Annotated in this window: 62 protein-coding genes (2 of these 62 cut by a window edge); 9 read left to right on the forward strand and 53 right to left on the reverse strand. The window is 46.3% G+C overall.

The window, feature by feature from the left end:
• From KNQ04_RS00265 to KNQ04_RS00365, 21 genes are all read right to left on the reverse strand, one after another.
• On the reverse strand, nucleotides 1-44 hold the 5' portion of the coding sequence (locus KNQ04_RS00265; protein WP_214846547.1) for a DivIVA domain-containing protein. 478 nt of this gene lie to the left of the window's left edge; only the first 44 of its 522 coding nucleotides appear in the window; the start codon lies at nucleotides 42-44; its stop codon lies off the left edge, out of view.
• A gap of 23 nt (nucleotides 45-67) precedes the next feature.
• Nucleotides 68-841, reverse strand: a complete 774-nt coding sequence (locus tag KNQ04_RS00270; protein ID WP_214846548.1) for a YlmH family RNA-binding protein — start codon at nucleotides 839-841, stop codon at nucleotides 68-70.
• Nucleotides 841-1113, reverse strand: coding sequence for a YggT family protein (locus KNQ04_RS00275; protein ID WP_214846549.1), 273 nt, complete (start codon nucleotides 1111-1113; stop codon nucleotides 841-843). Before KNQ04_RS00275 ends, KNQ04_RS00270 begins: the two co-directional genes overlap by 1 nt.
• Before the next feature lie 2 nt (nucleotides 1114-1115).
• Nucleotides 1116-1610, reverse strand: coding sequence for a cell division protein SepF (locus tag KNQ04_RS00280; protein ID WP_214846550.1), 495 nt, complete (start codon nucleotides 1608-1610; stop codon nucleotides 1116-1118).
• Nucleotides 1611-1639: 29 nt separating this feature from the next.
• Nucleotides 1640-2311, reverse strand: a complete 672-nt coding sequence (locus tag KNQ04_RS00285; RefSeq protein ID WP_214846551.1) for a YggS family pyridoxal phosphate-dependent enzyme — start codon at nucleotides 2309-2311, stop codon at nucleotides 1640-1642.
• On the reverse strand, nucleotides 2301-3074 hold the full coding sequence (gene pgeF / locus KNQ04_RS00290) for a peptidoglycan editing factor PgeF (protein WP_214846552.1): 774 nt from the start codon (nucleotides 3072-3074) through the stop codon (nucleotides 2301-2303). The genes KNQ04_RS00285 and pgeF overlap by 11 nt, the downstream gene beginning before the upstream one ends.
• An 82-nt stretch (nucleotides 3075-3156) precedes the next feature.
• Nucleotides 3157-4314 carry a cell division protein FtsZ gene (gene ftsZ, locus KNQ04_RS00295; protein ID WP_214846553.1) on the reverse strand — a complete coding sequence of 386 codons (1158 nt, stop codon included), beginning with the start codon at nucleotides 4312-4314 and terminating at the stop codon, nucleotides 3157-3159.
• 44 nt (nucleotides 4315-4358) lie between these two features.
• Nucleotides 4359-5663 (reverse strand): cell division protein FtsA, encoded by a 1305-nt coding sequence (gene ftsA / locus KNQ04_RS00300; protein WP_214846554.1) that lies wholly within the window; start codon nucleotides 5661-5663, stop codon nucleotides 4359-4361.
• 228 nt (nucleotides 5664-5891) lie between these two features.
• Nucleotides 5892-6665, reverse strand: a complete 774-nt coding sequence (locus tag KNQ04_RS00305) for a cell division protein FtsQ/DivIB (RefSeq protein ID WP_214846555.1) — start codon at nucleotides 6663-6665, stop codon at nucleotides 5892-5894.
• Nucleotides 6666-6725: 60 nt separating this feature from the next.
• A complete protein-coding gene (murG, locus tag KNQ04_RS00310; RefSeq protein WP_214846556.1) occupies nucleotides 6726-7820 on the reverse strand; it encodes an undecaprenyldiphospho-muramoylpentapeptide beta-N-acetylglucosaminyltransferase in 1095 nt (364 codons plus the stop codon).
• Nucleotides 7817-9163: a UDP-N-acetylmuramoyl-L-alanine--D-glutamate ligase gene (gene murD, locus KNQ04_RS00315; protein ID WP_214846558.1), complete on the reverse strand. Its 1347-nt coding sequence runs from the start codon at nucleotides 9161-9163 to the stop codon at nucleotides 7817-7819. Before murD ends, murG begins: the two co-directional genes overlap by 4 nt.
• 31 nt (nucleotides 9164-9194) lie before the next feature.
• Complete coding sequence (gene mraY, locus KNQ04_RS00320; RefSeq protein WP_214846560.1) at nucleotides 9195-10157, reverse strand: phospho-N-acetylmuramoyl-pentapeptide-transferase; 963 nt, start codon at nucleotides 10155-10157, stop codon at nucleotides 9195-9197.
• 22 nt (nucleotides 10158-10179) lie between these two features.
• Nucleotides 10180-11499: a UDP-N-acetylmuramoyl-tripeptide--D-alanyl-D-alanine ligase gene (locus KNQ04_RS00325; RefSeq protein ID WP_251136805.1), complete on the reverse strand. Its 1320-nt coding sequence runs from the start codon at nucleotides 11497-11499 to the stop codon at nucleotides 10180-10182.
• A gap of 105 nt (nucleotides 11500-11604) precedes the next feature.
• On the reverse strand, nucleotides 11605-13743 hold the full coding sequence (locus tag KNQ04_RS00330; RefSeq protein ID WP_214846562.1) for a penicillin-binding protein: 2139 nt from the start codon (nucleotides 13741-13743) through the stop codon (nucleotides 11605-11607).
• The gene (gene ftsL, locus KNQ04_RS00335) at nucleotides 13740-14126 is read right to left on the reverse strand and encodes a cell division protein FtsL (protein ID WP_214846563.1); all 387 of its coding nucleotides are present in this window, start codon (nucleotides 14124-14126) and stop codon (nucleotides 13740-13742) included. Before ftsL ends, KNQ04_RS00330 begins: the two co-directional genes overlap by 4 nt.
• 13 nt (nucleotides 14127-14139) lie before the next feature.
• Nucleotides 14140-15078, reverse strand: a complete 939-nt coding sequence (rsmH, locus tag KNQ04_RS00340) for a 16S rRNA (cytosine(1402)-N(4))-methyltransferase RsmH (protein WP_214846564.1) — start codon at nucleotides 15076-15078, stop codon at nucleotides 14140-14142.
• Between the two features lie 161 nt (nucleotides 15079-15239).
• A complete protein-coding gene (bshC, locus tag KNQ04_RS00345; protein WP_214846565.1) occupies nucleotides 15240-16799 on the reverse strand; it encodes a bacillithiol biosynthesis cysteine-adding enzyme BshC in 1560 nt (519 codons plus the stop codon).
• A gap of 25 nt (nucleotides 16800-16824) precedes the next feature.
• Entirely contained in the window at nucleotides 16825-17181 is a 357-nt protein-coding gene (locus KNQ04_RS00350; RefSeq protein WP_214846567.1) for a DUF3397 family protein, read from the reverse strand.
• Nucleotides 17178-17999, reverse strand: coding sequence for a ketopantoate reductase family protein (locus tag KNQ04_RS00355; protein ID WP_214846569.1), 822 nt, complete (start codon nucleotides 17997-17999; stop codon nucleotides 17178-17180). The genes KNQ04_RS00350 and KNQ04_RS00355 overlap by 4 nt, the downstream gene beginning before the upstream one ends.
• 87 nt (nucleotides 18000-18086) lie before the next feature.
• The gene (rpmF, locus tag KNQ04_RS00360) at nucleotides 18087-18260 is read right to left on the reverse strand and encodes a 50S ribosomal protein L32 (protein ID WP_012370841.1); all 174 of its coding nucleotides are present in this window, start codon (nucleotides 18258-18260) and stop codon (nucleotides 18087-18089) included.
• 45 nt (nucleotides 18261-18305) lie between these two features.
• On the reverse strand, nucleotides 18306-18830 hold the full coding sequence (locus KNQ04_RS00365; RefSeq protein ID WP_214846571.1) for a YceD family protein: 525 nt from the start codon (nucleotides 18828-18830) through the stop codon (nucleotides 18306-18308).
• Between the two features lie 155 nt (nucleotides 18831-18985).
• Between KNQ04_RS00365 and KNQ04_RS00370 the strand changes: the two genes are divergently transcribed.
• Nucleotides 18986-20137: a tRNA(Met) cytidine acetate ligase gene (locus KNQ04_RS00370; protein WP_214846572.1), complete on the forward strand. Its 1152-nt coding sequence runs from the start codon at nucleotides 18986-18988 to the stop codon at nucleotides 20135-20137.
• On the opposite strand, the gene KNQ04_RS00375 is transcribed toward KNQ04_RS00370, so the two are convergent.
• The 5 genes from KNQ04_RS00375 to KNQ04_RS00395 are packed head-to-tail and all read right to left on the reverse strand — an operon-like array spanning nucleotide 20110 to nucleotide 22944.
• Nucleotides 20110-21108: a SepM family pheromone-processing serine protease gene (locus KNQ04_RS00375; RefSeq protein WP_214846573.1), complete on the reverse strand. Its 999-nt coding sequence runs from the start codon at nucleotides 21106-21108 to the stop codon at nucleotides 20110-20112. The genes KNQ04_RS00370 and KNQ04_RS00375 overlap by 28 nt on opposite strands.
• Nucleotides 21105-21599 (reverse strand): pantetheine-phosphate adenylyltransferase, encoded by a 495-nt coding sequence (coaD, locus tag KNQ04_RS00380; protein ID WP_088837443.1) that lies wholly within the window; start codon nucleotides 21597-21599, stop codon nucleotides 21105-21107. Before coaD ends, KNQ04_RS00375 begins: the two co-directional genes overlap by 4 nt.
• The gene (rsmD, locus tag KNQ04_RS00385) at nucleotides 21596-22165 is read right to left on the reverse strand and encodes a 16S rRNA (guanine(966)-N(2))-methyltransferase RsmD (RefSeq protein WP_214846574.1); all 570 of its coding nucleotides are present in this window, start codon (nucleotides 22163-22165) and stop codon (nucleotides 21596-21598) included. The genes coaD and rsmD overlap by 4 nt, the downstream gene beginning before the upstream one ends.
• A gap of 56 nt (nucleotides 22166-22221) precedes the next feature.
• Nucleotides 22222-22479: a YlbG family protein gene (locus KNQ04_RS00390; RefSeq protein WP_214846575.1), complete on the reverse strand. Its 258-nt coding sequence runs from the start codon at nucleotides 22477-22479 to the stop codon at nucleotides 22222-22224.
• A 24-nt stretch (nucleotides 22480-22503) separates the two neighbouring features.
• Nucleotides 22504-22944: a YlbF/YmcA family competence regulator gene (locus KNQ04_RS00395; protein ID WP_214846576.1), complete on the reverse strand. Its 441-nt coding sequence runs from the start codon at nucleotides 22942-22944 to the stop codon at nucleotides 22504-22506.
• Nucleotides 22945-23045: 101 nt separating this feature from the next.
• On the opposite strand from KNQ04_RS00395, the gene KNQ04_RS00400 reads away from it, so the two are divergent.
• Complete coding sequence (locus KNQ04_RS00400) at nucleotides 23046-23813, forward strand: ATP-grasp domain-containing protein (protein ID WP_251136806.1); 768 nt, start codon at nucleotides 23046-23048, stop codon at nucleotides 23811-23813.
• A 110-nt stretch (nucleotides 23814-23923) separates the two neighbouring features.
• On the forward strand, nucleotides 23924-24274 hold the full coding sequence (locus KNQ04_RS00405) for a YugN family protein (RefSeq protein ID WP_214846578.1): 351 nt from the start codon (nucleotides 23924-23926) through the stop codon (nucleotides 24272-24274).
• A gap of 128 nt (nucleotides 24275-24402) precedes the next feature.
• Here KNQ04_RS00405 and KNQ04_RS00410 read toward each other — a convergent pair whose 3' ends face one another.
• The 9 genes from KNQ04_RS00410 to cyoE form a co-directional block, all read right to left on the reverse strand.
• A complete protein-coding gene (locus tag KNQ04_RS00410; protein ID WP_214846579.1) occupies nucleotides 24403-24660 on the reverse strand; it encodes a hypothetical protein in 258 nt (85 codons plus the stop codon).
• A 5-nt stretch (nucleotides 24661-24665) separates the two neighbouring features.
• Complete coding sequence (locus tag KNQ04_RS00415) at nucleotides 24666-25274, reverse strand: SCO family protein (protein ID WP_353049695.1); 609 nt, start codon at nucleotides 25272-25274, stop codon at nucleotides 24666-24668.
• A 10-nt stretch (nucleotides 25275-25284) separates the two neighbouring features.
• Nucleotides 25285-25746, reverse strand: coding sequence for a DUF420 domain-containing protein (locus KNQ04_RS00420; RefSeq protein ID WP_214846583.1), 462 nt, complete (start codon nucleotides 25744-25746; stop codon nucleotides 25285-25287).
• 21 nt (nucleotides 25747-25767) lie between these two features.
• Complete coding sequence (gene ctaG / locus KNQ04_RS00425; protein WP_214846585.1) at nucleotides 25768-26673, reverse strand: cytochrome c oxidase assembly factor CtaG; 906 nt, start codon at nucleotides 26671-26673, stop codon at nucleotides 25768-25770.
• A 131-nt stretch (nucleotides 26674-26804) separates the two neighbouring features.
• Complete coding sequence (locus KNQ04_RS00430) at nucleotides 26805-27134, reverse strand: cytochrome C oxidase subunit IV family protein (protein ID WP_029330933.1); 330 nt, start codon at nucleotides 27132-27134, stop codon at nucleotides 26805-26807.
• Between the two features lies 1 nt (nucleotide 27135).
• Nucleotides 27136-27765 carry a cytochrome (ubi)quinol oxidase subunit III gene (locus tag KNQ04_RS00435; RefSeq protein ID WP_029330934.1) on the reverse strand — a complete coding sequence of 210 codons (630 nt, stop codon included), beginning with the start codon at nucleotides 27763-27765 and terminating at the stop codon, nucleotides 27136-27138.
• A 1-nt stretch (nucleotide 27766) separates the two neighbouring features.
• A complete protein-coding gene (gene ctaD, locus KNQ04_RS00440) occupies nucleotides 27767-29635 on the reverse strand; it encodes a cytochrome c oxidase subunit I (protein WP_029330935.1) in 1869 nt (622 codons plus the stop codon).
• Between the two features lie 33 nt (nucleotides 29636-29668).
• Nucleotides 29669-30700: a cytochrome c oxidase subunit II gene (coxB, locus tag KNQ04_RS00445; protein WP_214847364.1), complete on the reverse strand. Its 1032-nt coding sequence runs from the start codon at nucleotides 30698-30700 to the stop codon at nucleotides 29669-29671.
• A gap of 64 nt (nucleotides 30701-30764) precedes the next feature.
• Nucleotides 30765-31697 (reverse strand): heme o synthase, encoded by a 933-nt coding sequence (cyoE, locus tag KNQ04_RS00450; RefSeq protein ID WP_088837454.1) that lies wholly within the window; start codon nucleotides 31695-31697, stop codon nucleotides 30765-30767.
• A 325-nt stretch (nucleotides 31698-32022) separates the two neighbouring features.
• On the opposite strand from cyoE, the gene KNQ04_RS00455 reads away from it, so the two are divergent.
• Nucleotides 32023-32904, forward strand: a complete 882-nt coding sequence (locus KNQ04_RS00455) for a COX15/CtaA family protein (RefSeq protein WP_214846588.1) — start codon at nucleotides 32023-32025, stop codon at nucleotides 32902-32904.
• A 140-nt stretch (nucleotides 32905-33044) separates the two neighbouring features.
• On the opposite strand, the gene KNQ04_RS00460 is transcribed toward KNQ04_RS00455, so the two are convergent.
• The 4 genes from KNQ04_RS00460 to KNQ04_RS00475 form a co-directional block, all read right to left on the reverse strand.
• A complete protein-coding gene (locus KNQ04_RS00460; RefSeq protein ID WP_214846590.1) occupies nucleotides 33045-34403 on the reverse strand; it encodes a cryptochrome/photolyase family protein in 1359 nt (452 codons plus the stop codon).
• Nucleotides 34404-34511: 108 nt separating this feature from the next.
• Nucleotides 34512-37946 carry a pyruvate carboxylase gene (locus KNQ04_RS00465; protein WP_214846592.1) on the reverse strand — a complete coding sequence of 1145 codons (3435 nt, stop codon included), beginning with the start codon at nucleotides 37944-37946 and terminating at the stop codon, nucleotides 34512-34514.
• Complete coding sequence (locus KNQ04_RS00470; RefSeq protein ID WP_214846594.1) at nucleotides 37939-39210, reverse strand: FtsW/RodA/SpoVE family cell cycle protein; 1272 nt, start codon at nucleotides 39208-39210, stop codon at nucleotides 37939-37941. The genes KNQ04_RS00465 and KNQ04_RS00470 overlap by 8 nt, the downstream gene beginning before the upstream one ends.
• A gap of 69 nt (nucleotides 39211-39279) precedes the next feature.
• On the reverse strand, nucleotides 39280-39558 hold the full coding sequence (locus KNQ04_RS00475) for an Fpa/YlaN family protein (RefSeq protein WP_214846595.1): 279 nt from the start codon (nucleotides 39556-39558) through the stop codon (nucleotides 39280-39282).
• Between the two features lie 122 nt (nucleotides 39559-39680).
• Here KNQ04_RS00475 and KNQ04_RS00480 point away from each other — a divergent pair, with 122 nt between their 5' ends.
• Entirely contained in the window at nucleotides 39681-40142 is a 462-nt protein-coding gene (locus KNQ04_RS00480; protein WP_214846596.1) for a hypothetical protein, read from the forward strand.
• A gap of 54 nt (nucleotides 40143-40196) precedes the next feature.
• On the opposite strand, the gene KNQ04_RS00485 is transcribed toward KNQ04_RS00480, so the two are convergent.
• Both KNQ04_RS00485 and KNQ04_RS00490 read right to left on the reverse strand, forming a co-directional pair.
• Nucleotides 40197-41513 carry a PhoH family protein gene (locus KNQ04_RS00485; protein WP_214846597.1) on the reverse strand — a complete coding sequence of 439 codons (1317 nt, stop codon included), beginning with the start codon at nucleotides 41511-41513 and terminating at the stop codon, nucleotides 40197-40199.
• A 39-nt stretch (nucleotides 41514-41552) separates the two neighbouring features.
• Nucleotides 41553-42005, reverse strand: coding sequence for a PNPOx family protein (locus tag KNQ04_RS00490; protein WP_214846598.1), 453 nt, complete (start codon nucleotides 42003-42005; stop codon nucleotides 41553-41555).
• Nucleotides 42006-42125: 120 nt separating this feature from the next.
• Here KNQ04_RS00490 and KNQ04_RS00495 point away from each other — a divergent pair, with 120 nt between their 5' ends.
• Entirely contained in the window at nucleotides 42126-42329 is a 204-nt protein-coding gene (locus KNQ04_RS00495; protein WP_214846599.1) for a YlaI family protein, read from the forward strand.
• Nucleotides 42330-42404: 75 nt separating this feature from the next.
• Here KNQ04_RS00495 and KNQ04_RS00500 read toward each other — a convergent pair whose 3' ends face one another.
• The 3 genes from KNQ04_RS00500 to typA all read right to left on the reverse strand — a co-directional run bounded on the left by KNQ04_RS00500 (nucleotide 42405) and on the right by typA (nucleotide 45880).
• Nucleotides 42405-43451: a PQQ-dependent sugar dehydrogenase gene (locus KNQ04_RS00500; protein ID WP_214846601.1), complete on the reverse strand. Its 1047-nt coding sequence runs from the start codon at nucleotides 43449-43451 to the stop codon at nucleotides 42405-42407.
• A gap of 199 nt (nucleotides 43452-43650) precedes the next feature.
• A complete protein-coding gene (locus KNQ04_RS00505) occupies nucleotides 43651-44004 on the reverse strand; it encodes a YlaH-like family protein (RefSeq protein WP_214846602.1) in 354 nt (117 codons plus the stop codon).
• 28 nt (nucleotides 44005-44032) lie between these two features.
• Nucleotides 44033-45880, reverse strand: a complete 1848-nt coding sequence (gene typA, locus KNQ04_RS00510) for a translational GTPase TypA (protein ID WP_214846604.1) — start codon at nucleotides 45878-45880, stop codon at nucleotides 44033-44035.
• 185 nt (nucleotides 45881-46065) lie between these two features.
• On the opposite strand from typA, the gene KNQ04_RS00515 reads away from it, so the two are divergent.
• The gene (locus KNQ04_RS00515; protein WP_159172359.1) at nucleotides 46066-46236 is read left to right on the forward strand and encodes a DUF5325 family protein; all 171 of its coding nucleotides are present in this window, start codon (nucleotides 46066-46068) and stop codon (nucleotides 46234-46236) included.
• Nucleotides 46237-46603: 367 nt separating this feature from the next.
• Here KNQ04_RS00515 and KNQ04_RS00520 read toward each other — a convergent pair whose 3' ends face one another.
• From KNQ04_RS00520 to KNQ04_RS00530, 3 genes are all read right to left on the reverse strand, one after another.
• Nucleotides 46604-47392, reverse strand: coding sequence for an inositol monophosphatase family protein (locus KNQ04_RS00520; RefSeq protein WP_483299237.1), 789 nt, complete (start codon nucleotides 47390-47392; stop codon nucleotides 46604-46606).
• A 113-nt stretch (nucleotides 47393-47505) separates the two neighbouring features.
• Entirely contained in the window at nucleotides 47506-47694 is a 189-nt protein-coding gene (locus KNQ04_RS00525) for a hypothetical protein (RefSeq protein WP_026832517.1), read from the reverse strand.
• A 285-nt stretch (nucleotides 47695-47979) separates the two neighbouring features.
• Entirely contained in the window at nucleotides 47980-48252 is a 273-nt protein-coding gene (locus KNQ04_RS00530; protein WP_214846605.1) for a UPF0223 family protein, read from the reverse strand.
• 133 nt (nucleotides 48253-48385) lie between these two features.
• On the opposite strand from KNQ04_RS00530, the gene KNQ04_RS00535 reads away from it, so the two are divergent.
• Complete coding sequence (locus KNQ04_RS00535; protein WP_088837465.1) at nucleotides 48386-49873, forward strand: aminotransferase class I/II-fold pyridoxal phosphate-dependent enzyme; 1488 nt, start codon at nucleotides 48386-48388, stop codon at nucleotides 49871-49873.
• A gap of 185 nt (nucleotides 49874-50058) precedes the next feature.
• On the opposite strand, the gene lpdA is transcribed toward KNQ04_RS00535, so the two are convergent.
• The 4 genes from lpdA to pdhA all read right to left on the reverse strand — a co-directional run bounded on the left by lpdA (nucleotide 50059) and on the right by pdhA (nucleotide 54932).
• Entirely contained in the window at nucleotides 50059-51471 is a 1413-nt protein-coding gene (gene lpdA / locus KNQ04_RS00540; RefSeq protein ID WP_029330955.1) for a dihydrolipoyl dehydrogenase, read from the reverse strand.
• Nucleotides 51472-51474: 3 nt separating this feature from the next.
• A complete protein-coding gene (locus tag KNQ04_RS00545) occupies nucleotides 51475-52770 on the reverse strand; it encodes a dihydrolipoamide acetyltransferase family protein (protein ID WP_214846606.1) in 1296 nt (431 codons plus the stop codon).
• A gap of 98 nt (nucleotides 52771-52868) precedes the next feature.
• Complete coding sequence (locus KNQ04_RS00550; protein ID WP_214846607.1) at nucleotides 52869-53846, reverse strand: alpha-ketoacid dehydrogenase subunit beta; 978 nt, start codon at nucleotides 53844-53846, stop codon at nucleotides 52869-52871.
• Between the two features lie 3 nt (nucleotides 53847-53849).
• Nucleotides 53850-54932: a pyruvate dehydrogenase (acetyl-transferring) E1 component subunit alpha gene (gene pdhA / locus KNQ04_RS00555; protein ID WP_026827895.1), complete on the reverse strand. Its 1083-nt coding sequence runs from the start codon at nucleotides 54930-54932 to the stop codon at nucleotides 53850-53852.
• A gap of 378 nt (nucleotides 54933-55310) precedes the next feature.
• Here pdhA and def point away from each other — a divergent pair, with 378 nt between their 5' ends.
• Nucleotides 55311-55850, forward strand: coding sequence for a peptide deformylase (gene def, locus KNQ04_RS00560; RefSeq protein ID WP_214846608.1), 540 nt, complete (start codon nucleotides 55311-55313; stop codon nucleotides 55848-55850).
• A gap of 54 nt (nucleotides 55851-55904) precedes the next feature.
• Here the strand turns inward: def and rnjA are convergent, their stop codons facing one another.
• Nucleotides 55905-57572, reverse strand: coding sequence for a ribonuclease J1 (gene rnjA, locus KNQ04_RS00565; protein ID WP_214846609.1), 1668 nt, complete (start codon nucleotides 57570-57572; stop codon nucleotides 55905-55907).
• Nucleotides 57569-57671, reverse strand: partial view of a DNA-dependent RNA polymerase subunit epsilon gene (locus KNQ04_RS00570; RefSeq protein WP_214846610.1) — the 3' portion only. Its footprint extends 116 nt past the window's final position; only the last 103 of its 219 coding nucleotides appear in the window; the start codon falls outside the window, past its right edge — the gene reads right to left on this strand; its stop codon occupies nucleotides 57569-57571. Before KNQ04_RS00570 ends, rnjA begins: the two co-directional genes overlap by 4 nt.

A 57671-nucleotide genomic window follows, 5' to 3' on the forward strand; every position in this document is an offset into this window, starting at 1 on the left:
CGTGTAAATTCCTTATTATGAATATCAAGTGGCGTCAATGGCATGATGAAATCCTCCTCAGCATTTTTTAACCTTTTAATAATCCGTACTGTAATTTAATCCGGTCGCGTTTCGTCGACCCTAAAATAGCCGTCAATTTGACGCGTCCCGTCCCCCGAAGCGAAAGCAAATCGCCTTCTTCAAGCATGAAGCTCGGATCCTCGACGATTTTGTAATTCACTTTACTTTCACCTTGCTTGATCAAACTCTGTGCTTTTTGTCGTGAAAAACCAAGTACTTCACTGACGACGGTATCAAAGCGCAGTGAACTGACAAAACCAAGTTCTTCTTGCCACTCTTGCTCTTTGATTTTCAATTGGTCTTCCAGTTCGACGCGAGATAAACGAATTTTCGTTTTCCCCGCACGCTCGACGTTCACTTCAATATAGGAAGCGACGTCTTCTGCGACCGCGAATTGGACGATTTGATCTTGAATGACGACATCACCGAACTTGCCGCGTTTTAAGCCAACGTTCAAGAGAGTTCCCGTTACTTGACGATGCGATAATTCAACGAATTTTGTAGGATAATGGATACGATAGATGGCAATATCAAAGTCGTTCGCATCAAGTTCATAGTAATCAGGAGCAATCAATGCCCGTTGTCGCTCTGCCCCTTCGAAACCGCCCTCAAAAAAGAGGGCACATTTCGTTCCGACGAGTTCACGTGTGATTTGCTGTTCGCGTGGGTCAAGAAAATCTGTCAGTTTAAACGTATAGGTCGCTTCGACATGATCGATCCAGTTTAAGACAAGATCGACGAACTCCCGCTCATGTCCGCGATAGTGATCATAGACGCTCATTAGAAGAAGATTGCTTGGATGCCTGATTGTGCGAGATTCAACACTAAAAAGGCAACGATTGGTGAAATATCAAGCATTCCTCCGATGGGCGGGATGATCCGTCGGAAAGGCGCTAAAAACGGTTCGACTAACATCGCGAGTACTTGTCCAAATCTTGACTCCCGTGCATTCGGGAACCAAGAGAGTAAAATATACACGATCATGACGTAGCTATAATATTGTAATAATGTTCCTAACGTACGCCCAATGGCATACATGACTTGTGAATCCATTCTTACCACCCCTTATGATTGATATCATCCTCGCCTAACAAGTTCGAAATGCTACCTGCAAGTTCGACATTGTTCGGGACACAGAGAAGTGTATTTTGGCTGATTGTCGTGATCGTACCATCGAGTGCAAAGACGACGCCGGAAAGGAAGTTAATCATCTGACGCGATTGATCTTTAGACATCCGTTGCATGTTGACGATGACCGCACGATTTTGACGCAAGTGCTCACCAATTTCCTGCGCCTCGTTAAAGACACGTGGTTCACTTAAAATGACTTGTGATTTTGTTTTTTTCGTATGAATCGGGACGATATTCGTTTGGCGCACAGGGTCCTCCTTTTGAGTAACAGTTGGGGTAGACTCCTCATAATACTCTTCGTACTCTTGATCTGCAGTTCCTCTACCTTTATTTATTGTAGCATCATTTTCATATTCAAGTTCGTCTAAATCGTCTGTATTCCCAAGGAACAGATGTTGGATTTTTGATTTGAATCCCATTTCGATTCTCCTTTCAACTTCTCTTATGTTTATGATTGAACGAGGACGGTTCCGATTCGGACATAGGTCGCGCCTTCTTCAATGGCGATTTCATAGTCAGACGACATGCCCATCGATAGTTCCGTACAAGGCGCATACGATAATTTTCGGGCTGCCACGTCATCCCGCAGTTCACGGAGCGACCGGAAAACGGAACGAATCTCGTCTTGATTCTCCGTCAGTGGCGCCATCGTCATCAGACCGACCACACGAATGCGTGGATACTGACCGATCTCGTGTAAGAACGAATGAATGTCTTCCGGCGCAATCCCTTGTTTCGACGTCTCCCCCGATACATTGACTTGAACAAAACAGTCGACCGGACGTTTCGCACGCTTATTGATTTCTTCAGCTAAATGTAAACGATCGAGTGAATGCAAGACATCGATTTGCTCGATGATTTGACGGACTTTTCTTGTCTGAAGTGTACCGATGAAGTGCCATGTACAGGCTTCACGACCTAACGCGGCTTGTTTCTCCGTCAATCCTTCCGGACGATTTTCACCTAATGCCGTCACCCCGGCATCTAGCAGCTCAGCCGCAACTTGACTTGAAACTGATTTCGTCACGCCAATCAGCTGTACCTGCTTTTTTTGAAAATTCTTTTCACTCGCTTGTTGCATTTTTTGTTGAATGCGTTGAACATTTTCATTAATCGACATGTAAGGGCTCCTTTACGATCAAGCTGGCGAAGCGACCTTGGTGGTCGCCGTGCCGGTAAGAGAAGTAGTCATCTGCCTGACAATGGGTACAAATCCCAGCATCAATGATGTCACCTACACCACTCCGTTCTGCTAGTGAGGCGTTCGTTTGCTGAAGCGACAACATCGCCTTTCCGTTGTCTTTCATCGTATACGGTGCCTCATCGAGACCTAATGCGTCGATGGCATCGATGACCGGTTGGTCGACTTCGTAACAACACTCCCGAATCGATGGACCAATCGCCATTTGAATCGATGACCGTTTTGCCCCGGCTTCTTCCATCTTCGCAATCGTCGCTTCAACGATATTCGCAACCGTCCCCCGCCACCCGGCATGCGTATTCGCAATGATTCCCGTCGTCGGATCACAAAAGACGAGCGGTACACAATCAGCGAATAACATCGCAAGTAAGACATTGGTATCCGTCGTCACCAGTCCATCTGTACCCTTGATCGTCGTTCCATAATCCAAGGCACCACGCCCAGAGTCAAGTGTCGTCACTTGCTCGACATGATTCCCATGAACCTGTTCCGCCCAAATCGTGTTCTCGAGCGATACATCCAGTTGACGGGCGATGACTTGACGGTTCTCGATGACGCCTTCTTGGTCATCGTTCACATGGAGTCCCAAATTCCCATTTCCATGCGGTGCTGAAAACTTTGTCGTGAACGTTGCTCGGACCGTTCCGGTCGGTGTATCCCACTTTATCCATTGACCAAACATGATCTCACATCCTTTTCAAAAAAAGAGGTGCCGCTTACGCGACACCTCTTGGTTTAGCAGTCGTGTCTCAGAGAACATCAACTTAACGATTGTTCCGGCGAAGGAATGATGGAATGTCCATCGGTTCTTCAGCCTCTGACCCTTTTGCTGGTTCTGGATTCGAGCTAACAGGTGTCTCTTCGACTTGTGGTTTCGACTCCTCAGCAGCAGGAGGTGGAGTCGCCTGCTTTTTCTTGAGTAAGTTTTTCATCATTTCTTGAGCAGACGGGATTTCGAAATCAAGTGGCTCGTTTTCGAATTCCGTTGCGATAACGGTGACGATGATTTCATCCTCTAAGTTGTCATTGATGACCGAACCGAAAATCAAGTTCACTTCTTCATCTGCTGCACTTTGAACAATTTGTGCGGCTTCCGTTACTTCATACAAGCTAAGGTTCGCACTACCCGTGATGTTCATCAAGACACCTTTTGCACCTTCGATTGATGTTTCAAGTAATGGACTCGAAATCGCTTTTTTCGCTGCTTCCGTTGCACGATGTTCGCCTGTCGCGACACCAACACCCATCAAGGCAGAACCTTTTTCGGTCATGATTGTCTTGACGTCAGCGAAGTCCAAGTTAATTAGACCGGGAACCGCAATCAAGTCGGTGATCCCTTGTACACCTTGACGAAGTACATTATCCGCTTCTTTAAAGGCTTCGAGCATCGGCGTATTACGATCGACGATTTCAAGTAATTTATCATTTGGAATGACGATTAATGTATCGACTTTTTCTTTAAAGTTTTGAACGCCAGATACAGCGTGTTGCATCCGTTTACGTCCTTCAAACATGAACGGTTTCGTAACGACACCGACAGTCAACGCGCCGATTTCTTTCGAGATTTCAGCGATGACTGGCGCTGCACCAGTTCCTGTTCCGCCACCCATACCGGCAGTAACGAAGACCATGTCGGCACCTGACAGAATTTCTGTCAACTGTTCACGGCTTTCTTCCGCCGCCTTTTTACCGATTTCAGGGTTCGCACCTGCACCAAGACCACGTGTCAGCTTCGCACCTAATTGAAGTTTCACGTCTGCTTGCGACATGTTTAATGCTTGTGCATCTGTATTTACAGCGATGAATTCTACGCCTTGAACACCGTGTTCAATCATTCGGTTGACGGCATTCGAACCGCCGCCACCTACACCGATGACCTTGATTTTAGCTACTTGGTCCATCATTTCATCAAAATGCAACATAAAAGGGGCCCCCTAATTTTTTTATACGGATTGTATTTTAGTCATTAACCAAAAAACTTTTCAAAGAAACTACTGAATGATTTACGCTCTTTTGGAGGTTGTACCCGTTGCGTCGGTTCTTCACGCGTAGGTGACGGTGCTGGGTTCGTAAGCAGTTGTTCCTGTTCACGACTTTGCGCCACGACTTCCTTCTCATCCGCCCGGTCAAAACCTGACTTCGAGACCGTGCTTCTAGAGAGTACATAACGCAACATGCCTGCCGCCACTGCATACTTCGGATTCCGAATGCCAAGGCTCGCTGGTTGGTAGACATTGACGCTTTGCTTAAAGATGCGTTTGCCGAGTTGATCGATTCCCGGAAGTGACGAGCTTCCACCACAGAGAATGATGCCACTGTTCATTTGTGGATGACCAGCTTGTGTCATTCGTTTTTGAATCATCTCGAAGATTTCTTCAAGGCGTGCCTCTAAAACGAATCCGATTTCCGTTTGTGGTTCAAAACGGTGTTCTCCATTAATCGTCACATACGACACTTTTTCCTCCGGATCACCGAGTGACTCGAGTGCTACGCCATACTCTTCTTTCGCGAGTTTCGCGTCCTGATACTTACAGTTCATTTTATACGTCAAATCACGTGTCAGGTGATCGCCACCATATGGTAACGTCGTCGAGTACACTAAATCATTTTTCTCATAAATCGAAAGGGTCGTCGTTTCATGACCGATGTCGACAATCCCGACACCGAGTTCAAGTTCATCGATGGACGCCGCGATTCTTGATACCGCTAAGCTTTCCAGCACGTATCCTGCAAGTTCTAAACCCGCCCGTTCAATTGAACGTTTAATGCTATGTAGGATCGTCTTCGCTCCAATGATTAACTTTCCTGTCACTTCTAGACGATAGCCAATCATACCACGTGGATCCGTGATTTCAGTTTGTTGGTCGACCGTGAACGTTTTTGGTAACACGTCAACGATACTAAGTTCATTCGGGATACGCATGACCATCGCAGAGTGTAAGACGTCTTTGACGTCGTCATCCGTGATTTCATTGTCTTCCCCTTTAATTGATGTCATTCCTTGGCAATCCTTGACTTGGATATGCTCTCCAGAAATTGCTACATATACTTCACCAATCGGTTCACCGAGTGTTCGTTCCACTTCAGCGACCGCTTGTTTAATGGCATTGACGGTTTGGTCGATATCGACGATGACGCCACGTTTAACACCTGCAGATGGTGCCGAACCTTCTGCTAACACGTTGAGTGTTCCACCGAGGAGTTCGCCGACGATGAGTTTCACTTCCGATGTTCCAATGTCTAGTGCGGCAATCGTACCTTTCGTTTCCATGGGAGTGACACCTCCACTTTCATAATACTCATACTAGTTGTCCTGAATTATATTCAGGAAACAAGATAAACTTCTTCTCGTTTAAGTCTACACTATATAAAACCTCACGAAAAGAAGTTATTGCCTAACTTACCCATCTAATAGATTACGATTTGATGACGATACGCCTACTTATTTACTAATGAAAACAAACGTTTGTCATTCATGCGAATCTAGACGATGTATTTTCTATTTTTTACCTTTATATGGTTTGAAATAGATTCCACCATCAATTGTGATCGTTCCGGTTTTTCCTTTCGGTAGGGCCGAGATCACTTTGACATATTCATTCAACGAGTTAGAAAAAGCTGAAGTACTCAATAAGACCGTATTGCCGTCTGTCATGAATAGCTTCAATCCCCCTTTGTCCGTCTTGTCATTCGCGACGATTTCCGAAATTCGACTACGGACTTTCGGCTCGATTTTAACGAGTTCCTTCGTCACACGTTTAAGGGATCGATCTGTAAAACCAGTCAAAATCGGTGCATCGAACAATTCTTCCTTTGATTTCCCGGGAAGAATCGTCCCGTCCGCTAAGACGATCCGGTCACCTGGCTTATCTTTTGCGTAGGCGATTTCCTTTTCTTCCACGACATCAATTTGATAGTGGTGGAGAAAACTCTTTTTCATCGTCGCCTCTCGTACACCGGGGACAGCCTCGATCCGTTCTAGTACAGCTTCTTCCGACACATTGAAAGCATGTGTCTCCTTCACCTTCATCTGCGATGCTTTGATGACGGCCTCTTTTTTGACATTCACGATACCACCTACTTCGAGTGTCGCGACGCGCGAATAACTCGACTGAAGATAAAATACGACCGCAATCAATAGACCGATTAAGATGAGGACATAGATTAAACGTCGGTTTGCTTTCTTCCGGCGTTGTTCGCGGATGTACGGAATCTTATCTTCGAGACTACTGACGGTGGCATCCGTACTTTTTACCGGTTGTTGCTCCTTCACGTTCCTTCCTCCTCTACTTAGATTAATTTCAGTTCCTTATCGGTCTATTCCTGCAACTGTTTAATTTTTTGCTTGGATCAACCGATTCAACTCATCGACTAAGTCACTCGCTGCGTTTGGCATGCCGAGGGCAAATGCTGCCTTAGACATCTCATCTTGTTTATCGATTGCCGCTTCGCACGCTTGATATAGCGTCTCGCCCGTCAACTCTGATTCTCTGACGAGTAGGCTCGCTCCTGTTTCGACGAGGGACGCAGCATTGACTTCCTGATGGTTTTCCGTGACATAGGGACTCGGAATGAGGATGCTCGGTAAACCAAGCGTCGTCAATTCGGCTAACGTGCTTGCACCCGATCTTGAGATCACGAGTTGGCTCGCCTTTAAGATATTCGGTAAATCATAGACGAACGGACGTAATTGAATCCGTTCCGGAACAGGTCCGAGTTGTTGCGTAATGTCATCAAAATGAACTTGTCCCGTCACGAACAACATCGACCAATCCTTTTGAATGAACTTCGGCATCATTTCGATGATTGCTTGATTGATTGCTGGTGCACCACGACTTCCGCCGTACACGACGACGAGCGGGCATCCCTCTTCAAAACCATACCGTTGCCGTTCAGCGATTGGATCCACTTGTAAATCAGCCACTTCAGAAGCCCGCGGGTTTCCGATCAGCACGGTTTTCGCTTCGTTTTTACCGAAGTGGTGACCAGATCCTTTAAACGATAACGCGACCCGGTCGACGTACCGGGCAAGGAATTTATTCGTAATGCCCGGTAAACTGTTTTGCTCATGGACAAGTGTTTTATATCCCATCTTCGCTGCTGTATACAAAACCGGTCCACACACGAAACCACCTGTCCCGACGACGATGTCAGGGTTAAACTTCCGCAACATTTTCCGGACGCGAGTCACACTCTTTAAGAAACGGATGCCCGTCTTCACGTTCTCAAATGACAAGGAACGTCGGATTCCTGAAATTTCAATCGATTCGAACGGAATGCCTGCCCGGCGGACGATATCCGCTTCAAGACCATTTTCCGTTCCGATATAAAGAACTTCACAAGGCATCCGTCGCTCGATTTCGCGAATCATCCCGAGCGCCGGGTAGATATGTCCCCCTGTTCCACCACCTGAAACGACGATTCTCATTTAGCTTCTCCTCCAATTGACCCGACGGAACGAACGAAGTGTTCGCCACGCTCTTCATAGGTCTTATACTGATCCCAACTCGCTGAAGCGGGTGATAATAAAAGAATATCTCCTGGTTGCGAAACATCAAACGCAACGGTAACGGCTTCCGTCATTTCAAGGACGACTGTTGCGTCGATTCCTGCCTGACGCGCAAGTTCAGCAAAACGGGGACCCGTTTCACCTAACCCGACGACATGTTTGACGTGCGTCACCGCATCCAGTAACGGAGTCAAGTCTGCGCCACGCTCTAGTCCACCGCAAATCCAGACAATCGGTGCTTTAAAACCAGATAATGCTGCTTCCGTCGCTACATTATTTGTTGCTTTTGAATCATTGTAGACTTTCCGTCCTTTCACCGTTCCGATGTACTCTGTCCGGTGGGCGACGCCACCAAACGTCCGTAAGACGTCTTGTACGGCGTCAAGCGGGATATCAAACGGTTCGACGAGCGCTAGGGCCGCCAACACATTTTCTAAGTTATGTCCGCCCCCTAAGGCGAGTTCGTCAACTGGTAGGATACGCGTCTCCCCAATCACGATTTGTTCCGTTACGACTTGTGCGTACGCTGAACGTTTGCGTGAAAAGAGCAGACGGTTCGCTTTCGTCGCTTGGCTTAAGTCCATAATCACATCGTCTTCCGCGTTGACGACGAGACGATCGTTCTCATCCATGTTCCGGAAAATCCGTGCTTTCGCTTCCGCATAAGATGCAAGATCCCCGTGGTAGTCTAAGTGGGCTGGAGACAAGTTCAAGAAAGCGGCACTTGCCGGTTTAAACGCGTGCATCCCCATCAACTGGAAGCTCGACAGTTCAATGACGATGATGGCATCATCCGTCGCGTTTTTTGCGACCTCAATCGCCGGGAAACCGATGTTTCCTGCAAGATGAACCGGACGTGCTTGACGTTTTAACAATTCATGGACGAGAGTCGTCGTCGTCGTTTTCCCATTTGATCCGGTGATTGCGACCCATGTCGCGTCCGTCGCTTGATAGGCGAGTTCGACTTCTGTCCAGATTGGAATCCCCATTTCGAGCGCTTTTTGCAAGAGCGGAATCTGATATGGAATCCCTGGGTTTTTAACGATGAGTTCGACGCCTGTCAGTAAGGAAAGCGGATGCTCACCAAAAATCGTTTTGACGCCGAGTCCGACTAATGTCGCTTGATCGGCTTCAGATGGTGTTCCTCCATCGTTTACCGTGACAGTTGCTCCCGCTTCGACTAAATAGTTTGCGGCAGCGATTCCGCTTTTAGCCGTCCCGAGCACTAATACCTGTTTGTTTTTCCAATCCGACTTCTTCATCTTCAATTCGCTCACTTTCTATACTAAGAAATTATACAAACAAGTAGGCAACGAACGCCATAATGCAGCTGATTGAAGCAAACGTCCCGACAATCCGCCATTCACTCCAGCCGATCATTTCAAAATGGTGATGGATCGGACTCATTTTGAAAATCCGTTTTCCGGTCGTCTTAAACGACAGGACTTGCAGGATGACCGATAATGTTTCGACAACGAACACGATTCCGATCAGTACGAGCAACAACTCGAGCTTCAATAGGATGGATAAACCAGCAAGCGCCGCACCAAGTGCGAGCGAACCTGTATCACCCATGAAAATTTTAGCCGGATGGGCATTAAACAATAAGAAGCCGATTAAGGCACCGACCGCAGACATCGCGAATAACGCAACCCCGACTTCATCGGCAACGTACCACGCATATAAGCTGAAGAAGAGGAATGTCGGTATCGCCGTAAAAGATACGAGACCGTCAAGACCATCCGTCAAGTTGACGGCATTTGAGAAGCCGACGAGCCAAAACAGGGCAACGAGCGGATAGATGAGTCCAAAATCAACTGTCAACGACGTAAACGGAATCGAAAGGTATGTGGCTTCACTCGTAAATCCACCACTCAACCAAATGAATAAGAGGCCGACGACGATTTGTCCGATTAGTTTTTGTTTCGAATTCAGACCTAAGTTCCGTTTTTTGACGACTTTGATGTAGTCATCGATAAAGCCGATTGCTCCGTAAGCAAGCGTTAAGAACAGGAGTGATAAGTGATTCGATTCCAAGTCACCTGTAATCATTGCCGCAATCAGGCTCCCGATCATGGCGAGTAAAATGACGATTCCACCCATCGTTGGTGTGCCGGACTTGACTTGGTGCCACTCCGGTCCTTCTTCTCTGATTTCTTGGCCGAATTTCAAGCGATGTAAAAAAGGAATCGCTTGCGGCATGACGAGAATAACGACTAATAAAGCGATAATCAAACTGATGAATAATGTAATCATTGCAAACACCTACTTTTAAGAATTAAGTTTCATTTAAATCGGTTAATATCCGTTCCAGTGCGACTCCTCGCGAAGCTTTGAGTAAGACAATCGTCTGCTCCCCTAACAAAGGACGAAGTAAAGAAGCCGCTTCTGCTACCGTGTCCGCAAATTGGACCACGACGGATGGATCACTGATTCCATCCGCGATATAGCGTCCTTTCTCTCCTACTAGAATAGCATGTGAGATGGGAAGTGTAATCCGCTTGCCGACCGATGCGTGCAATTCACGTTCTTGATCGCCGAGCTCATACATATCTCCTAAAACAACGACACGCGTCGGATAGCCATCTAATTCTGCCACTGTTTCAATTGCTGCATTCATCGATGTCGGACTGGCATTGTAAGCATCATTGATGAATGCCGTTTTCTGATGGACAAGACGTTCCATCCGCATCGGTGTCAACTTGACTTCATCGAGTCCCGCTTGAATCACGTTATCTGAAACACCAAGTGCACGTGCCGTCGCAATTGCATAGGCTGCATTTCGGACCTGGTGTTTTCCGAGAACCGGAATGCGGAACGTCGTCCCCGCAAATCGGAATGTCGTCCCGACGAACGTCGCTTCTGCTTGTTCGATGATAAACGTATTTCCGTGATGGTAACCAATCCGTTCGCCTTCGACACCTGTCAGTAATGCTTCGTCCCCATCAAGGAAAAGATGACCATTTGGCTTCAGACCGGCCGTAATCTCAAGCTTCGCTTTTGCGATACCCGCTCGTCCCCCAACATGTTCCGCATGGGATTCACCGATATTCGTCACGAGCGCGATATCAGGCTCTGCTAAGTTTGACAAAAACTCGATATCGCCGAACCCACTCATACCCATTTCAAGCACGGCGACTTCTGTTTCAAGTGGCATCATCAGAATCGTTAGCGGCATGCCAATGTCCGAGTTGAAGTTGCCAGATGTCTTGTGTGTCCGGTACGTCGTTTTTAACACACTCTCGACCATATCCTTTGTTGAGGTCTTTCCGTTTGACCCTGTGATTGCGACAACTTTTGGTCCGACCAGCTGTAAATAACGTGCCGCAATTTTTTGCAGGGCGGCTAACGGGTCTTCGACTTCAAGAACAACGATGTCGACCTTCGGAAGTGGCATCCCTTTTTTCCATAACGTCGCGATTGCACCTTGCTTGACTGCCCCGTCGATGAACGAATGTCCGTCGACGCGTGCTCCTTCGATCGGAATGTACAACCCTTCCGTCAGTTCACTTCTTGAGTCTGTCGCAAAGTGACGGAGCGGTCTCGCATCCGCCACATCCAAATCGATCCAGTCCGCAATTTGTTTAATTGTTACCATCTTCATTCCTCCACTCGTTTACAGAAAAAGAGGACGAACTCAAAAGTCAACGAATGACTCCTGTTCGTCCTCGTTCTCCTGCAGAAATCAGGGACCGCTTCTACCTTAATCTTTTGGTTCAGCGAGTTCAACCGTCAACTTTCCATTTTCTTTCACTAGTGTACCAGTTCGGGCTGATTGTTTGGTTACAAAACCTTTACCAATCACATCTAACTTCAAATCATACAGACTGACCAGTTTTTTAACATCGCGTTGCGACCAGCCTGTTAAGTTCGGCATCTTAAATGTCTTATCCGTTTTCAGTAGCACCCGTTCTCCACTGACGAACTCTTGTCCGCGCGCTGGAATTTGGGAGACGACTTGTGCGCCGTCACCTAAAATAATCGCTACGGCGCTTTGGTCTTTGGCTAGTTTTTTTGCTTGACCAGCTGTTTTTGCGATGTAACTTGGCATGACTTTCGCTTTGACATCAAGCGAATCTTTTTGTGTTGCTGGTTGGATGCTGCGGTATTGCAATGCCGTGTTCATGACACTTTTGAAAACGGGACTCATGATCCGTGGTCCAGAGACCGACGATTCATCTTTTGACGGACGATCGACTGCGATATACATAATCAATTCCGGATCATCTTTCGGCGCCATGCCGATGAAAGAATGAATGAACTGACCTTGAATATACTTTCCGTTCTCTGAAATTTGTGCCGTTCCGGTTTTTCCGATGACACGATAATCATCTAATTTATACATTTGACCCGTTCCGATTTTACTATTGACGACACCGTCCAACGCTTCTCGCGTCGCTTTCGCGGCTTCGGCAGAAATCGGTTTGCCGACGACTTCCGTTTTCGCTTTATATGGTGCTTTGTCGACATGGTCCGCTTTTTGGATGATGTGTGGTTTGACCATCTCACCATTCCCAGCGATTGCGGTCGCCCCTTGTAAAAGTTGCATCGGTGTCACGGCCGTCGATTGACCCCATGACGTGATGAGGGCATTAAGCGGTTTGGACAAATCAGATTGACTATTTACTTCTCCCGAGATGTCTATACCCGTCTTTTGATCGAAATGAAACTTTTTAAAGTATTCTTTGTAGCGTTCGATCCCCAATTTTTCAGCTGTCAAAATCGAGAACATGACGTTTGACGAATGATAGACACCTTCAATCATCGGAATCGTTCCCCAGCCTACATCGTTGTAATCCTTAATGACGGTACCTTTGTAGTTATAACTACCGGACTTGTACGGCTCCTTCGGACGAAAGACGCCTGCGTCGATTGCAGCTGCTAACGTAAAGATTTTCATCGTCGAACCCGGTTCAAAACGCGAGGATACGGCAAAGTTCGTGAAATCGGTCATATCCCGTAAGTTTGGATTAAAGGAAGGACGATCTGTCATCGCTAAGATTTCACCTGTTTTCGCATCCATGACGACGCCGGTCGCATTTTTCGGTTTGTATTCGTTGTACATTTTTTGCATTTCTTTTTCGAGTGCTTGCTGGATGCGATGATCAATCGTCAAGTACAAATTCGAACCATCCTTTGGTTCGTTTGAAATCCGCGACACACCTTGAATCAATTCCCCGCCACTGCGATCTTTTTCGAAGACGCGTGAACCCATTGACTCCCTCAATGCATCGTCATATTGTTTTTCAATTCCCATCTGGCCTTTTAACACGACACGACCGTTATCTTCGGTGATTTTCCGGACGAACCCGAGCGTATCTGACAAGAAGATGTTGTTCGGATAATAGCGTTTCGGTTCTTCAATCAAGCGAATGCCCGGAAGCTTGAGCTGATCAATCTTTTCTTTTTGCTCAAGCGTCAAGTCACTCCCTTTTTTTCCGAACTCGATTTGGGCACGGTCTTTGTTTTCAATTAAGTATGTTTCCAAGTCCTTGACGGTCATACCAAGAATCGGCGCTAATCCTGTTGCCGTCTTTTTATAGTCGACGACCGTCGCTTTCGGATCCTTGACGCCACCTAAGCGATAAACGGCGACCAAGTGATAGGATGGAACGTTGATCGCAATCGGTGAACCTAACCGATCATAAATTTCTCCACGCTCTGCCGACAAGGTCGACTCAGCCTCCCACCGTTTTTTTTCCGCATAGGCAATCATATCTTCTCCATGGAACTGTTTCGTCGTCGATAAATACAGAAAACGGGCGACAAACACAAAAAAGAGAGCAGCAAATATCATCATGATGATGGCTACTCTCACGCGGGATTTTTTAAGTGGATTCATTTAGGAATCACCTTGATGTTCCCTTTTCGCATATCAAGACCTTGTTCTTTCGCAATCTTGTAGATCCGTTCTGGAGAGCTTAAGTTCGTAACCTCAAGTTGAAGGCGTTCGTTTTCCTTTTTCATTTCTTGAGTCACTTGATTTTCCTTCGCAAGGTCTCTACTGACATTGTAGGCATCGTTATGTGCGCCAATCGTCGCACTGCCAAATAAGACAAGACCTCCAATCATCGCACTGTATAAAAACTTCTCAAAAGGATACAGGCGATACTTCGGACGAACCGCAACACGGCGGTTGATGTCTTCCGTTTTAGTTGGTGCTTGGGCAGGGCGCTGACGAACAGGTTCTAACGGTTGGACGGGTTTACGAAGTGGTTCTGCCATGTGAATGCTCCTCTCAACTTTCTTTCATTTTTTCGACAATTCGTAACTTAGCGGAACGTGAACGACGATTGTCGTCAAGTTCATCATCTCCCGCCGTAATCGGCTTACGTGTGACGAGACGAAGTTCCGGTTCGAACTCTTTCGGAATCATCGGTAACCCTTGTGGTAATTCAGGTAACGACGATTTTTCCTTGAACGCTAGTTTACACATACGGTCCTCTAACGAATGGAACGTGATGACACAAAGACGACCACCGACAGCGAGTAAATCAATCGCTTGATAGACGGCACGATCGAAGACATTCAATTCATCATTGACAGCAATCCGAATCGCTTGGAACGTCCGCTTCGCCGGATGACCACCTTTACGGCGGGCTGGCGCCGGAATCGCGTCCTTAATCAATTCGACAAGTTCAAACGTCGTCGTGATTGGTCCCTCTTCACGTGCTTTTTCAATTTTTCTTGCAATCTGCTTCGAGAATTTTTCTTCTCCATATGTAAAGAAAATCCGAACAAGATCATTGTAGGGCCAGTCGTTGACGACTTCATATGCTGACAACGATGACGTTTGATCCATTCGCATATCGAGGCGGGCATCAAAATTGTAGCTAAATCCGCGTTCCCCTTCATCGAGTTGCGGTGAAGAGACACCGAGGTCAAACAAAATACCGTCTACTTTCATCACACCGAGATCGTGTAACTTTTCTTGTAAATGAACAAAATTGCTTTTAATTAACGTGAAGCGACCTGCATAGGCTGCAAGACGTTCCTCCGCGTGTGCAAGTGCAACATCATCTTGGTCGAACGCATAGAGATGTCCTGTCGTCAATTGCTTGACGATTTCTTCGCTGTGCCCTGCTCCGCCTAACGTACAATCTACATAAATCCCGTCAGGTTTAATATTTAATCCTTTAATGGATTCCCATTTTAATACCGTTTCGTGTTCAAACATGTCCTGCCTCACCTTTCAGTGTCCAAGATGGACGTTACTCTTTTTCAATGTATCACATTCTTTCTTGAAAACGTTACGAAAATGAGACAGTTTCCTTGATTTATTTAACTTTTGTGTATCTTTCGCTAAAAAAACAAAAAAACCTGCTATTTTCAGCAGGTTTAGAGCAAGATTTTCAATTGTTCGGCATCGGTCCGTTCATATTCCGAACGAAGCGTTTGAATCAAGTCGAGACCATAGCGATTGAGCCATGGTAACACCGAATGCATCCGCTCTTGTGGTGAACCCCCCGGTAACAATTGATAGTTGAGTGACCGTTTCGTCCGCACGAGGCGTTCATATTTTCGCCGTTCTTGTGTCACGACGGTTTCGATTGCGAGTTGAATCTGTTTATTTAACTTTTTTGTCGCTGACAAGTTTTTCGAATTGGCCCGTTCCACTTGTTCAATCTCTTGAATCAACGCACTTCCTAGGATATGCGAAGCATGTAACTGACTTGTGATCGCCGTCGCGTCAAACGGTTCAATCGAAATTCCATCCCGTAAGGCGTGTTCGAGCGACACGTCGTAGCGGCGAAGCAACTTCTCATCCCGCGCTTGCAACATGACTGCCCCCATCCGTGGAATCAACAGCGGCATCGTCCAATTGAAGTGGTGGAACAATGGACGAAGTCTTGTCCAGTAAGCAATTTCTCCAGGACCTCCGATATAGGCAAGCGTCGGGAATAAGTAATCCTGCATCAAGGGACGCGTGACGACACTATTTGAGAACCGTTCCGGGCTAGCATACAGTAATGCGAGCAACTCAAGCTCCGTGTATGTTTTGCCTTGTTTCGTCACGAAGTCCTCGCCCGGATACAACAGATCACGTCCGATATCTTCGACGAACAGATGGGCTGCCTCTTCATTTAAGAACGTGTCCGGTAAATCCGTCGTTTGTCGAATCCCCTCCGTCAACGCGTGACGAATTTCTTCGTTATCTTGAATCAATTGTTCGAAAAACGGAATTTCAAGTTCTCGGACGGCTTTCGTATCAGCGTCAAAGAAGACGACATCATGTTGAACGAGTTCGCCGTACAAGGCTGCGAAAAACCCTCCGTACGTCGTCTGCTCCTCAAGCAGCCGTTCCGTCAATGCTACCAGTTCCTTCGTATGCGCTGTCTCTCGCTCGGCACGTAACGCGTCATGGAGGACTTGTTTGACGGCGTCCCGGTCTAGTGTCATCCGACTGACGGACCGTTGAATCGTATCCTTCGGTGCGACCGATAACTTACGTGGCTGATACTCTGCCGTCGGTACAAACAGATGATTGATTTCATCAAAGTCGTGATCTTCGGTCGCGAGCCAAAAAATCGGAACAACAGGTACATCGAGTTGCGCCTCTGCTTGCTTTGCGACCTTGAGACAGGTCAATAGTTTATAGATGGCGTACAACGGTCCACCGAAAATTCCCGTTTGCTGTCCCGTGACGACGACCTGCGCCTCACCCGTCCGCAAGCGCTCAAGCCGCATTTTGACGGTCTCTGTCATCCGAGGATTTTGACGAATGAGTTCGTCGACGAGCAAATCAAGGTGGGGGTACTGGCGATCGCGCAAAAGCTGACTCCGCGTTTGCATCCCCTCTGCCCCGATATGGTCAACATATTTAGAGAAGTCCGCGCTTGTTGCCGCATGCATCAATGAGCGTTCTTCGTATAAGGCGTGAAATGATTGTACCTTCAAACAAAATCCCTTCTTTCTTACATAATCAACTGATGAAGAGTTGATGAATTCCGATTCCAAACAAAATGAAGTGTACCGGCAAGGCGATGAAAACGATGATCCGCCAACTGTGCCGAATCATTTGCACATAATCGACATCGACCTTCCGAATTCGTTGCCACAATGCATTCATCGCAAAAATGAACAACAACGTGATCAGTAACCACCCTAAGTAGTTATGCCCCGTCAACGCAATCAAGGAGACGTGGATGGCGTAAAGTACGATGAATGTACCGAGATCGAGTGCCCATCGTACAGCTTTGCCATGCCGACGAAACATTAATAAAAACAAGAGATAGAGGACGATGAGACTGAACAGCGGGAATACGATAAACACCGTCACAGCAAATCCTCCCCCTGCTCTTGACGTTTAATCTGCTCAAAATAATAGCGTAAGACTGGTGTTGGTCGTGTTGCCTGTCGCAGGACGTAGCCGACGATCGGTTCGATTTCCGTCAAGCGGCTTTGTTCGATGTCGCGTAGCATCGATGACCGATTGAGGCGGGTCGTCTTTAGAATCTGTTCGATTTCTTCATACTTGATTTCATGATTCGGAAAAACACTTTGCAGTTCAGCAAAAACCGACCGCGCTTTCGAGGCAAACGGTTCGTCTAACAAACGGCCGTTTTCGATACGGTGATACGCTGTCAATGGGTTGATGACGGCATTCATGAATAATTTCGTCAACATGACGTCCTCGATGTCCGTGACGTGCTCAAACCGTAACGCGTCACGTTCAAGCATCGGAAGCACTTGATTCCCGTACCGAATCCGTCCCTTTCCGGTATGCTTCACTTCATAAGGTCCGACTTTCATCGCACCATGCTCGACGACGCCGAACATTGCGTTACGTAAGCTCCGTGCCGCATCGAGATGCCCCATGCCATTTTGTAAAAAAACGACGGGTGCTGTCTCGTGCTTTAAATAAGGAATCACACTTTTTATATCATACGACTTTGTCGTGACGAATACCAAGTCCTGCGACTCGAAACCAGTGATCGGCTGAACCTTTATAGCGGCACTTGGTTTATCATCACGAACGATTCGTTTAAATCCATCGTTGACTCGCCGTGTATATAACGTAATTTCGTGGCGTTCTGCTAAATAGGAGGCAATCAAAAGTCCGACGGCGCCTGCTCCGATGATTCCAATTTTGCTCATCGTTGAATCACTCCTTTATATATCAAAAAAACGACCTGTAAAACCGATTTCTCGATTTTAAGGTCGCTTTTATACCGATCAATCAGCTTACTTGCTGACGATTTCTTTACCTTTGTACGAGCCACATGCTTTACAAACGCGGTGTGAAAGTTTCATTTCACCACAGTTTGGGCACTCGACCATACCTGGTACACGGAGTTTGAAATGAGTACGGCGAAGACGTTTGCGTGTTTTCGACGTTCTGCGGAATGGTACTGCCATCGTTGTCCACCTCCTTGAAAAAATACACTCGCCTTTATGAAAAGATTAGGAATCCTGATCTTTTTTAAAGAACTGAGCGAGACCCGCAAGTCGCGGATCAATTTTTGGTTCAGCTTCTTCTGGAGATTCTTCTGAAAGAACCGTCCAACCTTCCCCTTGAACCAACTGATTTTCTTCATCATCCCCATGCACTTGCACTGGCACATGAAGTAAAATCAATTCTTGCACGAGTGGTTGAAGATCAACCGTATTCCCGTTCGGTAAATTGATATCGTCCGAATCAATCGGAGCAGCATCAACTTCGAGCAGGAACGACTCGATGGATTCAATCTCGAACGGGTACGCGACATCATTTAGCGTCCGGGCATCCGGAAGCGTCATTTCGCCAGTAATCCGGAGATTGAATATTAATTGATTCGATGTAAACGATGCATTTGCACGAATGTGCACAGGTTGCACCGCCCGGATATCCGGATGGAGGGCGATGAGCTCAGGAAGCTCAATCGTCTCGTTAACCTGAAGTTGACCCAGATTGCGCAATTTATTCAATTGCATCAGGGACCATTTCATCCGAATCACCTCAATTGCAACAATATGAATTATAGAGAGGACATCTTGTTTTGTCAATGTTTTTTCTTTACACTGAAATCGCTAGAGAACGAACACTTTCGGACGTCTTCATCCATATTACCGCACTTAATTCCGTTTGCAAAGGAGAAAGTTTCATGAAGATGACAGCAATTATTTCAGAGTACAATCCATTTCATAACGGACACCTCTATCAAGCAAAAATCGCCCGTGAGGAAACCGATGCCGATTTGGTCGTCGCCATCATGAGCGGGACGTTCATGCAGCGCGGGGAACCAGCGTTTAGCGACAAGTGGACGCGCGCACAAGCCGCCGTCGCGAGTGGGGAAATCGACCTCGTCTTAGAGCTCCCCTTTTATTTTGCCGTTCAACGAGCCGATCGGTTTGCTCAAGGCGGCGTAACGATTGCTGAGTCGATCGGGGCAACGTCCCTCTCGTTCGGGAGCGAATGCGGAGAAATTGAGCCCTTCCTTACGGCTGCCGCTGAAAATCAGGAGCAGACACCTGCCTATCAACGTCTCGTTAAAGAGGGACTCGCACGTGGTCTTTCCTCGGCGATGGCAGCCAGTCAAGCGTTCCGTGCGATGACGACGACGCTCGATTTGACGACACCGAACAATACACTCGGCTATTATTACGCCCGTGCCGCGTCACGTATCTCCTTACATACGACAAAACGGGTCGGGAGTGGATATCATGATCTGTCAACCGGCGATATCATGAGCGCGACGGCGATTCGTACCCATCACAAACAAACAGGACAATTGATGGGGATTCCGAAAGAGACCGCTAGCGTGCTCCACGATGCGACCTTCGCTTCATTTGAACCGTACTATCCTTTTATCCGCCATCGCCTTCTGACGACGCATATCGACGTCTTGACTCAATTTAACGGGATTGACGCGTCACTCGCCCCTCGACTCGCAGAAGGTGCGCGACGGGCTTCGACGTTTGACGCCTTCATGACATTCGTCAAGACGCGTCGCTATACCCGGACGAGCTTACAACGGACATTGATTTATTTATTGACGTCGACGATGAAGGAAGAAATCGAGCAAATCGACTTTCATCAAATTGATTACGTTCGCCCGCTTGCCTTTAACACACTAGGTCGGCAAGCGCTACGACAGATCAAGCAACGTATTCCGATCATGAGTACGTTCGAAGCACATCCTTGGCTCATAAAAGAGAGCCAGGTCACGGCAGCTTACGCCGTTCCCTTGGCTCTCTATGACCAACTTGAAGAACATCGTCGGTTTGCTCATTTTTCTGGTAGTTCTTCTAAATAATCCAGTGCATCTTCAACCGTTTTGATCGGGACGAGCTTCATCTTCGTCCCGAGTTTTTTAATGGACGGTTTTGCTTCTTTATAGTTCGAACCCGCTGGAACAAACATGATTTCTGCTTCCGCTTCATCTGCTGCGACCACTTTTTGCCACGCACCGCCAATCGGGCCGACTTGTCCCCCCTCTTCAATCGTACCGGTACCGGCGATTTTATGACCTTTCGCTAAGTCACCCTTCGTCAACTGATCATAGATTTCAAGTGTGAACATCATTCCAGCTGAAGGACCACCGACGTTTTCTAAATGGAATTCGACTTCTGGATCCGTTTTGACGTCAGACATCGGAAGCGGTTCATAGATGCCGAGACCGACCTGGTCTGAGTCTTTCGCAAGCTTGCCGATTTTAATTGTCGTCGTCTTCGTTTTCTTCGCGCGTTCAAATGTGACCTTCACGTCCGTCCCTGATTTCTTTGAACCAATCGTTTTCATGAAGCCGCCGAGTGATTCGAGTGTGACCTCGTCAACCGCGACGATCTGGTCTCCAGCACGTAACTTCCCGTCTGCTGGTCCGTCAGTAATGATGCCCGAGACATAAATCCCTTCGAAGTCGACCGTCACCTTTTTATCCGCGAGTTCATATCCTTCAATCATCGCATTATGTTGTGCTTCTTCCATGTATAGTTGTTGTCGTTTCTCATACTGCGCGTCTGATTCCCCGTCATACAAATAGTCACTGACATCAGACGTTTCAGAAAAAGGTAAAAATAAACTTTCGACTAGAAAATATGGTGTCGCCCGTCGTTGCGCGACGGTCAACATCATCAAGTCACCGGGCTCTTTTGTCGCACCGGACACATCAACGATTTGTTCCGTCGATGTTGCATCCCCAGGATAGGAAATGAAATACGGCAACGGAACAAAAAAGACAATCAATGCTGCGACGATCGCAGCGAGGGCTGGTTTCCAGGATTTCATTTCAATTCCCCTTTTGCATATTTCTGACGCAGTGCTTCTTCGACAGGCGGCGGGACGAGTCCTGCGACGGACGCCCCGTATTTCGCCGCTTCCTTGACGATGGAGGAACTGAGAAACGAATATTGATTACTCGTCATCATGAACAATGTCTCAATTTGATCATTCATCTTTTTATTGATCGAGGCCACTTGCATTTCATATTCGAAATCCGATACGGCACGGAGACCGCGGACGATCGCTGTCGCTCCAACCTCTGCCGCATAATCGACAAGCAACCCGTTAAACGAGTCGACTTTAATGTGGGGCAAGTGTTCTGTCACTTCAGAAATTAATTCCATACGTTCTTTCACTGAAAATAAGGGCTGTTTTGACGAGTTATTTAATACGGCGACGATGATTTCGTCAAAAATCGGTGCCGCACGTTCGATGATGTCAAGATGACCGTTCGTGATGGGGTCAAAGCTCCCCGGGCAGATGGCGATACGTTTCATGCTTGTTCCTCCGCTTCAATGAATTCATACAAGGTGATCGAAATGACGGTCGAGTAGCGCATCCGTTTCACCACTTCAAGTCGACCAATTCGGTCAGGTAATTCAATTTCTGATCCATGCTCGCAGACGACGACGCCGTTATCGGTCAACATGTCGTGTTGTTCGATGAATGTGACCTGTTCGACGAGTCGCTCCTTGGCATATGGCGGATCAAGGAAAATGAGTTTAAAGGGCTCTTCCGACGCGAGTTCCGTTAAAGCGACCGATACGTCCTTTTTCAAGACGCGGCTTCTCTCCGTCAAATGTGTCGTCACTAAGTTATCTTGAATCGTTTGAATCGCTTTAAAGTGTTGATCAACGAAAACAGCTTCCTCACAACCACGGGACAATGCTTCGATTCCCAAACCTCCGCTCCCCGCAAAAAGATCAAGCGCACGTCCTCCGTTAAAATAAGGGCCGATGACGTTGAATAAGGATTCCTTGACCTTATCTGTCGTCGGTCGTGTATTATCCCCTGGTACTGCTTTAATTTTCGTTCCTTTTCGTTCCCCAGAAATGACTCGCATCCTCTTTTCCTTCCCTTCAAAAAAGAGCGACGAGGATGTCCTCATCGCTCCAACGTTTATACTTCTTCTTGCATTTTACCTTTTTTGTTTGCGTATGTCTCGGTAATGAATGGTCGTTCTGAACGAAGAACAGATTCGACGAAAGGCAATGCAGCAATCGTTTCGACTGAACGTTCATACTGTTCCAAATCAACATATAAAAACACATATTTTTCTCGTTTCGATGTAAAATAAACATTTCCAAATCGGCGTAATTGACGCGACGCTTTCATCGCGTTGACGTAGACGATCAGTCCAATTCGTTCCTTGATCACGCACCGTTCCTCCCTTGTTCGGCATTAGCCGCTACAGCTACAACTACCTCCGGTCGAACATCCACCTGCACATCCTTGATCGAAAAATGGATTTCCCGTCGGAACCTTGATTTGAGGTGAGACTTCTCCAGCAAGTTTTAAACTAATCTGACCGAGTAGCGTCTCTAATTGTTTTTCCGCTTTTTTGAACGTCGCGACCTCTTCTTGCAGATCGAGCGCCCGCTTGACTTCATGTACTTTTTTCGTGATGGTTTGATAGTCCGGGTGGTATCTGCCAAAACGCTGGACTAGCTCATATTCTTCCTTGATGCGATTAAAATCGCGGATGACATCTTGTGCTTGGGCTGAATGTGCGCGAGCACGCTTCGCACGTATATATGCTTGACCTGTTTCGCTTTGCGAGAGAGCGGATGTAAGTTCTTCCGCAGCGTTAATGAGGTCTATCGTTTTATCAGAATAAATCACAACGAATCTCCTCCTTGACTTCACCATCATATCATAACATTTAACTCGCTCCTAGCACGCTGAATTGTGTATACTTTGTTCAGAAGGAAGGAGTGAATTGTATGCAATTTCTATCATTTAATATGTTTCGGACGATCGGGATTAAAACCGATCATGCGAAGTCAGACTATCACTTTGATTCGCTCGATAAAATCGCCAAAGCGGACGTCGTTTTGTTCCCCGAGTATTGGCAAATCCACTCCATCATCTACGGGATGAAAAAACCGATTTTTCCGTCCGCCGCGACATTCCATCTCGGTCACGACAAAATCGAGATGACACGGATCTTTAAGACCGTGATTCCGGACAACATCCCCCGGACTGGTATTTACGGAAAAAATGAATTCACCGTGACACGGGTCTTGGAAGAATTTTCGTTTCCCTTCGTCGCAAAGACCGTCCGCAGTTCAATGGGACAAGGGGTCCACTTAATAAAAGATGAAGTAGACTGGAAAAAATACACGGACCAGCACGAGACGTTTTACGTCCAGGAATACATCCCGAACGAAAAAGACCTCCGTGTCGTCGTCATCGGTGATCAAGTCCTTGCTGCCTACTGGCGTGTCGGCGGCGCTCAGTTTTTAAATAATGTCGCCCAGGGCGGGGTCCTTGATTTCGAGAACATCCCGCAAGAGGCCCTTGATTTCGTACTCGCACTCGCTAAACGGCTCGATATCGATCATGCCGGTTTTGACTTGATTTTCCGCGACGGAAAAATCTACATTCTTGAATTTAATGTCTTTTTCGGCGGTGAAGGTTTGAACCATCTCGGAATCCATGCACCGGATACGATTCTTGAATACGTCGAACGAAAATATAAGAGTTCATGAATTCTTCAAATTGACTTCACAACTTTTACTTTATCGGATCATTCATTATGGTATGATAGTTTGGAAAGACTAGTATCTACTAGCAAACTGGGGTATAGGGGGATTCAAACATGAAGTTTGAACAATTCGGCATCGAAGGCAAAGAAATCAAGTTTGGTTTACTTGAAACGATCATGGACCACCATCGTTTCGTCCGTGAAGGACAGTGGGATTATGAGCGTGCGATGTATGACATGAAGTACGAAAAACAATCAACAGGTGAGGTCTTCTATCTCCGGATTCCAGTTTATGCGATTCAAGGTGAAATCGAAGATCGTCACGCGATCGTCCGTATGATGACACCACTTCTCGGAAAACACTATTATCCGCACGGTGTTGAATACGACGAAGAGTTCCCGCCTGAAATCGTCAAAGACTGTGAGCGCCGCCTAACAGGCTTGCTCGAAACACTCGAAAAATAAGTTTTACTCAACCGTTCCTGCGACAAGGAACGGTTTTTTATATTTGAGGGTGTTATGGGAACAAGAATAGAAAACGCCGCTGACTCCGTATCATGAACGGAATCAGCGGCGTTTTCGTTTTTAGCGATTCATTTTGTGACCAGTTGGAGGTAATCGACTACCCCGTCTCCGAGTTGTAAGCTGACTTGTTCCCGTAATCCGCGGTACAACCCAGGCAATTGCTGTGCTGTCGCCGTGACCTTCAGGCTAAAGCCCACCCCTTCCGTCGGGAGCCGCTTAATCCGTGTACAAACTGCTCCAAATTCAATGATGGCACATAACAATAATTCTTCGATGGCTTGCATCGAAACGGTCACTTCGCCTTTGTTTTCGTACTCCTCAACCAAGATGATCACTCCTTCGCAAGTTGTTTGACCGATGTCATGACTTCCTCTAGATCAACCGGTTCGTCAGGTGTCTTCGCCATTGAAGAGATGGCACGAACCTTGTTGTCTCGGTCAAGAATGAACATTTGTGTCCCGTGCGTGACGAGACCGCTCTCCGCTTTCGAGTAATAAAAGTTCAGTTGGCGTGTCAGACGGTCGATGACGACCTCGTCCCCCGTCAAGACTTTCCAGCCTTCAGGATTCGCTTCAAAGTTAGCGGCATACTTTTTCAAGACTTTTGGTGTATCGACTTTAGGGTCGACCGTCACAGCAACGAGTTCAACGTCCGTTCCGTACAACTCTTCGGCACGTAATTTTTTCTCGAGCTTCCGGTAATCATTTAACGTCAACGGACAAATATCAGGACAATTCGAATAAAAGAACGTCAAGACTTTTACTTTACCATCTTCTGAATCAAATGTTTTTCCATTGACGGCATTCGTCAATTCAAATGGTGTTGGTTCAGCGATCACAGGTAGCTTTTCTTTCATGAAGAAATAATAATAACCACCTGCAGCGGCGACCAAAATCAAAACGACGGCAGCAACCGTCAAGTAACTATTTTTTTTCAACACGATTTCCCCCTTAGTGATTCCAAATCGCACGGAATACATTCGTCGTTTCGCCTGGTTCATACACGACATAAAGGAGACAATAGACAAGCACTCCTGTGATTGCCGTCAAAAACCAGATGACGGATGCTTTTGGACCGATTTTGCGGTGGCGTGCGAAATTTTGTTTATACGCATAAAACAAGGCAATCAAGCCGAGAATCCCACCGGACGTCGCTAGCAAAATATGAAAAATTAAAAATCCTGTGTAGTACGGTTTGACCGAATCTGGCCCTCCGAACGCCGTATTACCAAGTAGAATCGTCCGGAGCGCGTACATGATGAAGAACAACAGAGCCAGTGCAGCAGCAATGTTCATCACCACTTTATGCGCCCCCATGTTCCGGCGGGTCTGCGCAATCAAGAACCAGCCAATCGCTACAAAAATCGCACTGATGACAATCAAAGAAACACAAATCAACGGCAAATAGCTCATTTTCAGACTTCCTCCATTTACTTAATCCGCTTTTGGCGAGAAGGACATACCTTCGTCGACAGCAGTACTTTTTGATCGTCTCACCCACGTAAAGAAGGTCAAACCGAAGAAGATTCCGTAGACGAGTTCTTGTCCGAGTTTCATCAAGACGCCGCCGAACCGTTGATCTTCGAGTAAATCTTTTGTTGTTCCAAATAACCGTTCCATGTTCAAACCACTCACATCATTATTCGGTAGACAGTAAGCCAAGACTTTTGCGAACGTCGCCGGATCTTGATAGGCATCGTATTGGAAGCTCTGACTGAAGATCATGAACGCACAAGCAGGTGTCAAGAGGACGCCGTTCGCAACGATATAGACCATCTTCTTCAAATCGGATAGACTGTCTTCTTCGTTGACGGGTGCGATGATTGGATACCACATCGTCATGCTGAGGAAAATTAATGTCCCGTGGAACAAACGGTGAACCGTATAGTTCGTCAAGACGTAATCAAAGATGAACGGCATGTGGTAAAACGTAAACAACGAATTGAATACGATCAGTGCGATCAATGGCAACGTAAAGAAACGTAGCATCTTTCCTAAGTACGGGACACCGAACAACCGTTTAAATGCCCAACCCGGAATCGCTAGCATCAAAAGTGGCGGTGCCACCATATAGACGAAGACCATCTGTAGCATATGCGCAGAGAACGTAATATGCGCTAACACATCAAGCGGACTACCAAAGCCAATATAGTAGACGAATAAAGCTGCTAGCATCATGAACTTCTGTGCTAACGTTGTTTCTGCCTCGTCTGGTCGTCTAATTTTTTCAGTAATGAATGCATACAATACGTAAAGACCGATCAAGAGTAACGCGTAATACGGGCTCCACAAGACGGTCCAATCGAATTGCGATAAAGCACCCCTTAAATTGCCTAACATATTTCTCACCCCGTTCCTGTTTCCTACAAACTAAGATTACCGTTCCCCTATTTCATTGTAAAGGTTTCTCATAAAACGATTCCAAAATAAAAGACCATCCTGCTAAACGTTAGCAGAATGGTCACAATTTTTTACCAGATGAGAAGGCGAAGTGTCGCGACGATTGTCAATGCGACAAAGATACCGAGCGCCATCATGACTTTAATCCATGTGTTCCCTTTGTTGTTCATATGCATGAACATATACAACTGGAGGTAGACCTGGACGATTGCCATGATCACGAGGAATCCACCTGCAGCCCAGTGAGGCATAAGTTCTGCCATCACTGCGCCGAAAGCGATCAACGTCAAGAAAATCATCAGTGCGAAGCTGATTAATTGCAGCTGCATTTCGCGGCTACGATCAGCTTTCATTTCTAATTCTAACTGGTTACGTGTCACTTGTGGTTCGTGTTTTTCCATCTTATTTCACCATCCCCATGAGGTAGACGACTGAGAAGATAAAGACCCAGACGACATCAATGAAGTGCCAGTAAAGACTTGAAACATAATACTTCGGTGCGTTGACGACCGTGATACCGCGTTTCCAGTTCCGGATCAGCAATGTCGAAATCCAGAGAAGACCGAACAAGACGTGCGCCCCGTGGAACCCGACGAGTGTGTAGAACGCTGAACCGAATGCGCTTGACGTAAACGTATGACCGATATGGTAATAGTGATTAAACTCATAAATCTCACCAGCGAGGAATGCTAGACCGAGAACAAGCGTAATAATAAGCCACATCTTCATTTTCGCGACATCATTACGTTTCATCGCCATCATCGCGAGAACACTTGTCAATGAACTCGTAAGAAGTAGCATCGTCATAATGAAGACAAGTTCCATCTCAAAGATGTCGTAACTCCGTAATCCTTCTTTTGCGCCTGAGTTGTGCAATCCGATGTATGTTCCGAAGAGAGAGGCGAACAATGTCGTCTCGCCTCCAAGGAAGAACCAGAAAGCTACATATTTATTCTTACCCTCAAGTGTTGCTTTTTCAACATGATCTGGAATACCAGTCACTGGGTTGTTTGGTACTGAATGATGACCCATCTTACTTCGCCTCCTTTTCAGCTTCAAGGCGTAGATCTTCTTCGATGACTGATTTCGGGATGTAGTATCCTTCATCGTCAATCCAAGAACGTAGGAACATCGCGAAGAGTGTCATCGCAAGACCAATCAAGGCGATGACAAGACCGACTGTTCCGTAGTCAAGACGAAGAATGAATCCAAGACCTGCAAGGAACAAGCCAACTGACATGACGAATGGCAAAATCGAGTTGTTCGGCATGTGGATATCGCCGACTTCTTCCGATACAGAAACTGTTTTGTTTCCAGCCATTTTTTCGAGCCAGTACGTGTCGAGTCCTTTGACGAGTGGTGTTTGTGCAAAGTTGTACTCTGGAGTCGGAACCGGAAGTGTCCACTCGAGGGTACGGCCGTCACCCCAAACATCACGTTTTACGTATTCTTTCGACATCAATGCTGCGACGATTGAAACAACAAGGATGATTGTCGACACACCCATGAAGGCTGCACCGATGGATGATAGTAAGTTCATTGTTTCCCAACCTTGGTTCGGTAAGTACGTGAAGACACGACGTGGCATACCTGTAAGACCAAGAATGTGTTGTGGGAAGAACGTCAAGTGGAAGCCGATGAAGAACAACCAGAATTGAATCTTGCCCCAGAATTCGTTGAGCTGTTTCCCGAACATGAGCGGGAACCAGTAGTAAAGACCTGCAAAGAGACCGAAGACGACCCCACCAACGATAACGTAGTGGAAGTGGGCGACAACGAAGTAGCTATCGTGATACTGATAATCGGCAGGAGCAACTGAAAGCATGACCCCTGTCATACCACCAACAAGGAATGATGGAATGAATGCGACCGAATAAAGCATCGCAACTGGGAACGTCAATTTACCGCCCCACAGTGTAAACAACCAGTTAAAGATCTTAACACCGGTCGGAACGGCAATCGCCATCGTCGCAACAGCGAAGATTGCGTTTGCGACTGGTCCGAGACCAACTGTAAACATGTGGTGAACCCAAACCATGAAGCCGAGGAAACCGATCAACATTGTCGCAAAGACCATCGTCGTATAACCGAAGAGACGTTTACGTGCGAATGTAGGAATGATTTCAGAGAAAATACCAAATGCCGGTAAAATCAAGATATATACTTCCGGGTGCCCGAAGATCCAGAAGAGGTGTTCCCAAATGACGATGTTACCACCAGCTGCCGGGTCGAAGAAGTGAGCTCCGAAAAGACGTTCAAACGTCAAGAGGAACAAACCGACCGTAAGCGGAGGGAATGCGAAGACGATCAAAGCTGATGCAACGAACGCCGTCCATGTGAACAATGGCATCCGCATCAGTTTCATACCAGGTGCGCGCATGTTCAAAATCGTAACGAGGAAGTTAATCCCCCCCATAAGTGTACCGAAACCAGAAATCTGTAACCCGAGTGAATAGAAATCAACACCGAGTGATTCTGGGACTGTTGAAAGTGGTGCGTACGCTGTCCAACCTGCGTTTGGTGCTGCGCCAAAGAACCATGATAAGTTCAAGAGTACTCCACCAAAGAAGAACAACCAAAAACCAAGTGCGTTCAAAAACGGGAACGCAACGTCACGTGCACCGATTTGAAGCGGTACAGCGGCGTTCATGTATCCGATCAACATCGGCATCGCTGCCAAGAAGATCATCGTCGTACCATGCATCGTAATCAACTGGTTAAATAATTCACCGCTGACGAAATCATTCATCGGTTTAATCAATTGAAAACGAATCATTAAGGCTTCTACGCCACCTACTAGAAGGAAGAACAATCCAGAGATGATATAGAGAATCCCGATTTTTTTATGGTCGACTGTCGTTAGCCAGTCCATGATGCCGCTTTTTTTCTTCGGCATACCCATAGTATGTGTCCCCACTATGATTCCCCCTTAATTTTATTGGAGCTTTTTGTCCAATAGGTAGTCTGCAAGTTCACTCAATTCTTCATCGCTAATCTTATCTTCAGAGAAACCAGGCATTTTCGTCCCTTGTTTTTCTTTTTGCGGATTGCGAATCCATTTTTCGAGATTTTCTTTGTCGTGATCGAGGTATCCTGCGATACGTTGACGGTCACCAAAGTTCGTTAAGCTTGGCGCGACTTTCCCGCCACCGTGACAGCTGAGGCAGTTTTGAGCGTAAACTTGTTCGCCCGTCGTCCAATTTTTTTCGTTTTTAGCATCGAGTTGTTTTGTTTCTGCTTCTTTTGCAGTTTTCATGTCTTTTAACCATGCATCATAATCATCTTGCTCGAGTGCGATGACTTTAAAGTCCATCAATGCGTGAGAAGGTCCGCACAGCTCCGCACACTTACCGTAGTATGTGCCCGCTTCTTGTGCTTGTAACCACATCTCGTTATCGAGCCCTGGGTTTGTATCTGTTTTACCAGAAAGTGCTGGCACCCAGAATGAGTGAATGACATCTTTAGAAGTCAAGTTGACAGCAACACGTTTTCCGACTGGGATGACAAGTTCTTGTCCTGTCGAAACACCTTTGTCTGGATATTCGAACTCCCACCAGTATAAGTTTGCCGTAACATTGATTTGTTCGTTTTTCTTCGCTTCCTTTGCATCGGCTAATTCAACCGTTGTTTTGATTGTCGGTACAGCGAGAACAACCAAGAGAAGGATTGGAATAACTGTCCAAATGATTTCAAGCGTATGATTTCCTTCGACTTGTTTCGGAACTGTGTTATCTCCTGATTTACGACGGAATTTCATAAGTACGTAAACATAGATGACCGCTACGATCGCAAGGACGAACAACATCACCCATAAGCTGAGCTTGATGATCTCAAGTTGCATTTCTGCGCCTTCCCCGCGAGGCTGAAGCGCGGACAATTCCGGAATTCCACAACCTGATAACAATAATGCCATCAAACCGATCGGAAGAAGCCGGAAGAGCATTTTTCCTGATTTTTTCACAACCATCCCCACTTTCTTTTCCCCAATTTTTTTCTTTCGTAAATGGTGTACGTGAATATGTCAAATCGTTTTAGAGAGAAACGAGTACGACCGTCACGATCCAAGCTGTGAAGTAAAAGAGCGAGAAGAAGAACATTTTTGATGCCCATTTAATTTCAGCTTGTTTTTCCTTGATTTTGAGACCTTTCAATCCCATGTAAAGCCAGTAACCGCTTAACGCCGCCATGACGATCGTGTAGACGATGCCATAGTGTGCCAAGAGTAGTGATGATGGGACTAAGACTGCAATCCACCATACAATTTGTCGTTTCGTGATGGCAAAACCATTAACGACCGGTAACATCGGAATACCTGCAGCACGGTACTCTTCCGTCCGTCTCATTGCGAGTGCAAGGAAGTGAGGCGGCTGCCAGACGAACATGATGAGAAATAAAATCCAGGCATCGATATGAAGTGCTGGAGTGACTGCCGCAAATCCAATGATCGGTGGCACTGCTCCTGAAATACCCCCTACGACCGTATTGATCGTATGCGTCCGTTTGAGCCACATCGTATAGATCACGACGTAGACGAACGATCCAATCAATCCGAACACTGCCGCCACATGGTTGACGATCAATAAAAGCACCGTTCCTGTTGCGAGTATTCCAAGTCCTAATGCTAGGATGCGTTGTCCATCCATCTTGCCGGTTACACTCGGTCTGCCCATCGTCCGTTCCATCTTATAATCGATGTCGCGGTCAATGTAATTGTTGAGGTAACAACTTCCGGCAATGACCAGGCCACTTCCAAGAAGTGTCCACAATAGTGTCAACTTCGTCTGCCACAGGTATAACAAGACATCATCCGTTAAATAAGATGCTGCCACGACATAACCTGCGAAGACGGTGATGAGATTCGCGCGAACGATCCCCATCTTTGCTAGGGTGACATAGTCCTTGAACGTCGGTTGATCCGTTTGCTCGATCATGATGTCAAGCGTCTCCCCATTTACTTTCGCCATGTTGTTTCCTCCTTCTAACCGCCTGCATCCTCTCTGTACGCATGAGACACGTATTTTCTTCACAGAAATAACACAGACACGCCACGAAACGTCCTTTTCTCTATAAAAGATACCACATATTCAGGACCATGACGTATGAAAATACTTTCGACATAATGAACAAAATGTGAAATCTATGTGATTAACCTCACAGTTCACCATATTTACCTAATATTAGAATAGCGTTCTTCTAAAAGATTGCAAGCGTTTCGATATTTTTTATGCGATACTATTGCTATGCGTATGACTGTATTTTGTATATTTCTAGAAAGGTGGTGTCCGTGTCTTGAATCGAAAGCTTTCGATTTTTTCGGCATTCGTCACATTCACGATGATGATCGTATTGTTGATGGGGGGCACAGTCACGAAGACTGATTCAGGGAACGGCTGTGGAACAGATTGGCCGCTCTGTCATGGAGAGCTCATTCCTACCAACCCTAGTGTTGAAACGATGATTGAATATAGCCACCGCGCCGTAACCGGTGTCGTCGGGTTACTCATCATCGCCTTATGTTTATGGACACTTGTCGCTTTTAAAGAGCGTCTCGATACGAAGATTTTTGCTTTCCTTGCCTTCATCTTCATGTTGATCCAGTCCATCGTCGGAGCAGGTGCCGTCGTTTGGCAACAATCTGATCTTGTCATGGCACTCCATTTCGGGATTTCACTTATCTCCTTCGCCTCTTTGCTCATCTTGACGATTTTGATCATCGAGCGTCCGGGACGAGAATTCAGGGAAACGGTCCCAGCATTCTTACGGAAACTTCTGTATGGTCTCTTAGCCTATACCTTGATCGTCGTCTACACCGGCGCATACGTCCGGCACGTCGGCGCAACATATGCGTGTGTCGGCTGGCCAGTTTGTTCACAACCGACGATGACGTTCGAATCATGGGTCCAGATGATTCACCGTCTCATGGCCGGTCTACTGTTCTTCTACACACTTTATGTTCACTTCGTCGCGATTCGTTTAAAAAATCGGACGACACAAAAGGGAATGGCTTTCGCGACATTTTTCATCAGTTGCCAAGTCGCAACCGGTGCCTGGATCGTCCTCGGAGGGCACGCGACCTATGTACCGCTCCTACATGCATTTTTGATTACTTGTTACTTTGGTGTATTGTCTTACATGACGTATCATGCGTTCCGGACGAGACGCGATCAATAACGCCCGAATCGAAGGCTCAGTCCTTCATCAATCAAATGGCCGATCATCCCCTCTTCTTACAGGATGATCGGCCATTTTTCCTTGATTTTAAACGACGCGCTAAGAAACACTTCGCGATTGTCATCGTTAAGTTTGTTTCCTTACTTTTTAAAGCGGGCAATCGCCCGTTTACGCGCCATATCATGATCGACGATTGGTTTCGGGTAATCATAGTCGATCCGTTGTTGATCGGTCGGCTCATGAATGAACTTGTTTGGCAAATCTTTAATCTCTGGTACATACTGGCGGATAAATGCTCCTGACGCATCAAACTTCTTCGATTGTGTCGTCGGATTGAAGACTCGGAAATATGGCACAGCGTCCGTTCCGACGGAAGCCGCCCATTGCCATCCCCCGATATTCGAAGCCGCTTCATAGTCGACTAATTTCTGTTGGAAATACTGCTCCCCTTTTTGCCAGTCAATCAATAAATCTTTTGTTAAGAAAGAAGCGACAATCATCCGAAGCCGGTTATGCATCCATCCGGTCGTATTGAGTTGACGCATCGCGGCATCGACGATCGGGTAACCCGTCTGACCGTTTGACCAGGCATCAAATCCTGCTTCATCCTCTTCCCATTCGATTGCCGTATATTGTTCGTTTACGGGGAGACGTTTCGCTTCTGGGTAATGCATCAAAATCGTATAGTAAAATTCACGCCAAATCAATTCTGTCAAATACGTCTGCTTCCCTTCAGAATCTCCTGCCTGCTCTACCGCCGCATAAATCGTCCGGACCCCAATCTCCCCTGTTCGAAGATAACGCGACATTAAGCTCGTTCCATCGACTGCCGGAAGATCGCGTTGCTTTTGATAGTCGGTCAATCCGTTCGAGATGAAGTGCTCGAGCCGTTTTTTAGCAGCCGCTTCGCCAACATTAAAATCAATCTCCGTTTGAGCCGATTTAAAATATGCTTGGATGAACGCATTGTCATGACGGCGCTTATGGTACTGTGCCTGAAGCAGTTTCACGTCAACGGACACCGGCTCCGGTAATTCTTTTTTCAAGAACGCGTTTTTATACGGGGTGAATACTTTATAATAGCCCCCGTCATTTTTTTTGACCGCATGTGGATGTAACAGATGCCGGTCAAGCAACCGTTCCGTCTTTTTTGTTCCCCGCTTTTTAATGATGGCATCGTCTCGTGTTTTAAACGGTTCAACATACTCTGCGTTAAAGAGTAGCCGGTCCGCCATATCCGTTTCCTCGAGGAATGTTTTTTCGTCACCTTCGATAAACCGGATCGGCAATCCGATTGACTTACAGTTCTCCGAAAAGTTTTCCAATGCTTGGAAAAAATACTGTTGCCGGGCATCATATGCACCGATATAATCCGGATTCAGCCAAAAGACGAACTCGACCGTCGCCTGTTTGTCTTGTTCAAGGTACTCGACGGCTTTCGCAAACAGTTGGTTATCTTGTAACCGAAAATCACTTCGAATCCAACAGATGATGTTCATACGTTTCCTCCTGAAGATTTAAATTGACAGAAAAACAGGCAAACGCATGGCGCCTTGCCTGTTTTTCATCGTACTTATTTCAAATGCCCTTAAACGGATCTAAACCAATTAAATAAACTCAACCAATAAATCTTGGCTGGCGATGGCTTCGCCTTCCTTCACATGAACGGCTTTGATTTCGCCATCTTCCGGTGCTTGAATCGTCGTCTCCATCTTCATCGCTTCTGTAACGAGTAACTGCTCCCCTTTACGGACACGTGTACCTGGCTCGACAAGCACTTTCAAGACGCTACCCGGCATCGAGGCGCCGATTTGTTTCGGGTTCGATCGGTCTGCTTTCGGGCGACTTGACGAACTTTCCTTGATACTGATGTCTTTGACTTCGACTTCACGGGGAACACCATTCATTTCGTAATAAATGATCCGGACGCCATGATCGTCTGGCTGTCCGACTTGAATCAACTTGAGATATAACGTCTTGCCTCGTTCGATTTCCACTTCAATCGTCTCACCGAGTCGCATACCATGGAAGAATGTGCTCGTATCGAGGACAGACACATTTCCGTACCGTTCGATGTACGAACTGTAATCCATGAACACTTTCGGATAGAGCGCGTACGCGAGTGCATCGAATTCTGTGATCGGTCGTTCCAGTTTTTCGAAGAGCTCGTGTTTAATCGCATCGAAGTTGAGTGGCTCCATCATTTTTCCAGGACGTTCTGTCAACGGAGCAACCCCTTTAAGAATCGCATCTTGCACTTGTTTCGGGAAACCGTCCGGCGGTGTACCGAGTTCCCCTTTCATCAGTTCAACGACAGAATCCGGGAAATCGAGTGTGCGCGCCCGGTGTAACACATCGTCTTCCGTCAGGTTATGTTGGACCATGAACAACGCCATGTCCCCTACGACCTTAGATGATGGTGTTACTTTGACGATGTCACCGAATAACATGTTGACGCGTGCATACATACTCTTCACTTCTGACCAGCGATCGCCGAGTCCGACGGCTTTTGCTTGTTGCTGTAGATTCGAGTATTGTCCACCTGGCATTTCATGATCGTAGACCGTCGGATTCGGTGCTAACATATCCAGTTCAAATGCTTTGTATAAGTGGCGGACATCTTGCCAATAATCTGAAATTTGTTCGAACTTTTGTGCTGAAACGAGTGGCTGACGTGCATGACCGCTCAAGGCATGGATTAAGCTACCACCAGCTGGTTGACTCGTCAAACCGGCCATACTCGAAGCCGCGACATCAACGACGTCAACTCCCGCGTCGACAGCCCGTGCATACGTGTAAATCCCGTTTCCACTTGCGTCATGCGTGTGCAGGTGAATCGGAAGGTCGACGGCATCTTTTAAGGCGGAGACTAATGCATAAGCTGCCTCCGGCTTTAAGAGACCGGCCATATCTTTGATTGCGATGATATGAGCCCCGCTTGCCTCAAGTTGTTTTGCTAATTTGACGTAATACGGCAGGTGATACTTCGGACGATTCGCATCAAACAAATCTCCTGTATAACAGACGGCTGCTTCTGCGATTTTCCCAGTCGGTAAGACGGCGTCAATCGCTAATTGAATCGATTCTGGGTTGTTCAAGCTATCAAAGATCCGGAAGACATCAACACCTGCTTGTGCCGCTTCTTTGACGAAGGCATGGATGACGTTATCCGGATAGTTTTTATACCCGACCGCGTTCGCCCCACGTAACAACATTTGAATCAAGACGTTTGGCATGTGTTCGCGTAATTTCATCAGACGGTTCCAAGGATCTTCTGATAAGAAACGGTAGGCCACATCAAATGTCGCACCACCCCACGCTTCGATGGAGAACAATTCCGGTAATAATTTTGCTTCCGCTTCCGCAATCGCAACCAAGTCTTTCGTACGCATCCGCGTTGCCAGTAACGATTGGTGTGCGTCACGGAACGTCGTGTCCGTCAGCAAGACCTGTTCTTGTGCTTTCACCCAGTTCGCGACACCGACTGGTCCTTCTGCATCGAGAATCGCCTTTGTTCCTGCTTGGTAGGTCGCTGGCAAGTCTTTCGGAATCCGGACATCACGCGCAAGTGGCTTGTCGATTTTTCCGATGCCAGGGAATCCGTTGACCGAAACTTCTCCGATATACTTCAACAATTTTGTTCCCCGGTCTTGCCGTTTCGGGAAGATGAACAATTCCTTCGTATCATCGATGAACGATGTATTGTAATCGCCACTGATGAACGCATGGTGCTTCAAGACGTTACTTAAGAATGGAATGTTCGTTTTGATCCCACGAATCCGGAACTCGCTTAAGTTACGACTCATCTTCGCGACTGCTTGATCGTACGTTAACCCATGTGTCGAAATCTTCACGAGTAAGGAGTCATAATACGGTGAAATTTCTGCACCGACATATGCATTCCCGCCATCAAGACGGACACCGAAACCGCCCGGTGAGCGGTATGCTTTAATTTTCCCTGTGTCTGGCAAGAATCCATTTTCAGGATCTTCTGATGTAATTCGGCTTTGAATCGCAAACCCAAGCATTTGGATGTCTTCTTGCAACGGAATACCGACTAACTCACTGTGGAGTGACTCGCCTTCTGCAACACGAATTTGTGTTTGGACGATGTCAACACCCGTGATCATCTCGGTGATGGTATGCTCGACCTGAACACGCGGATTGACTTCGATGAAGTAAAACGACTCATCTTGCGTCACGAGGAACTCGACCGTTCCCGCATTTTCATAGCCGACATGTTTCATCAATGTAACGGCTGCATCACAAATTTTCTTCCGTCCTGCATCAGATAGCGTCACGCATGGTGCCACTTCAACAACTTTTTGGTGCCGGCGCTGGACCGAGCAATCCCGTTCAAATAAATGAATGATATTCCCGTGCCCGTCCCCGATGATTTGGACTTCGATATGTTTCGGTCGTTCAATTAGCTTTTCAATGTAAATCTCATCTGATCCGAAAGCCTTTAGGGCTTCCGACTTCGCACGCTCAATCATCTCCGGGAGCTCTTCTTCCGTCCGGACGACACGCATACCACGTCCCCCACCGCCAAGCGATGCTTTGACCATTAATGGATAGCCTGCTTTTGCGGCGAACGCATATGCTTCTTCGATCGTCGAAATGGGACCGTCCGTACCTGGAATGACAGGAAGCCCTGCTTCAATCGCCGTCGTACGGGCTCGGACCTTATCTCCGAATTTATACAGGTGTTCTTCCTGAGGGCCGATGAAGATGATTCCTTCTTCGCGACAACGTTTTGCGAGTTCGATATTTTCAGATAAGAAGCCATAACCCGGGTGGATTGCATCACACTCTGCTTGTTTCGCAGTCGCAATAATCCCTTCGATATCAAGATAGGCTTCAATCGGTTTTTTCCCTTCACCAATCCGGTATGCTTCGTCTGCTTTATACCGGTGAAGCGACCCCATATCTTCTCTCGAATAGATGGCAACGGTCCGAATCCCTAGTTCGGTTGCTGCCCGGAATACACGAATCGCGATTTCACCGCGGTTTGCTACAAGAATCTTTTTGATTTTAGTCAACTGATGCTCCCCCTTTTGTTAACGAACTCGTCGCGCTCATCGTACGTGCTTCTTGCACTTCTTTATGATACGCTATTCGATGTTTGTTTTGCATGGAAATATTCGCCAGTACACCAAGCATCGTACTCATGACGAGTAGCGATGATCCTCCATAGCTGATGAATGGCAAAGTGACGCCTGTCCCCGGAAAGAGACCGGACATGGCTCCGATGTTAATGACTGTCTGAATGAAGATGATGGATGAGATACCAAGCGCCATCATGCTCGAGTAAAGCGAGACGCACTGTTGGGCGATTTTCGCTCCTTGGAACATCAAGAAGAACAATAATCCAAGAACGACGAGGACACCGACGAACCCGAGCTCTTCTGAGATGATGGACATGATATAATCCGTCTCTGGTTCGGGAAGGTATCCGTACTTCTGAAAACTATTCCCAAGCCCAACCCCAAATAATCCACCATGGGCGATCGAGATCACTGAATTGATTAATTGGTATCCTTTTCCCTCCGCATCAAGAAACGGGTTAAAGATGACATGGATCCGGCGCAGCTGGTTATCTGAAAAGTTGTTATAGGAGTAGATTCCGACCATCGGAAGAAGGACGAGTCCTAACGTAATATAACCACTCGGTAAACCGACAGCAAACCAAATCATTGCCATGATCAACAATAAGATGAAGAGACCACCGTCATCCGGTTGCATCCGGATGATGATTGCGTAAGGTGCGAGCAACACGAGCATCGGGATAAAAATCCAATCGGAAAAGCTAAGTAACATACGTTTCCAGAATGAAGACGGAGAAATTTGACGATGAATGAAGTGATGGACGATTCCGATGACACCATTCAATGTCCCCTTCTGCCGTTGATCAAAATAATTGGCTAATCCGACAATCAAAACAAATTTACAGAGTTCAATCGGCTGGATTAAGAAAATGCCGAAGTTCAACCATGCCCGTGCCCCGTTCAACGGTTCAGAAAATAAGGTCGCCATCAACATACTCCAAGTGATGAAGTACAGGACTAAGCGAAAAATCGGTCCACGAAGGACTTCGTGGTTGAGGTGTGCGACGAATAAAAACGCCGCGATTGCCATTGCATCAAACATTAATTGTTTTTCAAAAAATGAGGTATTGGCATAATCCCCACCATTCCAAACACTTGCGCTGTATACCATCACTGTACTGATCGCCATCAGAATGAGCATCGTAAAAAACAAGCGGAAGTCGAAAAATGCCCGTTTCTCTTTAAACTTCGATTGCATATGTACACGTCCCTTTTCTAGTTCTAAAAAAAAATACCCAAACGCCGCATTTCACGTTTGAGTAGAAAATCAGCACGTCTCCGCATCATGTAAGTCAGATAATTGCTGTTCGAGAGATTCAAGTAAACGTTTCCCTTCACTCGCATCAATCAGTTCAAGTCGAACGGCAAAATCAATTTGGCGCGACAATCCGAACATTTGTGTATCTAATACTTCCTCATAAAGAGGACATTGTGGCATCGTTAAATTCGCAAGCTGGACCTCGATCAACCGGCGGATTTTTTGGGCATCCGCTTCTAGTAGCTCAAGAGCGCGCTGGCGATGAACTGTCCCGATTTCAGTTGACAATCCAATCCCTCCTCATCAAATGACGCGTTCCTGTTATAGCTAAACTTTACCTTACTTTCGCCAACAATTCAACGTTTCGGTATAATGGATTTGTAGGACTCACACATTTAGGGGGAATAAAGATGATTTTTCCGATTACAGGTAAGGTACGCTACACGCTGACGATTGATCCGACCGTCTGGATCTTCGATGACCGTAAGATTGCGGTCGAACAAATCGGTCAGGAAACGGAGCATAATGCGGAAGAAGCCTATTATGCCAAAATGGGGGCTGCTTGGGATAAGGGGATCACGGAGGGGAGTCGGACCGACCACAATAAACCGATGACGCGCGAAGAAAAAGATGATGCGCTCAGAGGAACATTTGCCATGCCACTCCTTCCATTCATCATGAATGCGGAACCGTTAGAGGATGCAGCCCAGATTCGCTTTGAAGGCAGCGAGACACTCGAACTTCCACTCGAAGCATTGCCGCAACTCTATCTCCAATTTTCGAAAGATGGGAAAGTCTTAACAGACGGCCCCGTCCACTTGCTTTACCAAAACCAAATCATTCGGTCCGTCAACCGAATCACCGTCGTCTGACAAACGAAAACGCCGCCCCTTCTACGTATTATGTAGCATGGGACGGCGTTTTTTTTAGAGTAAATCCGCGGCGAGCCGGGCCAGGTTCGACCGCTCTCCTTTAACGAGTTTGACGTGCCCCGTCATTTTTTCACCTTTTAAGCGTTCGACGGCATACGATAGTCCATTCGAGTATTCGTCGAGGTACGGATGATCGATCTGTTGCGGATCACCGACCAGTACTATCTTCGAATTTTCTCCGACACGTGTCAAAATCGTTTTCACTTCATGTTTCGTTAAGTTTTGCGCCTCATCGATGATGATGAACTGTCCGGGCATGCTTCGCCCACGGATATAGGTCAACGCTTCGAGTTGAATCGACTTCATACCGGCAAGAATATTTCCTAATTCATCACCTGATCCTGTATTGAATAGGTGTTCGAGGTTATCATAAATCGGTTGCATCCACGGACGAAGCTTTTCTTCCATCTCCCCCGGCAAGTAGCCGATGTCATTTCCCATCGGTACGACCGGTCGCGCGACAACCAATTTTTTATACCGGTGTTCATCCTCGACTTGTAATAATCCGGCAGCGAGCGCGAGTAAGGTTTTCCCTGTCCCTGCTTTCCCAACGAGGGTTACGAGCGGCACATCGTCTCGTAACAACAGCTCAAATGCCATCCGCTGTTGTACATTTCTCGGTACGACACCCCAGACTTGATCGATGTCGAGCGAGAGCGAACGGATGATCGGCATCTCTTGATCGACGACCGCGAGTGCCGATGCCTTGGAGACGTTACTCTTTAAGACGACGAATTGATTCGGGTGCACCTTTTCCTTCAACACATCAACAGAAATACGTTTATCCTTGTAAAAGGCATCGATGTACTCTTGATCGACGACCGCTTCGACGAATCCTGTGTAGAGTCCCGTCAAATCGGAAATATGGTCCGTCAAATAATCTTCTGCGACGAGTCCGTAGGCATCTGCTTTGACACGAACGAGAATATCCTTTGAAACGAGGATGACATCACGTCCACTTTGTAATTCCTGTTGTTCACGGTGAATCGACCATGCGAGTTCAAGAATTTTATTATCGTTCGATTCATGTGTGAACGGTGAGACGTCACTAATCGTATCCCCGATGTCGACGCGGAGAATTCCTCCGTTACCAAGCGGTACACCTGCATGTAAGTGTCCCGTTTCGCGTAGTTGGTCCAGGATACGCGCCGTTTCCCGTGCATTCCGTCCGACTTCATCCATGTTTCGTTTTTTTCCATCTAATTCTTCTAAGACGATTGCCGGGATGACGACATCATGTTCTTGGAATTGGAATAAAGACAACGGATCATGAAGCATGACATTGGTATCGAGCACGTATATTTTTTTCATTCCATCGTTCGCCCCTTTAGAGTCGAGTTTTGATGAATGTTACGCTTTTAATATCGCATGGAGTTGTTGATCTAAACGCATGGCTGCCATTTCATCATATGTCTTATCGACACGTGGACGATTGGATACAGCCGCTCCGTAAAATAAGATATCTCGCACTTCCTCTACCTGCCCCTCATAAAATGCAAGTTTGAGCGGTAATTCAGCTTTCGGATCCCACGCCTTAACATCTGTACAGGTCAGACTATACGTCGATTGATCAGCAAAGAAAATCAAGGTGAAGACCGGATGTTCTGCTAACGTTTTTACGATGTGAGAATCCGCTTCGATCGCAAATCGAACCGTTTGTTCATCTTTTGCATAAACCCAGCTGATTGCATGGGTGATGGGCCAACTTTTTGATTTGTCATGTGTGATTAAAAAGACAAGTGGCAGATCGGATAGCGCGTTAAGTTGTGCTGGATTCAGACGATGTTCCATCTTATTTGCCATGGTGTCACCCCCCTCTTTTTCTTACTGACTTACTTTCGAGGCATGCTATTCGATTCCCTTTTTTACATCTGAATAATCTATTAATATGGTATACTAGGAAAAAAAGAGGAGGACCTCGAAATGCGTGTGAAATGTACACTCTGCGACAAGCGGGAAACGATCGATGATTGGTCCTTCGCAGCAAAACGCTTACGTAATAAACCCGTTCGCGTCTATTTGTGCGACGAATGTAATGAACGGATCGCGCAGCGAACAGCGGTGCGGGAAGAGACCGGAAACTTTAACTTATATCCGACGTGGGCGTCGACTAAAAAAAGATGGTAACCGTTCACTTTCTATGCTGAAGTAATTTTAAAACCGCTCTGACCGATTCAGAAGGTCCGAGCGGTTTTCGACCGTTTAAGGTTCGAGCTGGACGAAGACATCGTCACTTTTTTTAGGATTCCCGCGTCCATCCGTATTGTTCGTGATGTAATAGAGCATTCCCCCATCCGTCATGACGTCACGAATCCGACCTCGGTCTGATACCACTTGCTCGACTTGTTTGGTCGTCGTCTCGATGGAACGGAGACTTTGACCGACGAGTGTCCCAAAATACAATTTGCCATCGAGCTCCGTCATGCCGCTCGGTGCAACGGATTGATCGCCTACTTCATACCAAGGTGTGACGAATCCAGTCTTTTTTTCAGTTCCCTCAATCATGGGCCACCCATAATTTTTTTGGTCGATTTGATTGATTTCATCATGCCCGCTTTGTCCATGTTCCGTCGCAAACAGTTGATCGTCGACGAAAACAAGTCCTTGCGGATTACGATGACCATAACTGTACACGTACCCCTGCAAATTCCCTTTTACCGGTTCACCTGTTAAGTCCATTCGAAGAATCTTCCCTGATAGCGAAGATAGTTTTTGAGCATTCTCGGGAACGGCAGCATCTCCGACTGTGACATATAAGTTGTCATCCGGACCAATCTCAATCCGACCACCATTATGAATTGAAGCACCCGGAATCCCATCTAACAACACAGCTTTCTCCATCCATTCCCCGTCCTTCTCCTCAATCGAAACAACACGGTTCTTTAATTCTCCTGCCTCTTCGTACATATGATAGACATAAGCCCGGCGATTCTTTTTAAAATCAGGATCAAGCGCCATTCCAAGTAATCCACCTTCTCCTTCCGTCACGACGGCTTCAGAAAGACGTGGGCTCGTCCGGACATAGTCGTCTTTCGTACCTGAAACGATTGTTCCTGCCCGTTCCGTGATATAAAAAGTCTGATCTGACTTTTCAATATTCCAAGGGGCTTGTAACTTCTGAAAGATGACTTCTTCCTCATTTGTTTGGTTCGACGTCTTATTTGGCTTTTCGACTGTACTCGTGTCAGTCGAGCATCCGATCAAGAGGACCGTTGCACTCAACGGGACAAACCAGCTCCATTTATTCATAACCATCACTCCTTACTCGTTTTTCCCCCGACTCCCTTCATGTTACTCCTATGAGTGTTCTAGCAAGTACCTGCATCCTGTCGTGGCTTTCCTCACGACAGACCAAAGTGTCCCGTTTCGTTGACTCCTATCACTTTGTCTACACGCGCAAAAGTCCGCCTTCACGGGGAAGGCGGACTTTTAGGTACATCGATTTTCATTAAGTTGTCGTGTGTTCGCGTTCACGTTTGACCATCCACATCCGGAATCGGTAAATCCCGAGAATGACGACCATCGCAAGCAATACTTCAGGAATCGGCCACGTCCAGAAGACGAGCGTCAAAGCAGCTGAAAAGACGGCTAGTAACAAATAGACGATCAACGACTTCCACCATGCTAATTCCTTTGCAAAGCCTAACTTAAACACGACGAGCGTCAAGATGACGACCGTAATCATCAACGCATTGAAACCCGCACTTAAGTTATTCGGATCACTCCCGACGCCAAGAAACTTGGCGACGGCAGGAATATCGAATTTCGAGAAATCAGAAGCAACGGCAGGTTGTGCAGACATTGCCAGTCCCCCTTACATTGTTAAGAACTCAGTCTTTTCCAAGACGACGACGTTTGTCTTGTTTTTCACGTTCGTTCTTGTTCAATACTTGCTTACGAAGACGAACTGATTCTGGTGTGATTTCACAGTACTCATCTTCATTCAAGAATGTTAATGATTCTTCAAGTGAGAAGACACGTGGACGTTTAAGAACGTTCGTCGTATCTTTTGCAGATGCACGCATGTTCGTCAATTGTTTCGCTTTAACAACGTTAACTGCGAGATCGACGTCACGGTTACATTCACCGATGATCATTCCTTCGTATACTTCAAGACCTGGCTCGATGAAGATCGTTCCACGGTCTTCAAGAGCAGAGATTGCGTAAGCAGTCGCTTTACCCGTTTCGATTGAAACCATAACACCACTACGACGGCCACCGATGTCTGCGTTGATGAACGGACGGTATTCTTCGAATGTGTGGTTCATGATGCCGTATCCGCGTGTTGCAGATAAGAATTCGTTACGGTAACCAATCAAACCACGTGAAGGAACGATGAATTCCATTTTCGTTTGACCGTTATCCATTGTTTGCATGTTCGTCAATTCACCTTTACGGAGACCAATCGATTCCATGACTCCTCCTGTGTACTCTTCAGGAGTATCGATGACGACGCGCTCAAACGGCTCGACTTTCACGCCATCTTCAACCTTGATGATTACCTGTGGTTTTGAAACTTGAATTTCGTAACCTTCACGACGCATGTTTTCGATTAAGATACCGAGGTGAAGCTCACCACGACCTGAAACGATCCAGCGGTCAGGAGAATCTGTGTTTTCGATGCGAAGCGAAACATCTGTTTCAAGTTCTTTTTCAAGACGCTCTTCGATTTTACGTGAAGTAACGAGATCCCCTTCACGACCCGCGAATGGCGAGTTGTTGACGATGAACGTCATTTGAAGTGTTGGCTCATCGATACGAAGTAATGGGAGTGGGTCAACGTGTGATGTCGGACATACTGTTTCACCGACGTTGATATCTTCCATACCTGCGATTGCGATCAAGTCTCCAGCTTTTGCTGCTTCGATCTCAACACGTTTAAGTCCGAAGTAACCGAATAATTTCGTTACACGGAAGTTTTTGATTGATCCATCAAGTTTAGAAAGCGAAACGCTATCGCCGACTTTGATTTCTCCACGGAAGACACGACCAACTCCGATACGACCAAGATAGTTGTCATAATCAAGCATCGTAACTTGGAATTGGAGCGGATCCATGCTGTTATCGACAGGTGCTGGTGTATGTTCAAGAATTAAATCGAGAACGTTCGTAATTGTATCTTCTTGTTTTTCAAGTTCAGGTTCAAACGAACTTGAGCCGTTGACTGCCGATGCATAAACGACTGGGAATTCGAGTTGATCTTCGTCTGCGCCAAGATCGATTAAAAGATCGACGACTTCATCAACGACTTCGAGTGGACGAACCATCGGCTTGTCGATTTTGTTAACGACGACGATTGGTTGTAATCCTTGCTCAAGTGCTTTTTTCAATACGAAACGTGTTTGTGGCATACAGCCTTCACGTGCATCGACGACGAGGATAACGCCATCAACCATACGCATGATTCGTTCAACCTCACCACCGAAATCGGCGTGACCTGGTGTATCAACGATGTTGATGCGTGTGTTTTTGTAATCGATTGCTGTGTTTTTCGCGAGGATCGTGATTCCGCGTTCACGCTCGATATCGTTTGAGTCCATTGCGCGTTCTTCAACTAGTTCATTCGCACGGAATGTCCCAGATTGTTTTAAAAGCTCATCGACGAGTGTTGTTTTACCATGGTCAACGTGGGCGATGATCGCGACGTTGCGTAAATCAGATCTTACTAAAGTTGTCATAAGTGTGTACCTCTTTCTATTCATTTAAATAATTCAACATTACTTTCGGTCAACTTTAAGAGTATAGCACAGGTTGAGTGGCAGTTGGCAATGACTATGATTCAAGCTTATAGCGAAAGCCTTTTCATTGACCCCGTTTCACGCTAAACTAAATACGTACTCACGTAAAACGAGGGGGAAATGATATGCGGTTCGTCTTTTTATTATTAGCAGTGTTAGCAGTTGGTTCAATGGCAGCAATCGGAATCTTCATTGCTGAACAAAATATGGTGATGGTCTTTATCTCACTACTTTTAGTTTTTGTTTCGATGGGCGTCGGTTTTGTTTTGAAAGCTCGCCTTCGGAGACAGTCGTAAACGTCCTTTATGGGCGTTTCAGCGTGTAGACAAACTCTTATGAAGCATGAGCACGTGATATCGAGAAGCAATCCGTTCGCGCTTCCCTGTCTCGTCTTCAAAGCGATTCAAGACAGATTGCGCTCTAAACCGTCTGCAGGTCTGGATTCCCCTCACCATATTACTTAAAAAGCGTCACGTTTCGTTGACTCCTACGGGGAAAAGTGCGTTTTTAACGCGACTTGCCAGAGGCAAGCAAGACCCTGCTCGTTGTCCGTGAGGATCAAGGAGCAACGGCTTGCGTCTCGCCCGAGGAAAGCAACGAAAAAAGACGCTGTATCTCCCGATAGCACGTTGTCTACAGTCTGAAACGTCCTTTATGGGCGTTTTATTTATTTACATACGTCAATACGTCTGCGACGAACGTTTGACTACCTGCAAGGACACTCGTTTGTTCTTGGAAGGTCATCGCATCGCCTTCAATCGTTCCGACACGTCCACCAAGCTCCTCAATCAACATCTGCCCTGCAGCGTAGTCCCACGGCATGTTTCGCATCGTGATATAACCGTCAACGCGCCCCGCTGCGACCCACGCAAGTTCGAGAGAAGCGGCACCGATTGCGCGAACCCCGACTGCATCCCGAACGAGTGGCGCGAGCAGTGCTGCGTCAATTCGACGGTTAGCAGTCACCCATGTTGCATTCATACAGATGATGGCTTCTCGAACTGGCTTCTCTTCAATTGGCGCAAGACGAATCCCGTTTTCATACGCTCCTAGCCCTTTAATACTGTGGAACATCTCGTCAGCCATCACATCGTAAACAAATCCATACTTCAGTTCACCCTCAACCATGATGGCAATTGAAATGGCAAAATGACGTTTTTGGCGGATAAAATTCATCGTGCCATCAATTGGATCGACAAACCAAATCGTCCCGTCTAACGTTTTTGGTCGAGCAGTACGCCCTTCTTCTCCATATATATGATGATCGGGGTAACGCTTACGGATTCCCTCAATCAACAAATCTTCGACATTTTTATCGATTTCTGTCACAAGATCACTTTTATTTGTTTTTTCCTCGATGTGATATGCATGATCTATCTCCTGCCGGATGTACTTTCCAGCCCGTTTCATTAAATCGATCGCATGCAATTCGATTCCTTGCACATGCCTCACCCCTTATCTAGTCTTCATCTGTCTCTTACCATAGTAACAAAAAAAGAAAACCAGCGAAAATTTTCGCTGGTTGAAGTGTATATTTAGTTGGTGTTAGATGTTCGCCTACTGAATCAAGCTTCTAGACGAACCATCTCTTGGCGGTATTTTTCGAGGCGTTCTTTGCTTGCTCCGACTGCCTCTGTATCGCTTGCTACGATCGCATCATGAAGCGTCGCGAGCTCATAATCGATTTCGAGACGCAATACAGGAATGCGTTTTTCTGCATCTTTTCTTTTGTATGCTTCTATTACTTGTTTCACAGTAACCACACTCCTTCGCGAGATAAATGAACCGAGTTAATTATCAGACAATTGCGACTAATTAGTGGATTGAATCTATAATAGTACGATTCAAGTTAGATGTAAAGCATCTATTTTTAAAAATTACAGTTGAACGATATCGTCTTGTATGTAGTATATAGCCAAATTATCTTAATTCTAAACCATTAGACACGCGCGAAGTGCCTGGCTACTACTAGGCTTCCTAAACAAAAAAGAGGACAATCCCATTCGGAATTGTCCTCTCCTGATTTGATTACGAGTCATTTATTTTTTCATGCGTAAAATCGGTTCTTTTTGTTTAATAGCTTGTTGGACCGCACGATAACTTGAACAGCCTGTTTCTTCGTAATAAAATTGATCTAATTGTTTTTCTTCAGACTTCGAGTTGACGATTTTTTTGAATGCTTTATACGTCCGCATGAATTCATCACGCGAAACGCCTTTTTCATAAGCTTCTTCGACAATGTTAAAAAAGTCGATGACCGTGACGATTTCTTTCGTCGACCAGTCGGAATTGATAGGATAATTGAGAGCCATTTTTGACACTTCCTTTCTTCACGGTTCTTATTTTACAACGAATTCGAACATAAAACAGTTGCAACGTCAGAAAATCTTGTTATAGTTAGCTTGTTTGATTGTTTTTTTATTCGGTTTTAAGGGGGGAAATCTGGTGCAAACAAAAAGCTTAACACAGCTCGATACACCTTTATTCGATGCGCTACTTGCGCATGCGAAACGTCAACCAATTCAATTTCATATTCCTGGTCATAAAAATGGGCAAGGAATGGATCCTGCATTTCGATCGTTCATCGGTCAAAATGCACTCGATATCGATTTAATCAACATCGCTCCACTCGATGATTTACATCATCCGAAAACGATCATCAAAGATGCCCATCAATTGGCGGCACAAGCATTCCATGCAGATGAAACGTTTTTCTCTGTCCAAGGAACGTCAACGGCAATCATGGCAATGATCATGAGCGTCGTCGGTCCGGACGATAAAATCCTCGTTCCGCGAAATGTCCATAAATCAATCATGTCGGCTATCGTTCTTTCTGGAGCGCACCCGATTTTCATTCACCCTGAATTTGATGAAATGTTCGGAATTGCTCACGGTATCACACCAAGTGCTGTCGAACGGGCCCTCAGTCTTCATCCTGACACGAAAGCGATTCTCGTCATCAACCCGACGTATTTCGGTGTCGCAGGCGACCTCGAGAGCATCGTCAAGCTCGCCCATGGGAAAGGGATTCCTGTCCTCGTTGACGAAGCGCACGGCGTCCATATCGGCTTCCACGATGATATGCCGTTATCCGCGATGCAAGCAGGGGCAGACTTAGCCGCTACGAGTGTGCACAAACTGGGCGGTTCACTAACAGGAAGTTCTGTCTTGAACGTCCGCCGGGGGCTTGTCTCGCCTGATAAAGTCCAGACTGTCCTATCAATGTTGACGACGACGTCTACATCGTACCTGCTACTCGCTTCACTCGATTGTGCACGGCGACATCTCGCGATCAATGGTGAGGCAATGAACCGACGCGCACTTGAACTATCGACACGGATGCGGATGGGGCTCGCTAAGTTGCCTTACCTCGCCGTCTTCGGTGAATCGGACTTACATTCGAGTGCGACATTCGCATTTGACCCGACGAAAGTCTTGATTTCGGTCAAAGGACTCGGTATTTCGGGTCACCTCGTCGAAGAATTCTTACGTGAGGAGCACCGGATTGAAGTCGAACTATCAGATTTGAATAACATCCTTTTAATTATCACATCAGGCGACTCTGAGGAAACGATTGACGCCTTACTGACTGGAATGACTGAGCTCGTTGAGCGGTACCGTGATACAGGCGCGAAAACAACTTCACATTCTATCATGTTGCCAGACATACCTGCACTCGCACTAAGTCCACGCGATGCCTTCTACGAAGAAACGGAAACGATTCCGCTTGCGCAAGCCGTAGGACGGATTTCTGCAGAATTCATGATGGTCTATCCGCCGGGCATCCCGATTTTCATTCCAGGTGAGATGATTACGACGGATAACTTAGCGTATATTAAAGAAAATATCGAAGCAGGTCTTCCCGTCCAAGGGCTTGAAGATCATTCACTCGAAACGATTAAAGTGATTCAACAATCGAATGCCATTCGATGATTCAAACGAGAGCAGACGTTATGGCTTCTAAAAAAGTACGGGCGTGGATTTGATATCCGCGCCCGTACTTTTTGTTTAGCTTAAATCGCGCTTAGTTTCTGGCATCTGATACGAAAGAACATTAGCGTGAACATAATGAAAAAAGCCTTTCAGCGGTCGGCTCCCCGCTGAAAGGCTTTATTTTTTTATTTAATGATGTGGATTGGGCTACCGATTGCAACTTCAGCAGTTTCCATCGCGATTTCACCGAGTGAAGGGTGCGCGTGGATTGTGAGTGCGATATCTTCAGCAGTCATTCCAGACTCGATTGCGAGTCCCATCTCTGCGATCATGTCAGATGCGCCTGTACCAGCGATTTGAGCACCGATCAAGAGACCGTCTGATTTACGTGTGATCATTTTCAAGAAGCCATCTGGCTCGTTGAGTGCAAGGGCACGACCGTTTGCAGCATAAGGGAATTTAGAAGCGAGGTAATCAAGACCTTCTTCTTTCGCTTGTGCTTCTGTATAACCGACTGTTGCAAGTTCTGGGTCTGTGAAGACAACCGCAGGAATTGCGCTGTAGTCGAGGTATGCCGGGTGTCCAGCAGCAGCTTCAGCAGCGATTTTCGCTTCGAATGATGCTTTGTGTGCAAGTGGTGGTCCAGGAACGATGTCCCCGATTGCGTAGATGTTTTCGTTAGACGTACGGCACTGATCGTCGATTTCGACAAGTCCGCGCTCGCTAAGTTTAACTTCAGCCATCTCAAGACCGAGATCAGAAGTGTTCGGGCGACGACCGACAGTGACGAGGACGTAGTCCGCTTCGACTGTTTGTGTTTCACCTTTCACTTCGAACGTTACTTTAACGCCGTCTTCTGTCTCTTCCACACTCTGTGCAAGTGCTTCGTTGTGGATGGTGATGTTTCCTTTTTGTTTGAGCTTTTTCTTGACGACTTGTGTCATTGCCGGCTCAAAACCAGAAAGGATGTCTTTTGTTCCTTCTAAGATGACAACTTCAGTATCGAAGTTCGCATACGCTGTACCGAGCTCCATTCCGATGTATCCGCCACCGATGACGATGAGTTTTTTCGGAAGTTCAGGAAGGTTCAATGCGCCTGTAGAAGAAAGGACACGTTTAGACCATTTGAACGCTGGAAGTTCGATTGGAGTCGAACCTGTTGCAACGATACATTTTTTGAATTTGTAAGGTGTTGAAGAATCTTCGTTGATGATACGGACTGTATCTTCAGATTGGAAGTATGCTTCCCCTACGACTGTCTCGATGTTGTTACCTTTAAGAAGGCCGCCAACACCACCTGTCAATTTGTTAACGACAGACTGTTTCCAAGATTGAACTTTAGAGAAATCGACTGCAACGTTCTCAGACGTAATCCCCATTGAATCCGAACCTTTTGCATGTTGGAAGTTGTGTCCAGCTGTAATTAACGCTTTTGACGGGATACATCCTACGTTCAAGCAAACACCACCGACGTTTTCACGTTCGACGACTGTTACTTTAAGTCCGAGTTGCGCGCCACGGATTGCAGCGACATAACCACCAGGGCCAGCCCCGATTACGAGTAAATCTGTTTCTTGTGCGAATTCACCTACTACCATTGCTTATCCCTCCATAATGAGAAGTTGTGGGTCGTTCAACAAGCGTTTAACCAAGTTAAGCGCGTTTTGTGCAGTTGCACCATCGATGAGACGGTGGTCAAAGCTGAATGAAAGTGCGAGTACTGGTGCTGCAACGATTTCACCGTTTTTAACGACTGCTTTTTCAGCAATACGGCCGATACCGAGGATCGCAACTTCTGGGTGGTTGATGACCGGTGTGAACCATTGTCCACCAGCTGAACCGATGTTTGTGATTGTGATCGATCCGCCTTTCATCTCTTCACCAGAAAGTTTACCGTCACGTGCTTTACCAGCAAGGTCGTTGATGTTATCAGCAAGCGCGAAGATTGATTTACGGTCCGCGTCTTTAACGACAGGGACAACAAGTCCGTTATCTGTATCTGCTGCGATACCGATGTTGAAGTAGTTTTTGTAGACGATTTCTTCGTTTGCATCATCGATTGACGCGTTGATTGTCGGATACTTTTTAGCAGCCGCAGTCAATGCTTTGACGACGAATGGAAGGTAAGTCAATTTCGTACCTTGTGCTGCAGCCACTTCTTTGAAGTTTTTGCGGAGTGCCACGAGGTTTGTTACATCGACTTCGTCCATGAGTGTTACGTGTGGAGCCGTATGTTTCGAGTTGACCATTGCTTTCGAAATCGCTTTACGGATTCCTTTGATTTTCTCACGTGTTTCGAGCTCAGGTTGAGCCGCAACGTAAGGTTTCACTTCAGCTTTAGGAGCAGATGCTTGTGCAGATGCTTTTTCTTCTGAAGCTGGTGCAGCAGAAGATTGACCACCGTTTGCGAATGCATCGATGTCTTCTTTGACGACACGACCGTTGTCTCCAGAACCTTGGACTTCACGGATGTCGACACCTTTTTCACGTGCATACTTACGAACAGAAGGCATCGCGATGACACGTTCCGATTTGTGGATTTGAACTTCAGTTGGTTTGTCTTCGACTTTTTGATCCGTGTCTTGGACATCTTTTGCATTTTCTTCTGCTTTAGGCTGTTCAGGTGCTGCTTCTTCAGAAGGAGCTGAACCTTCGCCTTCGACGTCGAATGTAATTAACACGTCACCAACAACAGCAACGACACCTTCGTCTACTTTTACTTCTTTGACAGTACCATCAACTGGTGACGGGATTTCAACGACTGCTTTATCGTTTTGAACTTCAAGAAGAACATCGTCCTCTTTAACTGTGTCGCCCGCTTTTACGAACCACTTTACGATTTCGCCTTCATGAATACCCTCACCGATATCCGGCAATTTGAATTCAAATAAACCCATTTGAATATGCCTCCTTTTATTTCACTCTTCTAGTCAATTGTTATCTTTAAAACGGAAGCAAGGAGAGAATCTCCCCTCTCCTTTTTTCCGAATCACTCTTAGAAATTGTAAACTGTTTTTACTTTTTCAACGATATCTTTGTGGTCTGGAATCCAGACGTCTTCCCCTTGTGCGAATGGGAAGATTGTATCCGGAGCCGCTACGCGAAGAATCGGTGCTTCAAGATCAAGAATGGCACGCTCTTGAATTTCAGTTGCGACCATTGCAGCCACACCTGCTTGTTTTTGAGCTTCTTGAACAACAACGACACGGTTCGTTTTCTTAACTGACTCAACGATTGTATCGATATCGATTGGGCTGATTGTCATCAAGTCGATGATTTCGACGCTGATGTTTTCTTTTTCAAGTTCCTCAGCTGCTTTAAGTGAAGCATGGACCATCGCGCCGTACGTGACGATTGTAACGTCTGTCCCTTCACGTTTGATGTCTGCTTTACCGAGTTCGATTGTGTAGTCCCCTTCAGGAACTTCACCGCGGAACGAACGGTAGAGTTTCATGTGCTCAAGGAAAACGACTGGGTCGTTATCGCGGATTGAAGCGATCAAAAGACCTTTTGCATCGTACGGAGTTGATGGGATGACGACTTTAAGTCCTGGTGACTGAGCCATCAATCCTTCTAAGTTATCCGCGTGAAGTTCTGGTGTCTTAACGCCACCACCGAATGGTGAACGGATTGTAACTGGTGCACTGTACGTACCACCTGAACGGTAACGTAGACGTGCGAGCTGAGCTGCTACTGAATCGAACACTTCGAAAACGAAACCGAAGAATTGGATTTCCATGATTGGACGGAAACCAGTCAAGCTGAACCCGACTGCAAGACCACCAATACCAGACTCTGCGAGTGGTGTATCGAAGACGCGGTCTTCGCCTAATTCATCTTGAAGACCTTCTGTCGCACGGAATACCCCACCGTTTTTACCGACGTCTTCACCGAACAAGAGAACTTGCTCGTCGCGTTTCATCTCGACGCGCATTGCGTCAGTGATCGCTTGGATCATCGTCATTTGTGCCATGGGTTATTTCGACTCCTTTGCTGTATACTCATCAAGCTGCTCTTGCAGGTTTTGTGGTAACTTTTCAGCCATCACATTGATGAAATCTGTAACTTTTTGTTTTGGTTCTTTGTCAGCTTGTGCAAGTGCTTCTTTAACATCAGCTTTCGCTTGCTCGATGACTTCGTTTTCTTTGTCTTCATTCCAAAGACCTTTTGTTTCCATGAATGCACGGAAACGAACGAGTGGATCTTGCGCTTGATACTCATCGTCCATATCTTTTGTACGGTAACGTGTTGGATCATCACCAGCGAGTGTATGCGGTCCATAACGGTACGTGAGTGTTTCGATCAATGTCGGTACACCGTTGAGTGCTTCGACACGTGCTTGTTTCGTTGCAGCGTAAACTGCGAGAACGTCCATACCGTCAACTTGAATCCCGTTGATGCCGGCAGCGACCGCTTTTTGTGCAATTGTTTTCGCCATTGATTGTTTTTCAACCGGTGTCGAAATTGCAAAACGGTTGTTTTGGACAACGAAGATTGCAGGGGCTTTGAATGCTCCAGCAAAGTTCATTCCTTCATAGAAATCACCTTGTGAAGAACCGCCATCACCTGTATATGTGATTGCTACTTGCTCTTTACCACTTTTCTTAAGACCGAGTGCAACACCGGCAGCTTGAACGATTTGAGCTCCGATGATGATTTGTGGCATTAAGACGTTTACACCTTCAGGAATCTTGCCGCCTGTGATGTGTCCACGTGAGAACAAGAATGCTTTATAGAGTGGGAAGCCATGGAAGACCATCTGTGGAATATCACGGTATCCAGGAAGAATCCAGTCATCCTTATCGAGTGCGAATTGTGTTCCAATCATTGACGCTTCTTGTCCTGCTACTGGAGCATAGAAACCAAGACGTCCTTGACGGTTGAGTGAGATTGCACGTTGGTCCCAAATACGTGTGTATACGAGACGACGCATTAATTCCGTTAATTCTTCATCTGAGAGATCCGGCATAGCGTCTTTGTTGACGACTTCACCTTTCTCGTCAAGAATGCGGAACGTTTCAAAGTTTTCTTCCACGTTTTTAAACATGTTTAAGTTCATCTTTTCACCTCATCCTTTCACTGTGCTCAGCGAAATATTCCTCTGACTGATTTGCCCACATACCAATAGTGTTCAAAAATTGAAGTCCCGTGTGACCTTTCTTGAACATATAACTGTGTACCTATTCAGTTGAGTAAACTGTATTAACATGACTCGACACGATTTGATGTCTTGTTCATTACGTTACAAGTATAAAACTGTAACGCCTATAAAATCAAAGGAAATGTTTTATTTTTTTTTACGACCGTTTTTTGTGACCACTTTCACAAATACCTTCCGTTTCTCCTTCTGTACTATTCAACTATTTGTAACTGTGTTAGTTATGAATTTCCCCTTTCGCTTGTGCTATAATTTTTACAGAAGAAAGGGGTGTTGTTCATGATCACCATGAATGAAATCGTACGTGAAGATGTTCCTGCGCTTCACGAACGATCAGTGGAAGTAACTTTCCCACTCAGTGAGGAAGATAAAGAAACGATGCGGCTGATGCGCGAGTTTCTTGCTAACAGTCAAGATGATGAAATAGCTGAAAAGTACGATTTGCGTAGCGGGATAGGTCTTGCTGCTCCTCAAATCGGTGTCAACAAGCGGATGTTTGCGATTCGTCTTCCGGACGGCGAAGATCTTTTAGAGTTCGGAATCTACAATCCAAAAATTATTAGCCATTCCGTTGAACAGACTTTTTTAACCGGTGGTGAGGGGTGCCTATCGGTCGACCGTGAAGTCGAGGGTCACGTGCCACGCTATATGCGTATTACCCTTACTGGCATCGATCATAACGGAATTCCTGTAAAATTAAGATTAAAAGGTATGAAAGCGATCGTTTGCCAGCATGAATATGACCATTTAGATGGCATCATGTTCTACGATCGAATCGACAAAAAAGAACCGTTCAAGGAATACGGACCTGCTACGTGAATCCTGTCTTGAAACAAAAAAGCCATTTCCTGATTCAGGAAATGGCTTTTTTCGTTAAACTTCCATAATGATCGGCATGACCATCGGATGGCGTTGTGTTTTTTCAGTCAAATAAGGTGTTAATGTATCGTTGATGACTTGTTTGATATCCGTCCATTTCGTGTTTCGGTTCGTTAAGGATTGTTCTAACGAACGTTTCAATAAGCGCTCGGCATCTTTAATTAAGTTGCCTGATTCACGCATGTAGACGAATCCACGGGAAATGATATCCGGTCCAGAAACAAGACGGTTTGTTTTCGAGTCAAGCGTGACGACGACGACGACGAGTCCTTCTTCTGAAAGGATGCGACGATCGCGTAACACGATGTTCCCAATATCTCCAATTCCTTTTCCATCGACGTATACCGCATTCGCCTGAATTTTACCAGTGATCGCTGCCGCATTGGCGTCGAGTGCTAAGACTTCACCGTTATCCATGACGAAACAATTCTCTTCCGGAACACCCGCATCCATCGCAAGCGACATGTGTTTTTTCAACATGCGGTATTCACCGTGAATTGGCATGAAGTACTTCGGCTTGAGCAAACGTAGCATCAAGAGTTGCTCTTGCTGACTACCGTGACCTGACGTATGGATATCATTGAGCTTGCCGTACATCACGTCTGCTCCTGCTTTATACAGTTGGTTGATTGTTTTTCCGACTGAAACAACGTTCCCAGGAATCGGCGAAGACGAGAAGATGACTAAATCATCTGGAATGATTGAAATCTGACGGTGTGTTCCATTCGCAATTCGGCTTAACGCTGCCATCGGCTCTCCTTGCGAACCTGTACAAAGAATCGTAATTTCATTCGATTTATACCGTTTCATTTCATTCGGCTCGATGATTGTCCCTTTTGGTGCCTTGATGAAATCAAGCTCTTGCCCAATCATCATGACCTTGTCCATGCTTCGACCGAAGACGACGATTTTCCGTCCCGCTTCGACTGAGGCGTTGACGACTTGTTGAAGACGGTAAATATTCGAGGCAAACGTCGCAAAGATGATTCGGCCATCAGCTTTCCGGAAAATATCCGAAATCGTTTCACCAACGACCCGTTCACTCATCGTGAATCCTTCGATTTCAGCATTCGTCGAGTCAGATAGAAGACAGAGTACGCCTTCTTTCCCGAGTTCCGCCATCTTCGTTAAATCAGCAGGCTCGCCGACTGGTGTAAAGTCGAACTTGAAGTCTCCCGTATGGACGATATTGCCTTGTGGTGTTTTCACGACGACACCGAACGAGTTCGGAATCGAGTGTGTCGTGCGGAAGAAGGAAATACTCGTCTTCCGGAATTTAATGATGGAATCTTCATCTATCTCATGAAGTTCCGCTGTCCGTAACAAGCCGTGCTCTTCAAGTTTAACTTTGATTAGACCAAGCGCAATCTTCCCTGCATAAATCGGCAAGTTGACTTGTTTCAGTAAAAATGGAAGGCCACCGATATGGTCTTCATGTCCGTGTGTGATGAACACGCCTTTGACTTTATCTTTGTTTTTGATTAAATACGTATAATCTGGAATGACATAGTCGATTCCGAGCAATTCATCTTCAGGGAACATGACCCCTGCATCGATGACGATGATTTCATCTTGGAATTGAACAACATATGTGTTTTTCCCGATTTCTCCTAAACCGCCGAGTGCGAATACGGCTGCTTGGTGGTTTTTGACGAACTTCATGCGAACGTCGCTACCTTATAGTCAGCACTCTGTTTTTCGTACGCGAGGAATTCGCCGCTGACTTCACGGATGAATTCAACGTTGATGTCCTTGATGAGA

This window comes from Exiguobacterium sp. s193 (genome assembly GCF_018618755.1).
In the GTDB taxonomy this organism is placed as follows: Bacteria; Bacillota; Bacilli; order Exiguobacteriales; family Exiguobacteriaceae; genus Exiguobacterium_A.

Coding starts and splice junctions, on each gene's coding strand:
- ftsA (WP_214846554.1), bottom strand. CDS start 5,663: ATGGAAACGAAAGGTACGATTGCCGCACTAGACATTGGAACATCGGAA.
- def (WP_214846608.1), top strand. CDS start 55,311: ATGATCACCATGAATGAAATCGTACGTGAAGATGTTCCTGCGCTTCAC.
- KNQ04_RS00280 (WP_214846550.1), bottom strand. CDS start 1,610: ATGGGATTCAAATCAAAAATCCAACATCTGTTCCTTGGGAATACAGAC.
- KNQ04_RS00370 (WP_214846572.1), top strand. CDS start 18,986: ATGAAGATGACAGCAATTATTTCAGAGTACAATCCATTTCATAACGGA.
- murD (WP_214846558.1), bottom strand. CDS start 9,163: ATGAAGAAGTCGGATTGGAAAAACAAACAGGTATTAGTGCTCGGGACG.
- ftsZ (WP_214846553.1), bottom strand. CDS start 4,314: ATGTTGCATTTTGATGAAATGATGGACCAAGTAGCTAAAATCAAGGTC.
- rnjA (WP_214846609.1), bottom strand. CDS start 57,572: ATGAAGTTCGTCAAAAACCACCAAGCAGCCGTATTCGCACTCGGCGGT.
- KNQ04_RS00430 (WP_029330933.1), bottom strand. CDS start 27,134: ATGGAAAAACACGAACCACAAGTGACACGTAACCAGTTAGAATTAGAA.
- KNQ04_RS00480 (WP_214846596.1), top strand. CDS start 39,681: ATGATTTTTCCGATTACAGGTAAGGTACGCTACACGCTGACGATTGAT.
- KNQ04_RS00470 (WP_214846594.1), bottom strand. CDS start 39,210: ATGCAATCGAAGTTTAAAGAGAAACGGGCATTTTTCGACTTCCGCTTG.
- pgeF (WP_214846552.1), bottom strand. CDS start 3,074: ATGTTTGGTCAATGGATAAAGTGGGATACACCGACCGGAACGGTCCGA.
- KNQ04_RS00485 (WP_214846597.1), bottom strand. CDS start 41,513: ATGAAAAAAATATACGTGCTCGATACCAATGTCATGCTTCATGATCCG.
- KNQ04_RS00325 (WP_251136805.1), bottom strand. CDS start 11,499: ATGGTAACAATTAAACAAATTGCGGACTGGATCGATTTGGATGTGGCG.
- KNQ04_RS00460 (WP_214846590.1), bottom strand. CDS start 34,403: ATGAACATCATCTGTTGGATTCGAAGTGATTTTCGGTTACAAGATAAC.
- KNQ04_RS00355 (WP_214846569.1), bottom strand. CDS start 17,999: ATGAGCAAAATTGGAATCATCGGAGCAGGCGCCGTCGGACTTTTGATT.
- ftsL (WP_214846563.1), bottom strand. CDS start 14,126: ATGGCAGAACCACTTCGTAAACCCGTCCAACCGTTAGAACCTGTTCGT.
- KNQ04_RS00270 (WP_214846548.1), bottom strand. CDS start 841: ATGAGCGTCTATGATCACTATCGCGGACATGAGCGGGAGTTCGTCGAT.
- coxB (WP_214847364.1), bottom strand. CDS start 30,700: ATGGTTGTGAAAAAATCAGGAAAAATGCTCTTCCGGCTTCTTCCGATC.
- KNQ04_RS00505 (WP_214846602.1), bottom strand. CDS start 44,004: ATGTCTGCACAACCTGCCGTTGCTTCTGATTTCTCGAAATTCGATATT.
- KNQ04_RS00400 (WP_251136806.1), top strand. CDS start 23,046: ATGCAATTTCTATCATTTAATATGTTTCGGACGATCGGGATTAAAACC.
- KNQ04_RS00515 (WP_159172359.1), top strand. CDS start 46,066: ATGCGGTTCGTCTTTTTATTATTAGCAGTGTTAGCAGTTGGTTCAATG.
- KNQ04_RS00500 (WP_214846601.1), bottom strand. CDS start 43,451: ATGAATAAATGGAGCTGGTTTGTCCCGTTGAGTGCAACGGTCCTCTTG.
- KNQ04_RS00365 (WP_214846571.1), bottom strand. CDS start 18,830: ATGAAATGGTCCCTGATGCAATTGAATAAATTGCGCAATCTGGGTCAA.
- KNQ04_RS00530 (WP_214846605.1), bottom strand. CDS start 48,252: ATGGCTCTCAATTATCCTATCAATTCCGACTGGTCGACGAAAGAAATC.
- KNQ04_RS00405 (WP_214846578.1), top strand. CDS start 23,924: ATGAAGTTTGAACAATTCGGCATCGAAGGCAAAGAAATCAAGTTTGGT.
- KNQ04_RS00330 (WP_214846562.1), bottom strand. CDS start 13,743: ATGAATCCACTTAAAAAATCCCGCGTGAGAGTAGCCATCATCATGATG.
- cyoE (WP_088837454.1), bottom strand. CDS start 31,697: ATGGCGAAAGTAAATGGGGAGACGCTTGACATCATGATCGAGCAAACG.
- pdhA (WP_026827895.1), bottom strand. CDS start 54,932: ATGAACTTAAACATGTTTAAAAACGTGGAAGAAAACTTTGAAACGTTC.
- KNQ04_RS00545 (WP_214846606.1), bottom strand. CDS start 52,770: ATGGGTTTATTTGAATTCAAATTGCCGGATATCGGTGAGGGTATTCAT.
- ctaD (WP_029330935.1), bottom strand. CDS start 29,635: ATGGGTATGCCGAAGAAAAAAAGCGGCATCATGGACTGGCTAACGACA.
- ctaG (WP_214846585.1), bottom strand. CDS start 26,673: ATGTTAGGCAATTTAAGGGGTGCTTTATCGCAATTCGATTGGACCGTC.
- rsmD (WP_214846574.1), bottom strand. CDS start 22,165: ATGCGAGTCATTTCTGGGGAACGAAAAGGAACGAAAATTAAAGCAGTA.
- murG (WP_214846556.1), bottom strand. CDS start 7,820: ATGAGAATCGTCGTTTCAGGTGGTGGAACAGGGGGACATATCTACCCG.
- KNQ04_RS00275 (WP_214846549.1), bottom strand. CDS start 1,113: ATGGATTCACAAGTCATGTATGCCATTGGGCGTACGTTAGGAACATTA.
- KNQ04_RS00490 (WP_214846598.1), bottom strand. CDS start 42,005: ATGGCAAATAAGATGGAACATCGTCTGAATCCAGCACAACTTAACGCG.
- typA (WP_214846604.1), bottom strand. CDS start 45,880: ATGACAACTTTAGTAAGATCTGATTTACGCAACGTCGCGATCATCGCC.
- KNQ04_RS00420 (WP_214846583.1), bottom strand. CDS start 25,746: ATGAGCTATTTGCCGTTGATTTGTGTTTCTTTGATTGTCATCAGTGCG.
- KNQ04_RS00550 (WP_214846607.1), bottom strand. CDS start 53,846: ATGGCACAAATGACGATGATCCAAGCGATCACTGACGCAATGCGCGTC.
- KNQ04_RS00375 (WP_214846573.1), bottom strand. CDS start 21,108: ATGAAATCCTGGAAACCAGCCCTCGCTGCGATCGTCGCAGCATTGATT.
- KNQ04_RS00495 (WP_214846599.1), top strand. CDS start 42,126: ATGCGTGTGAAATGTACACTCTGCGACAAGCGGGAAACGATCGATGAT.
- rpmF (WP_012370841.1), bottom strand. CDS start 18,260: ATGGCAGTACCATTCCGCAGAACGTCGAAAACACGCAAACGTCTTCGC.
- mraY (WP_214846560.1), bottom strand. CDS start 10,157: ATGATTACATTATTCATCAGTTTGATTATCGCTTTATTAGTCGTTATT.
- rsmH (WP_214846564.1), bottom strand. CDS start 15,078: ATGTTTGAACACGAAACGGTATTAAAATGGGAATCCATTAAAGGATTA.
- coaD (WP_088837443.1), bottom strand. CDS start 21,599: ATGAAACGTATCGCCATCTGCCCGGGGAGCTTTGACCCCATCACGAAC.
- lpdA (WP_029330955.1), bottom strand. CDS start 51,471: ATGGTAGTAGGTGAATTCGCACAAGAAACAGATTTACTCGTAATCGGG.
- KNQ04_RS00285 (WP_214846551.1), bottom strand. CDS start 2,311: ATGTCGATTAATGAAAATGTTCAACGCATTCAACAAAAAATGCAACAA.
- KNQ04_RS00435 (WP_029330934.1), bottom strand. CDS start 27,765: ATGGGTCATCATTCAGTACCAAACAACCCAGTGACTGGTATTCCAGAT.